General features: G+C 63.5%; 60 protein-coding genes, 1 tRNA gene and 1 pseudogene (2 of these 62 running past the window's edge). 27 read left to right on the top strand and 35 right to left on the bottom strand.

Features of this window, described 5'->3' with window-relative positions; genetic code table 11:
- From ABFY71_RS15595 to pyc, 3 genes and pseudogenes are all read left to right on the top strand, one after another.
- Nucleotides 1-1,221: pseudogene (locus ABFY71_RS15595) on the top strand (putative bifunctional diguanylate cyclase/phosphodiesterase) (it extends 273 nt beyond the left edge of the window).
- 127 nt (nt 1,222-1,348) lie between these two features.
- The gene (locus ABFY71_RS15590) at nt 1,349-1,765 is read left to right on the top strand and encodes a protein tyrosine phosphatase family protein (protein ID WP_347946889.1); all 417 of its coding nucleotides are present in this window, start codon (nt 1,349-1,351) and stop codon (nt 1,763-1,765) included.
- Between the two features lie 101 nt (nt 1,766-1,866).
- Nucleotides 1,867-5,307 (top strand): pyruvate carboxylase, encoded by a 3,441-nt coding sequence (gene pyc / locus ABFY71_RS15585; protein WP_347946888.1) that lies wholly within the window; start codon nt 1,867-1,869, stop codon nt 5,305-5,307.
- A gap of 39 nt (nt 5,308-5,346) precedes the next feature.
- On the opposite strand, the gene ABFY71_RS15580 is transcribed toward pyc, so the two are convergent.
- Complete coding sequence (locus tag ABFY71_RS15580; RefSeq protein WP_347946887.1) at nt 5,347-5,832, bottom strand: DUF421 domain-containing protein; 486 nt, start codon at nt 5,830-5,832, stop codon at nt 5,347-5,349.
- A 103-nt stretch (nt 5,833-5,935) separates the two neighbouring features.
- A complete protein-coding gene (locus ABFY71_RS15575) occupies nt 5,936-6,259 on the bottom strand; it encodes a YkvA family protein (RefSeq protein WP_347946886.1) in 324 nt (107 codons plus the stop codon).
- Between the two features lie 125 nt (nt 6,260-6,384).
- Here ABFY71_RS15575 and ispG point away from each other — a divergent pair, with 125 nt between their 5' ends.
- Nucleotides 6,385-7,626, top strand: coding sequence for a flavodoxin-dependent (E)-4-hydroxy-3-methylbut-2-enyl-diphosphate synthase (gene ispG, locus ABFY71_RS15570; RefSeq protein WP_347946885.1), 1,242 nt, complete (start codon nt 6,385-6,387; stop codon nt 7,624-7,626).
- A gap of 71 nt (nt 7,627-7,697) precedes the next feature.
- On the opposite strand, the gene ABFY71_RS15565 is transcribed toward ispG, so the two are convergent.
- The 4 genes from ABFY71_RS15565 to ABFY71_RS15550 form a co-directional block, all read right to left on the bottom strand.
- Entirely contained in the window at nt 7,698-8,057 is a 360-nt protein-coding gene (locus ABFY71_RS15565) for a type 1 glutamine amidotransferase family protein (RefSeq protein ID WP_305576511.1), read from the bottom strand.
- Between the two features lie 70 nt (nt 8,058-8,127).
- Entirely contained in the window at nt 8,128-8,595 is a 468-nt protein-coding gene (locus tag ABFY71_RS15560) for a YbaK/EbsC family protein (protein WP_347946884.1), read from the bottom strand.
- Nucleotides 8,596-8,605: 10 nt separating this feature from the next.
- Nucleotides 8,606-9,244, bottom strand: a complete 639-nt coding sequence (locus ABFY71_RS15555) for an MOSC domain-containing protein (protein WP_347946883.1) — start codon at nt 9,242-9,244, stop codon at nt 8,606-8,608.
- Between the two features lie 4 nt (nt 9,245-9,248).
- Entirely contained in the window at nt 9,249-10,151 is a 903-nt protein-coding gene (locus ABFY71_RS15550) for a polyprenyl synthetase family protein (protein WP_347946882.1), read from the bottom strand.
- A 134-nt stretch (nt 10,152-10,285) separates the two neighbouring features.
- Between ABFY71_RS15550 and ABFY71_RS15545 the strand changes: the two genes are divergently transcribed.
- The 4 genes from ABFY71_RS15545 to ABFY71_RS15530 all read left to right on the top strand — a co-directional run bounded on the left by ABFY71_RS15545 (nt 10,286) and on the right by ABFY71_RS15530 (nt 13,465).
- A complete protein-coding gene (locus ABFY71_RS15545; protein WP_347946881.1) occupies nt 10,286-10,999 on the top strand; it encodes a transglycosylase domain-containing protein in 714 nt (237 codons plus the stop codon).
- A gap of 158 nt (nt 11,000-11,157) precedes the next feature.
- The gene (gene rpmF, locus ABFY71_RS15540; RefSeq protein WP_305576500.1) at nt 11,158-11,337 is read left to right on the top strand and encodes a 50S ribosomal protein L32; all 180 of its coding nucleotides are present in this window, start codon (nt 11,158-11,160) and stop codon (nt 11,335-11,337) included.
- Between the two features lie 126 nt (nt 11,338-11,463).
- Nucleotides 11,464-12,864 (top strand): class II fumarate hydratase, encoded by a 1,401-nt coding sequence (gene fumC, locus ABFY71_RS15535; RefSeq protein WP_347946880.1) that lies wholly within the window; start codon nt 11,464-11,466, stop codon nt 12,862-12,864.
- A 151-nt stretch (nt 12,865-13,015) separates the two neighbouring features.
- Nucleotides 13,016-13,465 carry a hypothetical protein gene (locus ABFY71_RS15530; protein ID WP_347946879.1) on the top strand — a complete coding sequence of 150 codons (450 nt, stop codon included), beginning with the start codon at nt 13,016-13,018 and terminating at the stop codon, nt 13,463-13,465.
- A 312-nt stretch (nt 13,466-13,777) separates the two neighbouring features.
- Here ABFY71_RS15530 and ABFY71_RS15525 read toward each other — a convergent pair whose 3' ends face one another.
- From ABFY71_RS15525 to gloB, 3 genes are all read right to left on the bottom strand, one after another.
- The gene (locus ABFY71_RS15525; protein WP_347946878.1) at nt 13,778-14,425 is read right to left on the bottom strand and encodes a DUF4389 domain-containing protein; all 648 of its coding nucleotides are present in this window, start codon (nt 14,423-14,425) and stop codon (nt 13,778-13,780) included.
- A gap of 132 nt (nt 14,426-14,557) precedes the next feature.
- Nucleotides 14,558-14,809 (bottom strand): hypothetical protein, encoded by a 252-nt coding sequence (locus ABFY71_RS15520; RefSeq protein ID WP_347946877.1) that lies wholly within the window; start codon nt 14,807-14,809, stop codon nt 14,558-14,560.
- 245 nt (nt 14,810-15,054) lie between these two features.
- Nucleotides 15,055-15,828 carry a hydroxyacylglutathione hydrolase gene (gloB, locus tag ABFY71_RS15515; RefSeq protein WP_347946876.1) on the bottom strand — a complete coding sequence of 258 codons (774 nt, stop codon included), beginning with the start codon at nt 15,826-15,828 and terminating at the stop codon, nt 15,055-15,057.
- Nucleotides 15,829-15,927: 99 nt separating this feature from the next.
- Here gloB and ABFY71_RS15510 point away from each other — a divergent pair, with 99 nt between their 5' ends.
- A complete protein-coding gene (locus tag ABFY71_RS15510) occupies nt 15,928-16,659 on the top strand; it encodes a class I SAM-dependent methyltransferase (protein ID WP_347946875.1) in 732 nt (243 codons plus the stop codon).
- Nucleotides 16,660-17,037: 378 nt separating this feature from the next.
- Here ABFY71_RS15510 and ABFY71_RS15505 read toward each other — a convergent pair whose 3' ends face one another.
- Nucleotides 17,038-17,820: a DUF3108 domain-containing protein gene (locus ABFY71_RS15505; RefSeq protein ID WP_347946874.1), complete on the bottom strand. Its 783-nt coding sequence runs from the start codon at nt 17,818-17,820 to the stop codon at nt 17,038-17,040.
- A gap of 217 nt (nt 17,821-18,037) precedes the next feature.
- On the opposite strand from ABFY71_RS15505, the gene rpmB reads away from it, so the two are divergent.
- Together rpmB and ABFY71_RS15495 are read left to right on the top strand one after the other, a co-directional pair.
- Complete coding sequence (gene rpmB, locus ABFY71_RS15500; RefSeq protein ID WP_305576484.1) at nt 18,038-18,322, top strand: 50S ribosomal protein L28; 285 nt, start codon at nt 18,038-18,040, stop codon at nt 18,320-18,322.
- 124 nt (nt 18,323-18,446) lie between these two features.
- Nucleotides 18,447-19,082, top strand: coding sequence for a VUT family protein (locus tag ABFY71_RS15495; RefSeq protein WP_305576482.1), 636 nt, complete (start codon nt 18,447-18,449; stop codon nt 19,080-19,082).
- Between the two features lie 26 nt (nt 19,083-19,108).
- On the opposite strand, the gene fdxA is transcribed toward ABFY71_RS15495, so the two are convergent.
- The 3 genes from fdxA to ABFY71_RS15480 all read right to left on the bottom strand — a co-directional run bounded on the left by fdxA (nt 19,109) and on the right by ABFY71_RS15480 (nt 23,020).
- Entirely contained in the window at nt 19,109-19,447 is a 339-nt protein-coding gene (fdxA, locus tag ABFY71_RS15490) for a ferredoxin FdxA (RefSeq protein ID WP_305576480.1), read from the bottom strand.
- A gap of 156 nt (nt 19,448-19,603) precedes the next feature.
- Nucleotides 19,604-20,011 (bottom strand): RNA-binding S4 domain-containing protein, encoded by a 408-nt coding sequence (locus tag ABFY71_RS15485; protein ID WP_347946873.1) that lies wholly within the window; start codon nt 20,009-20,011, stop codon nt 19,604-19,606.
- 3 nt (nt 20,012-20,014) lie between these two features.
- Nucleotides 20,015-23,020, bottom strand: a complete 3,006-nt coding sequence (locus ABFY71_RS15480; protein ID WP_347946872.1) for a helicase-related protein — start codon at nt 23,018-23,020, stop codon at nt 20,015-20,017.
- 540 nt (nt 23,021-23,560) lie between these two features.
- On the opposite strand from ABFY71_RS15480, the gene ABFY71_RS15475 reads away from it, so the two are divergent.
- Together ABFY71_RS15475 and ABFY71_RS15470 are read left to right on the top strand one after the other, a co-directional pair.
- Complete coding sequence (locus tag ABFY71_RS15475) at nt 23,561-24,655, top strand: pyridoxal phosphate-dependent aminotransferase (RefSeq protein ID WP_347946871.1); 1,095 nt, start codon at nt 23,561-23,563, stop codon at nt 24,653-24,655.
- Complete coding sequence (locus tag ABFY71_RS15470; RefSeq protein WP_347946870.1) at nt 24,652-25,623, top strand: prephenate/arogenate dehydrogenase family protein; 972 nt, start codon at nt 24,652-24,654, stop codon at nt 25,621-25,623. The genes ABFY71_RS15475 and ABFY71_RS15470 overlap by 4 nt, the downstream gene beginning before the upstream one ends.
- On the opposite strand, the gene ABFY71_RS15465 is transcribed toward ABFY71_RS15470, so the two are convergent.
- Nucleotides 25,620-26,591 carry a DUF2125 domain-containing protein gene (locus tag ABFY71_RS15465; protein ID WP_347946869.1) on the bottom strand — a complete coding sequence of 324 codons (972 nt, stop codon included), beginning with the start codon at nt 26,589-26,591 and terminating at the stop codon, nt 25,620-25,622. The genes ABFY71_RS15470 and ABFY71_RS15465 overlap by 4 nt on opposite strands.
- Before the next feature lie 159 nt (nt 26,592-26,750).
- Between ABFY71_RS15465 and ABFY71_RS15460 the strand changes: the two genes are divergently transcribed.
- On the top strand, nt 26,751-27,305 hold the full coding sequence (locus tag ABFY71_RS15460; RefSeq protein ID WP_305576468.1) for a gamma-glutamylcyclotransferase: 555 nt from the start codon (nt 26,751-26,753) through the stop codon (nt 27,303-27,305).
- On the opposite strand, the gene ABFY71_RS15455 is transcribed toward ABFY71_RS15460, so the two are convergent.
- The 4 genes from ABFY71_RS15455 to ftsE all read right to left on the bottom strand — a co-directional run bounded on the left by ABFY71_RS15455 (nt 27,302) and on the right by ftsE (nt 30,262).
- Nucleotides 27,302-27,643: a hypothetical protein gene (locus ABFY71_RS15455; RefSeq protein WP_305576466.1), complete on the bottom strand. Its 342-nt coding sequence runs from the start codon at nt 27,641-27,643 to the stop codon at nt 27,302-27,304. The genes ABFY71_RS15460 and ABFY71_RS15455 overlap by 4 nt on opposite strands.
- A gap of 131 nt (nt 27,644-27,774) precedes the next feature.
- The gene (locus ABFY71_RS15450) at nt 27,775-28,581 is read right to left on the bottom strand and encodes a lysophospholipid acyltransferase family protein (RefSeq protein ID WP_347946868.1); all 807 of its coding nucleotides are present in this window, start codon (nt 28,579-28,581) and stop codon (nt 27,775-27,777) included.
- A gap of 96 nt (nt 28,582-28,677) precedes the next feature.
- The gene (locus ABFY71_RS15445) at nt 28,678-29,607 is read right to left on the bottom strand and encodes a cell division protein FtsX (protein ID WP_347946867.1); all 930 of its coding nucleotides are present in this window, start codon (nt 29,605-29,607) and stop codon (nt 28,678-28,680) included.
- The gene (gene ftsE, locus ABFY71_RS15440; RefSeq protein ID WP_305576459.1) at nt 29,600-30,262 is read right to left on the bottom strand and encodes a cell division ATP-binding protein FtsE; all 663 of its coding nucleotides are present in this window, start codon (nt 30,260-30,262) and stop codon (nt 29,600-29,602) included. Before ftsE ends, ABFY71_RS15445 begins: the two co-directional genes overlap by 8 nt.
- A gap of 221 nt (nt 30,263-30,483) precedes the next feature.
- Here ftsE and ABFY71_RS15435 point away from each other — a divergent pair, with 221 nt between their 5' ends.
- Nucleotides 30,484-31,428 (top strand): zinc-ribbon domain-containing protein, encoded by a 945-nt coding sequence (locus tag ABFY71_RS15435; RefSeq protein WP_347946866.1) that lies wholly within the window; start codon nt 30,484-30,486, stop codon nt 31,426-31,428.
- Nucleotides 31,428-31,838: a response regulator gene (locus ABFY71_RS15430; RefSeq protein WP_305576455.1), complete on the top strand. Its 411-nt coding sequence runs from the start codon at nt 31,428-31,430 to the stop codon at nt 31,836-31,838. The genes ABFY71_RS15435 and ABFY71_RS15430 overlap by 1 nt, the downstream gene beginning before the upstream one ends.
- Here ABFY71_RS15430 and lysA read toward each other — a convergent pair.
- The 3 genes from lysA to argH form a co-directional block, all read right to left on the bottom strand.
- Nucleotides 31,835-33,094 (bottom strand): diaminopimelate decarboxylase, encoded by a 1,260-nt coding sequence (gene lysA / locus ABFY71_RS15425; RefSeq protein WP_347946865.1) that lies wholly within the window; start codon nt 33,092-33,094, stop codon nt 31,835-31,837. The two genes, ABFY71_RS15430 and lysA, sit on opposite strands and share 4 nt — an antisense overlap.
- 178 nt (nt 33,095-33,272) lie before the next feature.
- Entirely contained in the window at nt 33,273-33,992 is a 720-nt protein-coding gene (locus tag ABFY71_RS15420; RefSeq protein ID WP_347946864.1) for a gamma-glutamylcyclotransferase, read from the bottom strand.
- 49 nt (nt 33,993-34,041) lie between these two features.
- Nucleotides 34,042-35,490, bottom strand: coding sequence for an argininosuccinate lyase (argH, locus tag ABFY71_RS15415; RefSeq protein WP_347946863.1), 1,449 nt, complete (start codon nt 35,488-35,490; stop codon nt 34,042-34,044).
- Nucleotides 35,491-35,511: 21 nt separating this feature from the next.
- Between argH and ABFY71_RS15410 the strand changes: the two genes are divergently transcribed.
- Nucleotides 35,512-36,180, top strand: a complete 669-nt coding sequence (locus tag ABFY71_RS15410; protein ID WP_305576447.1) for a TlpA disulfide reductase family protein — start codon at nt 35,512-35,514, stop codon at nt 36,178-36,180.
- Here ABFY71_RS15410 and ABFY71_RS15405 read toward each other — a convergent pair.
- The 5 genes from ABFY71_RS15405 to ABFY71_RS15385 all read right to left on the bottom strand — a co-directional run bounded on the left by ABFY71_RS15405 (nt 36,177) and on the right by ABFY71_RS15385 (nt 38,467).
- Nucleotides 36,177-36,392: a hypothetical protein gene (locus ABFY71_RS15405; RefSeq protein ID WP_347946862.1), complete on the bottom strand. Its 216-nt coding sequence runs from the start codon at nt 36,390-36,392 to the stop codon at nt 36,177-36,179. The genes ABFY71_RS15410 and ABFY71_RS15405 overlap by 4 nt on opposite strands.
- A gap of 31 nt (nt 36,393-36,423) precedes the next feature.
- A complete protein-coding gene (locus ABFY71_RS15400) occupies nt 36,424-36,606 on the bottom strand; it encodes a putative motility protein (protein WP_347946861.1) in 183 nt (60 codons plus the stop codon).
- A 151-nt stretch (nt 36,607-36,757) separates the two neighbouring features.
- On the bottom strand, nt 36,758-37,351 hold the full coding sequence (locus ABFY71_RS15395; RefSeq protein WP_305576441.1) for a cob(I)yrinic acid a,c-diamide adenosyltransferase: 594 nt from the start codon (nt 37,349-37,351) through the stop codon (nt 36,758-36,760).
- A 5-nt stretch (nt 37,352-37,356) separates the two neighbouring features.
- Nucleotides 37,357-37,557 (bottom strand): twin transmembrane helix small protein, encoded by a 201-nt coding sequence (locus ABFY71_RS15390; RefSeq protein WP_305576439.1) that lies wholly within the window; start codon nt 37,555-37,557, stop codon nt 37,357-37,359.
- Between the two features lie 19 nt (nt 37,558-37,576).
- On the bottom strand, nt 37,577-38,467 hold the full coding sequence (locus tag ABFY71_RS15385; RefSeq protein WP_347946860.1) for a LysR family transcriptional regulator: 891 nt from the start codon (nt 38,465-38,467) through the stop codon (nt 37,577-37,579).
- Nucleotides 38,468-38,553: 86 nt separating this feature from the next.
- Here ABFY71_RS15385 and ABFY71_RS15380 point away from each other — a divergent pair, with 86 nt between their 5' ends.
- Both ABFY71_RS15380 and ABFY71_RS15375 read left to right on the top strand, forming a co-directional pair.
- Nucleotides 38,554-39,501, top strand: coding sequence for an NAD-dependent epimerase/dehydratase family protein (locus ABFY71_RS15380; protein WP_347946859.1), 948 nt, complete (start codon nt 38,554-38,556; stop codon nt 39,499-39,501).
- A 10-nt stretch (nt 39,502-39,511) separates the two neighbouring features.
- Nucleotides 39,512-39,901, top strand: a complete 390-nt coding sequence (locus ABFY71_RS15375) for a DUF4260 domain-containing protein (protein ID WP_347946858.1) — start codon at nt 39,512-39,514, stop codon at nt 39,899-39,901.
- On the opposite strand, the gene gluQRS is transcribed toward ABFY71_RS15375, so the two are convergent.
- Nucleotides 39,898-40,758, bottom strand: a complete 861-nt coding sequence (gluQRS, locus tag ABFY71_RS15370) for a tRNA glutamyl-Q(34) synthetase GluQRS (RefSeq protein ID WP_347946857.1) — start codon at nt 40,756-40,758, stop codon at nt 39,898-39,900. The two genes, ABFY71_RS15375 and gluQRS, sit on opposite strands and share 4 nt — an antisense overlap.
- 14 nt (nt 40,759-40,772) lie before the next feature.
- On the opposite strand from gluQRS, the gene ABFY71_RS15365 reads away from it, so the two are divergent.
- The 5 genes from ABFY71_RS15365 to ABFY71_RS15345 all read left to right on the top strand — a co-directional run bounded on the left by ABFY71_RS15365 (nt 40,773) and on the right by ABFY71_RS15345 (nt 43,352).
- Complete coding sequence (locus tag ABFY71_RS15365) at nt 40,773-41,432, top strand: DNA-3-methyladenine glycosylase family protein (RefSeq protein ID WP_347946856.1); 660 nt, start codon at nt 40,773-40,775, stop codon at nt 41,430-41,432.
- Nucleotides 41,429-42,088 carry an alpha/beta hydrolase gene (locus ABFY71_RS15360; RefSeq protein WP_305576427.1) on the top strand — a complete coding sequence of 220 codons (660 nt, stop codon included), beginning with the start codon at nt 41,429-41,431 and terminating at the stop codon, nt 42,086-42,088. Before ABFY71_RS15365 ends, ABFY71_RS15360 begins: the two co-directional genes overlap by 4 nt.
- A gap of 87 nt (nt 42,089-42,175) precedes the next feature.
- Nucleotides 42,176-42,733: an HNH endonuclease gene (locus ABFY71_RS15355; RefSeq protein ID WP_305576424.1), complete on the top strand. Its 558-nt coding sequence runs from the start codon at nt 42,176-42,178 to the stop codon at nt 42,731-42,733.
- Between the two features lie 62 nt (nt 42,734-42,795).
- Nucleotides 42,796-43,059, top strand: a complete 264-nt coding sequence (locus ABFY71_RS15350) for a type II toxin-antitoxin system ParD family antitoxin (protein WP_347946855.1) — start codon at nt 42,796-42,798, stop codon at nt 43,057-43,059.
- Nucleotides 43,059-43,352, top strand: coding sequence for a type II toxin-antitoxin system RelE/ParE family toxin (locus ABFY71_RS15345; RefSeq protein WP_347946854.1), 294 nt, complete (start codon nt 43,059-43,061; stop codon nt 43,350-43,352). The genes ABFY71_RS15350 and ABFY71_RS15345 overlap by 1 nt, the downstream gene beginning before the upstream one ends.
- Here ABFY71_RS15345 and ABFY71_RS15340 read toward each other — a convergent pair.
- The 3 genes from ABFY71_RS15340 to ABFY71_RS15330 all read right to left on the bottom strand — a co-directional run bounded on the left by ABFY71_RS15340 (nt 43,349) and on the right by ABFY71_RS15330 (nt 45,503).
- Nucleotides 43,349-43,858 (bottom strand): disulfide bond formation protein B, encoded by a 510-nt coding sequence (locus tag ABFY71_RS15340; protein ID WP_347946853.1) that lies wholly within the window; start codon nt 43,856-43,858, stop codon nt 43,349-43,351. The two genes, ABFY71_RS15345 and ABFY71_RS15340, sit on opposite strands and share 4 nt — an antisense overlap.
- Before the next feature lie 83 nt (nt 43,859-43,941).
- Nucleotides 43,942-44,775 carry a DUF72 domain-containing protein gene (locus ABFY71_RS15335; protein ID WP_347946852.1) on the bottom strand — a complete coding sequence of 278 codons (834 nt, stop codon included), beginning with the start codon at nt 44,773-44,775 and terminating at the stop codon, nt 43,942-43,944.
- A gap of 53 nt (nt 44,776-44,828) precedes the next feature.
- Nucleotides 44,829-45,503 carry an outer membrane protein gene (locus ABFY71_RS15330; RefSeq protein WP_347946851.1) on the bottom strand — a complete coding sequence of 225 codons (675 nt, stop codon included), beginning with the start codon at nt 45,501-45,503 and terminating at the stop codon, nt 44,829-44,831.
- 250 nt (nt 45,504-45,753) lie between these two features.
- Here ABFY71_RS15330 and ABFY71_RS15325 point away from each other — a divergent pair, with 250 nt between their 5' ends.
- A complete protein-coding gene (locus ABFY71_RS15325) occupies nt 45,754-46,230 on the top strand; it encodes an Hsp20/alpha crystallin family protein (protein ID WP_347946850.1) in 477 nt (158 codons plus the stop codon).
- 90 nt (nt 46,231-46,320) lie between these two features.
- Here ABFY71_RS15325 and ABFY71_RS15320 read toward each other — a convergent pair.
- From ABFY71_RS15320 to ABFY71_RS15310, 3 genes are all read right to left on the bottom strand, one after another.
- Nucleotides 46,321-46,404 (bottom strand) — tRNA-Leu (locus tag ABFY71_RS15320).
- 55 nt (nt 46,405-46,459) lie between these two features.
- The gene (locus tag ABFY71_RS15315) at nt 46,460-46,768 is read right to left on the bottom strand and encodes an AzlD domain-containing protein (RefSeq protein WP_347946849.1); all 309 of its coding nucleotides are present in this window, start codon (nt 46,766-46,768) and stop codon (nt 46,460-46,462) included.
- Nucleotides 46,758-47,480, bottom strand: coding sequence for an AzlC family ABC transporter permease (locus ABFY71_RS15310; RefSeq protein ID WP_347946848.1), 723 nt, complete (start codon nt 47,478-47,480; stop codon nt 46,758-46,760). Before ABFY71_RS15310 ends, ABFY71_RS15315 begins: the two co-directional genes overlap by 11 nt.
- Nucleotides 47,481-47,806: 326 nt before the next feature.
- Here ABFY71_RS15310 and ABFY71_RS15305 point away from each other — a divergent pair, with 326 nt between their 5' ends.
- A complete protein-coding gene (locus ABFY71_RS15305; RefSeq protein ID WP_347946847.1) occupies nt 47,807-49,165 on the top strand; it encodes an MATE family efflux transporter in 1,359 nt (452 codons plus the stop codon).
- A 69-nt stretch (nt 49,166-49,234) separates the two neighbouring features.
- Here ABFY71_RS15305 and secA read toward each other — a convergent pair whose 3' ends face one another.
- Nucleotides 49,235-51,991 (bottom strand): preprotein translocase subunit SecA, encoded by a 2,757-nt coding sequence (secA, locus tag ABFY71_RS15300; protein ID WP_347946846.1) that lies wholly within the window; start codon nt 51,989-51,991, stop codon nt 49,235-49,237.
- Between the two features lie 377 nt (nt 51,992-52,368).
- On the opposite strand from secA, the gene ABFY71_RS15295 reads away from it, so the two are divergent.
- The gene (locus ABFY71_RS15295) at nt 52,369-53,307 is read left to right on the top strand and encodes a peptidylprolyl isomerase (RefSeq protein ID WP_347946845.1); all 939 of its coding nucleotides are present in this window, start codon (nt 52,369-52,371) and stop codon (nt 53,305-53,307) included.
- A gap of 38 nt (nt 53,308-53,345) precedes the next feature.
- Here the strand turns inward: ABFY71_RS15295 and ABFY71_RS15290 are convergent, their stop codons facing one another.
- Nucleotides 53,346-53,394: the final stretch of a TetR/AcrR family transcriptional regulator gene (locus tag ABFY71_RS15290; protein WP_347946844.1), read on the bottom strand. The gene runs 599 nt beyond the window's last position; the window shows 49 of its 648 coding nt (coding positions 600-648); its start codon lies beyond the right edge, outside the window; the stop codon is at nt 53,346-53,348.

The following is a 53,394-nucleotide window of genomic DNA, read 5'->3' as shown; positions in this document are numbered from 1 at the left end:
CTGACCGGGGTGGCGACACGCTCGTATTTCCTCGAGACGCTGCGCAACCAGGTCTATCACGGCTCGGAACGGCCAGTGGGCTATCTGCAGCTCGATATGGACAATCTCAAGGTGCTCAATGACAGCGCCGGACACGGCGCGGGCGATGCGGCGCTGCAGCATCTGACCGCTACAATCGCCGACATGTTGCCCAGTGCACTGGTCGGCCGCCTGGGTGGTGACGAGTTCGGCATTGCCGTTTTTGGTCATGACAACCGTCCGGCGCTCAGGCGATTGGGCGAAGAATTGCTGCGGCGGCTCGAGCGCCCTGTGACCATTGCGGGACGGCCGGTGCGCCTGGCCGCCACGATCGGGCTTGCCATGGCGCCGCTGGACGCAACCGATGTGGATGAGCTGATCTCCAAGGCGGATCTGGCGTTGTACAAGGGTAAGAAGAGTGGCCGCCACATCGTGTTGCCGTTCGACCCCGACATGCTCGGTGATGAGCGTCACCGCCGTTTTGTGCAGCGTGAACTGCGGGCGGCCCTGATGCTGAACGAGCTCGAACTGCACTATCAGCCGGTGTTTGACGGCGATCTCATCGTGAGGTCGCATGAGGCGCTGATCCGCTGGCGCCACAAGGTGCGGGGCATCATGTCGCCGGCCCAGTTCATCGCTATCGCCGAGGAGAGCGACCTGATCGACAAGGTGGGCGAGTGGGTATTGCGCCGTGCCTGCTAGGATCTGCCGCGGCTGGGCACACCGGTGGCCGTCAACGTCTCGCCGGCCCAGTTACGGCACGCCGATTTTGCACCGCGCTTCGCGGCGCTGCTGGCGGAAACCGGCACGGATCCAGCCAGCGTCATCGTGGAGATCACCGAGACGGTGCCGCTGCAGGCCCAGGGGATCGAACTGGCCAATGTCGATGCGCTGCGGGCTTTGGGCGTGCGCATCGCCATCGATGATTTCGGCGCCGGCCATGCCAGCCTGCAATATCTGCGTGGCTTTGCCTTCGACATCATCAAGATCGACCGCACCTATGTTTCCAGCCTGGGCACCAGCCGGATTGACGCCATCATCGTTGCGGCGATCTGCGATATCGCCCGCTCGCTGCCGGTCGAGGGAGTGGAGACGGAAGAACAGTTCCGCCTGCTGCGACAAGCCGGCTGCACGCGCTACCAGGGCTTCCTGCTCGGCCGGCCTCTCCCGCTGGCCGAAAAACGGGTAGCCACGGCGGCCTGAGCAGCGCCTCCGGCGGGAGGGGTAGTGACGCCTTGATGACTGCGATTGTGATGCCGCGGTTGCGTCGCGTGCCAGCGCACGGATATAAGGACCCAGGCAAGCCTTTTGCGCGAATGGGAGTAGTGACTTGGACTTGAAGCGGATCAACGATCACGTCAGCGTTTCGGGACAAATCCGGCCCGAAGACGTCGCAGCGCTCAAAGCCGCAGGTTTCGTCGCCATCGTCAATAATCGCCCAGACGGGGAATCGCCCGATCAGCCCACCGGCGCAGAGATCGAGGCTGCCGCAGTCGCGGCGGGCCTGGTCTATCACGCCATTCCACTGGGCCGAGAAGGGGTTTCCCCGGAGATGGTTGCCCAGACCAAAGCTGTGCTCGAGGGGAGCACGGGGCCGGTCTTCTGCTACTGCCGGTCCGGGACGCGCTCCACCACGCTGTGGGCGCTGAGCCAGGCAGGGCAAGTCGATGCCAGTCAGATCATCGCGGAGGCGGCCGAGGCCGGCTACGATATGAGCCATCTTGCCGGCCATCTGGGCCGCAACTAGACAGTTTTCTGACGGTCCGACGGGCAACCGTCACGGCCGGTCACACCATCGCTGAGCCCGGCCGTTACGGCCCTTCACCCCTCCTGCTCGGACGGACACAGATGCCCATCAAGAAAATTCTCGTCGCCAATCGCAGCGAAATCGCCATTCGCGTGTTCCGGGCCGCCAATGAGCTCGGGCTCAAGACTGTGGCGGCCTATGCCGAAGAAGACAAGCTGGCCCTGCACCGGTTCAAGGCCGATGAGGCCTATGTGATCGGCAAGGGCCTGGGCCCTGTGGAAGCCTATCTGCAGATCGATGAGTATATCCGGCTGGCCCGCATTTCGGGCGCCGATGCGATCCATCCCGGCTATGGCCTGCTCTCGGAAAGCCCGGAATTTGTCGACGCGTGCGAGGACGCCGGCATCATCTTCATCGGCCCGCGCGCCCAGACCATGCGCGACTTGGGCAACAAGGTTGCCGCCCGCAATATGGCGATTGCCTCCAATGTGCCGGTTGTGCCGGCCACGGCGCCACTGCCGGATGATCCGGCAGCGATCAAGCAGATGGCAGGAGAGATCGGTTATCCGCTGATGCTCAAGGCCAGCTGGGGCGGCGGCGGGCGCGGCATGCGCCGCATCATGGACGAATCAACGCTGCTGGCCGAAGTGTCGGAGGGCAAGCGCGAGGCCAAGGCGGCGTTCGGCAAGGACGAGATGTATCTTGAAAAGCTGGTCGAGCGTGCCCGCCATGTCGAGGTGCAGCTGATTGGCGATACGCATGGCAATCTGGTGCATCTGTATGAGCGCGACTGCTCGGTGCAGCGGCGCAACCAGAAGGTGGTCGAGCGCGCACCGGCGCCCTATCTGAGCACGGCAGTGCGCCAGGAACTGACTGACGCCGCGGTGCGGCTGGGCAAGGCGGCGCACTATCGTGGCGCCGGCACCGTCGAATTCCTGATGGATGCCGATACCGACAAATTCTACTTCATCGAAGTGAACCCGCGCATCCAGGTCGAGCATACGGTGACCGAAGAAGTCACCGGCATCGATATCGTCAAGGCGCAGATCCACATGCTGGATGGCGCTGTGATCGGCACGCCGGAATCGGGGGTGCCAAGCCAGGACAATATCCGGCTCAACGGCAATGCCATTCAGTGCCGGGTGACCACTGAAGATCCCGAACAGAATTTCATTCCCGATTATGGCCGCATCACTGCCTATCGCGGCGCTACCGGCTTTGGTGTGCGGCTTGATGGCGGCACGGCCTACGCCGGGGCGGTGATCACACGGTTCTACGATCCACTGCTGGAAAAGGTCACCTGCTGGGCGCCCACGGCCGACGAGGCGATTGCCCGCATGCACCGGGCGCTGCGCGAGTTCCGCATTCGCGGCGTCTCGACCAATCTGGCGTTCCTCGAGAATATCATCACCCATCCCGATTTTGTCGAGAACCGCTATACGACGCGCTTTATCGACACGACGCCGGAATTGTTCAATTTCAAGCCGCGCCGGGATCGTGCCACCAAGCTGTTGAGCTACATCGCCGACGTCACCGTCAACGGCCACCCCGAAGTGCGCGACCGGCCCCGGCCACCCGCAGATGCGGCGGAGCCCGTGGTGCCCGAATTCGGCGTACTGACCGAGATCGATGGCAGCCGCCAGGTACTGGATCGGGACGGTCCCACCGCGCTGGCGGAATGGATGAAGCAGCAGAAGCGGGTGCTGTTCACCGACACCACCATGCGTGACGCGCATCAGAGCCTTTTGGCCACCCGTATGCGCAGCTTCGACATTACCCGTATCGCTCAGGCCTATAGCCGGGGGCTGCCCAATTTGTTCAGCCTTGAGTGCTGGGGCGGGGCGACGTTTGACGTCTCGATGCGCTTCCTCAATGAGGACCCGTGGGAGCGGCTGGCCAAGGTGCGCGAAGGCGCCCCCAATATTTTGACGCAGATGCTGCTGCGCGGCAGCAATGGCGTGGGCTACACCAATTATCCCGACAATGTGGTCAAGTTCTTCGTGGCGCAGGCCGCCAAGGGCGGGGTCGACATTTTCCGGGTGTTCGATTGCCTGAACTGGGTGGAGAACATGCGCGTCTCGCTCGACGCCGTGATCGAGGCCGGCAAGGTGGCCGAAGGGGTGATCTGCTATACCGGCGACATGCTGGACCCCGACCGGGCCAAATATGACCTGAAATATTATGTCGGTCTGGCCAAGGAACTCGAGGCGGCCGGCGCCCATGTCCTGGGCCTCAAGGACATGGCGGGCCTGCTCAAGCCAGCGGCGGCCAAAAGGCTTGTCGCGACGCTGAAGCAGGAGATCGGTCTGCCGATCCACCTGCATACCCACGACACCTCTGGGGCGGCCGCCGCCACGGTGCTGGCGGCGGTGGATGCCGGGGTGGATGCGGTTGACGCAGCGATGGATGCGCTGAGCGGCACGACCAGCCAGCCAACACTGGGCTCGATTGCCGCGGCGCTGCGCGATGGCGATCGCGACCCCGGGCTTGATGCCGGGGCCATCCGGCAGATCTCGTTTTACTGGGAAGCGGTGCGCACGCAGTACCGGGCCTTCGAGAGCGATCTCAAGGGCGGCGCCTCGGAAGTCTATCTGCATGAAATGCCGGGCGGCCAGTTCACCAATCTCAAGGAACAGGCACGCTCGCTGGGTCTGGAAACCCGCTGGCACGAGGTCGCCCAGACCTATGCCGACGTCAACCAGATGTTCGGCGATATCGTCAAGGTGACGCCAAGCTCCAAGGTGGTGGGCGACATGGCATTGGCCATGGTTTCGGCGGGTCTGACCCGCACTGATGTGGAAGATCCCAGGCGCGACATCGCCTTTCCTGACTCGGTCGTGGGCTTTTTTGCCGGCGATCTGGGCCAGCCGCCGGGCGGCTTCCCCCAGGCGCTGCAGAAAAAAGTGCTCAAGGGCAAGAAGGCGCTTACCGAGCGTCCGGGCTCCTATCTCAAGGATGTTGATCTTGAAGCCGAGCGCAGCAAGATCGCCGATGAAGTCGGCCATCCGATCGATGATTTCCGCCTCGCCTCGTATCTGATGTACCCAAAGGTCTTCTCTGATTTTGAAAAGACCCAGGATCGCTATGGCCCCACGGAGGTGCTGCCGACACCGGTGTATTTCTATGGCCTGAGTGAAGGCGAGGAATTGCTGGTTGACCTCGAAAAGGGCAAGACGCTGGTGCTGCAATATCTCAGCCGCGCCGAAACCAATGACAAGGGCGAAGTGCGGGTGTTTTTTGACCTCAATGGTCAACCGCGCACCATTACCGTGCCCGATCGCCTGAAAGCGGGCGAGGTCAAGGTGCGGGCCAAGGTCGCGCTGGGGGATGCCAAACAGATCGGCGCGCCGATGCCGGGCGTCATCTCGGGGCTCAATGCCAAGGAGGGCCAGCAGGTCACCGCAGGCGACGTGCTCTGCTCGATCGAGGCGATGAAGATGGAAACCGCCATCCATGCCGAAATCGACGGGGTGATTGCCGAAGTGCTGGTCAAGCCGGGCGATCAGATCGACGCCAAGGATCTGCTGATCCGCCTGGAATAGCGGACAATTGGGGCCCGGAGCGATCCGGGCCTTTGCTGCTCAATCGGGGTTGAGGCGGACGCTGATGCTGCCGTCGCTTTCGAGCACGAGCAGTTGCACATCGGCAATGTCGCGGCCGCCCTGGGCTCGCACCACACTGAGGGCTTCGTCACGGGTAATGCGTTCGCGGGTCAGGGCGGCGGCACAGAATTGCCCATCCTTGGCCAGCAGGCTTGGCTCGCTGCGGACGATTTCGGCGAAGCGGTTGGAGCGGACCGAGACATAGGTCACCAGATACTGCGCGCAGATCAGCAGCGCCAGTGCCGTGGCGCCTTCCGCCAGGGCGATGGATTCCTGCAGCAGGATGGCCGAGAGGGTTGAGCCCAAGGCGACGGTCACCACTAGATCGAAGGCGTTCAGCTTGGCCAGTGTGCGCTTGCCCGAAATGCGCAGAAACAGCACCAGCACGATATAGGCCAGGGTGCCGACGATCAGTGTCCGCACGATGCCCTGTGCGTCCTGAAAGAACATTGCTGACCAGTCCATGGCGCTCTCCCCTGCAAAACAAAAAGGACACCGCGCGGGTACGGTGTCCTTGTCTGCAACGTCAGAGCGTCAGAATGGTTCAGTCGGGCCTAGGGCTTGCTGGCTAGTGCCGGCGGGCGGTGCCCTCGATCACGGGACCGTCGCGGCGACCCTGGCGATCATTGCGGTCGCGATGGTCGGCGCGCGCATTGATCGGCAGGCGACTGACGATCCAGCTGACCAGCAAGGGGACCAGAATGAGGTCGTCGACCCAGCCCAGCACCGGGATGACATCGGGGATGATGTCAAACGGATTGAGCAGGTAGAAGGCGGTGAACAGCGTCGCCGCCTTGAGATAGAATGGCGTTGCCGGGGCAAAGAAGGCTTGCCAGAGCAGGACGACTTCCTTGCGGAACAGAACGATACGGGGGAGGAGCGTTTTGATCATGAGATATAAATGGGCATGCCCTGGCTTGGTTCAAGGGCACAGGCTCTTCTGACGATCAGATTCGACAGACATTGCGCCGTCATCATCATGGGCCTATTTCTGTGCGCGAACGAGTGAGGTGTTTGATGGCTGGTCCGGCGATGCGCAGGCAGGCGGTGGGTGTGAATGTGGGCGGCGTAATGGTGGGCGGCGGCGCCCCCATTGTCGTGCAATCGATGACCAATACCGATACCGCCGATATCGAGGCGACAGTACGCCAGGTGATGGCGCTGGCGCGGGCCGGCTCGGAAATCGTCCGCATCACGGTGGATCGCGACGAAGCGGCGGCCGCCGTGCCGATCATCCGCGATCGCCTTGCCGTGCTGGGCCATGACGTGCCGCTGGTGGGGGATTTCCACTATATCGGCCACAAGCTGCTCACCGATCATCCGGCCTGTGCCGACGCGCTGGCCAAATATCGCATCAATCCGGGCAATGTCGGCTTCAAGGCCAAGCGCGACACGCAGTTTTCGACGCTGATTGAGCTGGCGCTGAAATATGACAAGCCGGTGCGCATCGGGGTGAACTGGGGGTCGCTCGACGAGGAGCTGCTGACACGGCTGATGGATGAAAACGCTGCTGCCGGCAGTCCGCTGGGCGCCGCTGCAGTGCAGCGCGAGGCGATCATCCAGTCGGCGCTGCTGAGCGCGCAACGGGCCGAAGAGATCGGCTTGGGGCGCGACAAGATCATCCTCTCCACCAAGGTATCGGACGTGCAGCATCTGATCGCGGTCTATCAGGATCTGGCGGCGCGTTGCGATTATGCGCTGCATCTCGGCCTCACCGAGGCGGGCATGGGCACCAAGGGCGTGGTGGCCTCCTCGGCGGCGCTGGGCATCTTGCTGCAGCAGGGCATTGGCGACACCATCCGCATTTCGCTGACCCCCGAGCCGGGTGGTGATCGCACCACCGAGGTCAAGGTGGCGCGCGAATTGCTGCAGACCATGGGCTTCCGCCAATTCGTGCCGACAGTGGCGGCGTGCCCCGGCTGTGGCCGCACCACCTCGACGACGTTCCAGACGCTGGCCCAGGACATCGAGGAGCATCTGTCGCGCTCGATGCCGGAATGGAAAGAACGCTATCCGGGCGTCGAAACGCTGTCGGTGGCGGTGATGGGCTGCATCGTCAACGGGCCGGGCGAGAGCAAGCACGCCAATATCGGCATTTCCCTGCCCGGCACCGGCGAAACCCCGGCCGCACCGGTGTTTGTCGATGGCCAGAAGGTCGCCACATTGCGCGGCGCCGATGTGGCCGAGCAGTTCAAGCTGATGGTGGCGGACTATATCGAAAAAAAGTTCGGCGCCGGCAAGCGGGACGCGGCGGAGTAGGTTTGCGTGGTGGGCTGGTTCTCCCGGCCCCGCCGTTCCAATGACCTGCCCGCGACAAAAGTTCGCGCGACTTACGCGACGAACCACATCGCCAGCACGACCACCAGCAATTGGGCCAGGCCCAGGCCGAGCGGGGCCCAGATTTTCAGCTTGTCGCCGGTCTGGGTGCCCACGGCAGCGTCGGCGAGCAGGATGATGCCGGCCAGCGTGCCCAGCCAGATCAATGCGGTGGCGTCGGCGCGGAAGGCGGCCCACAGCACCACCAGCAGCAAGGCCACCGAGCGGGCCAGGCCATAGAGCGCGAATACCCTTGCGGTGGGCGTGGCCTCGCCATCGCGCACGATCAGGCCGGGAAAGAACAGGGCGGCCAGCGAAAAGCCGGTGGTCACGAGGGCGCTGATGACGGTGATGAAAATGAGAATGATCAGCATGGCAGGCTCCTAGGCGTTTTCTGCAGAAGTGGCTTCACTGTGCGGTTCGAAAACGCGACCAATCAAACACCTAGAGCGGCGGTTGGCACGCGTCGACCCAGCAATTGCCGCACAGTTCGGCGAGCCGGTTGACCGAGACGCGGACCGAGGCATGGGTATCGCCGCCGGCCGGGATCACCAGATCATAAATCTGCAGCGATGTATCGAGCCAGATCGGCAGGGCGGCGGGCAGGCCAAAGGGACAGACGCCGCCAACCTCATGGCTGGTCAGCTGCGCGACCTCTTCGGCGCCCAGCATGCGCGGGCGGCCACCAAAGGCGGCCTTGGATTTCTGGTTGTCGAGCCGGGCATCGCCGCGCGTCACCAGGAGCAGCACTTCGCCACCAACGCGGATGCACAGGGTCTTGGCGATCTGGCCGGGTTCGACGCCATGCACCAGCGCCGCGGTCTGCACGGTGGCGGTGGAATCGGCGGTGACTTCCACCACGAGCTCAGGGGCGCGGGCGGCGAGATCGGCTTGAACGGACTGCAGGCTCATCGGAATACTCTCAGAACAGGCGGGCGAGGCGGTGTTGATAGTCCTCGCGGGTTTTGTGGTGCAGCGGCGCCTTGAGGGCGCGCCGCATGAAATCGGGGTCGAGTTCGCGCACCCCGTCGAGCGCCATCAGGTCGGCCACGGTGATGCGCTCGCCCGCAAAGGGTTCGTGCCGCACCGGTTCACCGCTATGCACGGTCCCGGGCTTGAGGACCCGGCAATAGGCGCCGGGCCGACCGGCCTGGTGAAAGCGCTTGGCAAATTTCGAGTCGCCCATGCGGGCAGCCAGGGTCAGGCAGGGGGTGCGGTGCGAGGTGACTTCGAGCACCACCTCATCGATGATGAAGCGGTCGCCAATGGCGACGTTGCGGCCCTCGACGCCGCCAATGGTCAGGTTCTCGCCAAACACCCCGGGGTCGATTTCGGCCCCGAGTGTGGTGGACCACCAGGCATAGTCATCGGCGAAATAGAGATAGACCGCCTGATCCTTGCCGCCGTGATGACGCCGGTCGAGAATGGCGTCGCCAGCGAGACCTTCGCGGGTCAGCTCGACTTCGCCCGCAACGGGGCGCTTGAAGATGCCGGTCTGGGCGGTTTTCTTGCCCGGAATGGGCTCGGCCTGACCGATATTGACGCTGGCAAGGATGGCCAAGGCTCTAGTGCTCCCGACTGGCGAAATAGCGCGCGGTGGCGCGCAATCCGTCGGCCTTGGGGCCGAAGGTGCGCAGGGCTGACAACGCCGTGCTGACGGTTTCGTTCAAGTGCTGGCGGGCCCCCTCAACACCCAGCGTGGTGACCAGGGTCTGCTTGCCCATCTCGGCATCCTTGCCCGTGGCCTTGCCCATGGCGGCCGCCGAGGCGGTGACGTCCAGAATATCGTCGGCCAGCTGGAAGGCCCGCCCGGCGGCCTCGGCATAGGCGGTCAACACGGCCAGCCCCCTTGCATCGGCGCCACCCAACAGGGCCCCCATGCGCACGCTGGCGCGGATCAGCGCGCCGGTCTTCATGGCCTGCATGGTGGAAATGTCGTCGCCGGAAAAGCCGCCCTGTTCGCCCTCGATGTCGCGCATCTGGCCGCCCACCATGCCACCACCACCGGCGCCGCGGGCCAGTTCGGCGACCAGGGCAATGCGGATGGCCGGATCGGGGTGACAGTCGGGCGCGGCCAGCAGGGCAAAGGCTTCGGTAAGCAAGGCATCGCCGGCCAGGATGGCGGTGGCCTCGTCAAACGCCTTGTGCACGGTGGGCCGACCGCGGCGCAGATCGTCATCGTCCATGGCCGGCAGATCGTCATGGATCAGCGAATAGCAGTGGACCAGTTCAATGGCGAGGCCGGCGGTCAGCGCCCTGGCGGTGGGTACGGCGAAGATGGCGGCGGCCTGGCGCACCAGCAGGGGGCGCAGGCGCTTGCCACCGGCAAGGCTGCCATGGCGCATGGCAGCGACCAGCCGCTCGGCGGCAGGGCCGGGGCCAGACAGTTTGGCGGTACTGAGCAAATTGCCCAGCGCCACCTCAATCTCGGTAGCGCAATCGCGCATATCGGCAGAAAAATCATACATGATCTGTTGCTAGCCGGTTTGGTGGCGGGGCGGCAAGCCATCGTAGCGAGGCAAGGCGCCACAAGCGCATGCCGATGGGCAAAACCGCACCTTTGTGCCTTCCGTGCACCGGTCGGGATGGCTATGGAAAGGCCATGGCACGACGCAAACTCACCGGCATCTGGGCGCTGTTGCGCAATCTGGGCATGGCGCTGGCCCTCGTCATGGCCGTGCCCGCAGTGCTTACCCCGCTCTATCTGGTGGTGAATCCTGTCTCGGTACCCATGCTGTCGCGCCTGCTCACCGGATGGCCGATGGAGCGGCAATGGCGGTCTATCGACGACATTTCCGACCGGCTCAAGGCGGCGGTGGTGCTGTCGGAAGACGGGCAGTTCTGCCGCCATTGGGGGGTTGATGTGGCAGCGCTGCGCGATGAGGTGGCGCGCTTCATGGCGGGCGAGGATGCGCGCGGCGCCTCCACCATCACCATGCAGGTGGCGCGCAATCTGTTCCTGTGGAATGGGCAAAGTGTGTTGCGCAAGGCGCTCGAAGTACCGCTGGCGGTCTATATCGATCTGGTGCTGCCGAAAAAACGCATCATGGAGATCTACCTCAACATTGCCGAATGGGGGCCCGAGGGTCAGTTCGGCATTGCGGCGGGGGCTGAGCGGGCCTTTGGCATTGAACCACAAGATCTGGACTGGCGCACCGCAACGCTGCTGGTCACCGCGCTGCCCAATCCCATGCTGCGTCAGCCGGGGCGACCCTCGGCGGGCATGGTGCGGATTGCCGGGATCATCGCGCGCCGGGTACAGGACTACGGAGAGCGGGCCAATTGCGTCGGCAGGAATGGCCAGCTGGCGCTCTAGCCTGGCGGCTTTGGGCGGCGCTGGATTTGTTGGCCAGAGTCAGCATCAAGCCTCTAGCCAAGGGCTCGGAGTTCCTCTATAGAGCCCAGCAACCCCATCAGAGATAAGTCTCTGGGCCGCTCTGGCGGCGCAACGATATTGAATTCGGAGTACCGATCATGGCAGTGCCAAAACGCAAGACCTCGCCGATGAAGCGCGGCTTCCGCCGTTCGCATGACGCTCTGTCCGCCCCCACCTATGTCGAAGACAAGGATTCGGGCGAGCTGCGTCGCCCGCATCACGTCGACCTCAAGTCCGGCATGTATCGCGGTCGTCAAGTTTTTGAAGTCAAGAAGTAGTAGTTCTTGAGTCTGGCAGCGCGATGCGCTCCCTTCTGATATGCCAACGGTCGACCCTCTGACGGGGTCGGCCGTTTTTCTTTGCCTTGCCGCGGTTCGGCGCGGCCCCAATTCCCGGAGATTGCCATGACGATGCGCGTTGAATCGGACACCATGGGCACCATCAATGTGCCCGCCGACAAATATTATGGCGCCCAGACCGCGCGCAGCCTGGCCAATTTCGACATTGGCGGCGAAAAGATGCCGCGCGAGATCATCACCGCCTTCGGCGTTCTGAAAAAGGCCGCGGCGCTGGCCAATCACAAACTGGGTCTGCTTGATGAGACCACGCGCGACCTGATCGTGACGGCGGCCGATGAAGTGATTGCCGGCAAGCTGGCAGCGCATTTCCCGCTGGTGGTGTGGCAGACCGGCTCGGGCACCCAGTCCAACATGAACGTCAACGAGGTGATCTCCAATCGCGGCATCGAATTGGCCGGCGGCACCATGGGCTCGAAAACGCCCGTGCACCCCAATGACCACGTCAATATGAGCCAGTCGTCCAACGATACCTATCCCACCGCCATGCATATTGCGGCGGTCGAGGCCATTGAAGGCTATCTGTTCAAGCGCGTCATGCTGCTGCGCGACACGCTGGCGGCCAAGGCGGAAGCCTATATGGACGTGGTCAAGATCGGCCGCACCCATCTGCAGGATGCGACGCCGTTGACGCTGGGCCAGGAGATTTCCGGCTGGGTGGCGCAGATCGACTATGCACTGGCCAATATCAAGGCGACGCTGCCCCAGCTCAAGGAACTGGCGCTGGGTGGAACGGCGGTCGGCACCGGGCTCAATGCCCATCCCGATTACGCCGTTGCGGTGGCCGAGGAGATCGCCACGCTGACCGGGCGTGATTTCGTTACCGGTCCCAACAAGTTCGCGCTGCTGGCCGGCCACGATGCCTTTGTGGGCTCTTCGGGGGCGCTCAAGCAGCTTGCCGTCGCCTTCATGAAGATTGCCAATGACGTGCGCTGGCTGGCCTCCGGCCCGCGTTCGGGGCTGGGCGAGCTGACCATTCCGGAAAACGAGCCGGGCAGCTCGATCATGCCGGGCAAGGTCAATCCGACCCAGTCGGAAGCCATGACCATGGTGGTGGCGCAGGTGATGGGCAATGATGCGGCGATCGGCTTTGCCGCCAGTCAGGGCAATTTCGAGCTCAACGTGTTCAAGCCGGTGATTGCCTATAATTTCCTGCAGTCGGTGCGGCTGCTGGCCGATGCGGCCCAGTCATTCAACGACCATTGCGCGGTCGGCATCGAGCCCGATCGCGCGCGCATTCAGGAGCTGGTCGACAAGTCGCTGATGCTGGTGACCGCGCTCAACCGGCGCATCGGCTATGACAATGCCGCCAAGATCGCCAAGACGGCGCACCGGAACGGTACGACGCTGCGCGAAGAAGCCATCGCACTGGGCCTGCTCAGCGGCGAAGAATTCGACGCTGAAGTGAAGCCCGAGCTGATGGTCGGCCCGCTCAAGCTGAAGTCGTAACCGCTTGTCGTTCGTCCTCTCTCCCCTGGGGGGCGAGGGGACGAAGCGGCCCGGGCCACTCAGGGGAACAGGCAGGGCGGGCCCGCGTTGGTTTTGCTTCACGGCGTCACCTGGCTCTGCCATGCTGACGTCCGCAACCCGAGGCCGTGCCATGACCGAAACCGTGATCATGCCCACCCATCGTTCGCCACGCCGCAATGGGCGGTTCGTGCCGCCGCTGCTGGTGGTGCCCTTTGTGATCTACAATGTGGTGGCCTTCCTGTTCTATGCCGGCGCGCCGCTCGGCTGGGGCCAGGGCCTGTTCACCATCCCCATGGTGTCGGGCACGCCCTGGGCGATCACTGCCGGCGACTTCCTGCTGGTCATCGGCATCATCATGCTGTTTTTCGAAGTGTTGAAAGCCACCAATAGCGGGCGCAATTCCATCACCGAGCACATGCTCTCCATGGTGCTGTTCGTGGCATTTCTGATCGAATTCCTGCTGGTAGGGGCCGCCGCGAGTTCGGTGTTCTTCCTGCTCATGGTGATGGCGCTGATCGATGTGGTCGCCGGGTTTACGGTGTCAATCACCAGCGCCCACCGCGATGTCACGATGAACTAGGGCGCGGTGGGAAGCTCTGTAGCGACGTCACGCCTGTAGCAGCATCACGGCCAAACTGGACGCTTCAGTACGGCCGCACCGGCAAAAAAATGCCCCAGGCGATAGGCACTGGGCATCTGGATTGATCAGCTGGGGCCGCGTTACTGGTTGGCGATATAGGCTCCACCTGCGCCACCACGCCCTTGCGAACCCCCGCCGGCATGCGCTTGACGGCGAGTTTGGCGCCGTCGGCATAGGCGCCGATGGCGGTGGCGCAAACTAGGTGCGGCGGGCCCGGGCGTTGACCGTGGGCCTTCGCCCGGCGCGCTGGCCTCACTGCAGGCTGAAAGCGGGATAGACGTCGGTGGCGAGCAGGAAAGCATAGGCCCAGACCCGCGTCGCCCAGCGACCGACGCCGACCACGAAGTCGAACATGCCGCGCGGATAGCTGCCGGTCAGCAGGATGGCGAACCAGGCAATGATGGTCACCAGCACGACTGCCACACCGAGCACGAGCAGGACAATGTAGTGGGGCAGGGCGAGCAGCCATTTGACCAGCGGCAGCCAGCGGTTGAGATCATGTTCGGCGTCGGGATAGGCGACGTCGAGGTGGACCGACTGTGCTTCGGTGGTGGACGGGTAGCGGTCCGTCAGCAGCAGCAGGTAGCTGGCCACGCGCGCGCCGAAGCGGCCCAGTTCCAGGGCGAAATCGAACCACCAGCGTGGATAGCGTTGCCGGAACAGGAGCATCAGCAGCGTGGCCGCGAACAGGCCAGCGGTGATGCCGCCGGCGCTGGATTCGACCACCCGGCCCGCTTCTGTGACGTAACGGCTGTTGCCGGCACCCGATAGCAGCCCGAGAATGATCAGGATGGGAATGGCCCAGATCGGCCGAAAGAAGGTGGATAGCCGATCCATCTTGCCAGGATAGTCGATGTCCAGGCGGACCGCGCGGGGAGCGGGAGAAGCCACGTCAACCATTTCAGCCCTCATATGTCAGGTGAACTAGCTTACCCTAGCAGGGTCGCGACGCCGACACTTGACGCAGATCAAGCCCTCATGCGGGCTTGCTGTTGGCGCGCAGACCGGGAATTGACACCGTCAAGTCATCAGTTACGCCATCACGCTCTTGCGAAACCCCGCCGGCATGCGCTTGACCGCGACTTTGGCGCCGTCGGCATAGGCGCCGATGGCGCCTTCGCTGCTGCCGCGGCGGCGCAGGCGCTGGGCGGGCAGATTGGCGCGGGCGGCCAGCAGCTGGCTGACAAAGGCGGCCCCGGTCTGGCTGCGCGCCAGCGAGGGACGGGGGGTGGCCGGCTGCGTGGTCGCCGGAAGGCCGGACTGGGGTGTTTCACTACTGGCCATATTCGCCTCGTTTGTCTCGAAACGGGCCAGGCTGTCTCAAACTGAGACACATTATCTGGCCCACTACCCCTTTAAGAGCAATCGGTGTGCCAGATGGTAACGCTTTGTTAAGCAATTACGACGGTAAAACACGGCATAGTTAACATCAAAGTCGGGTGATCGGCGTCTGGCTGGGGTCGCGCACCAGAAAACCGGCGCCCGCAAGGCGCCGATTGAACCTGACCAATGCTGCTTTGGGGATGGGGCTAGAAGTTGTCCTTGCCCTTGCGGATGGCGGCGAACACCTCGGCAGGATCGGCGCCAGCAAGGCCATAGTGGCGGGCCAGAGCCGGGTCATCGGCGCGCAGGAACGGATTGGCCGCCTTGTCCTGGCCCAGCGCGAAGGGAATGGTGGGTCGGCCGGCGGCCCGCAATTGGGCCACTTCGGCGGCGCGCTGCTGCAGGGCGGCATTGTCGGGATCGATCGACAGCGCGAATTTGGCGTTGCTGGCGGTATATTCGTGGCCGCAATAGACCAGCGTGTCGTCGGGTAGGGCGCGCAACACCTTGAGCGCTTCCCACATGGGCCCTGGCGTGCCCTCGAACATGCGGCCGACGCCGAGCGAGAACAACGCATCGGCGCTGAACAGATGCTTGCCGACCGGCTCGTGGAACACGATGTGGCCCAGCGTGTGGCCGGGCGTGTCGTAAACATCGAAGCTGGTTTCGCCCAGCGTTACCGTGTCGCCGCCGGCCACCAGGACATCGAGATCGGCGATCTTGTCGGCTTCGGCGCGTGGCCCCACCACGCGGGCCCCAAACTCGGCCTTGAGCTCGGGAATGGCCTCGACATGGTCGATATGGTGGTGAGTAATGAAGATGTCGCTCAGATCCCAGCCGCGCTGCAGCAAGGCATTGCGGATGGCGGCGGCATCGGGGGCGTCAATCGTTGCCGTGCGCCCGGTGGCGCTATCATGCACCAGATAGCCGAAGTTATCGTCGCGCGCGCCAAACACATCCACAATCACCGTCACAACCATCACTCCGCATCATCACCATTGCCTGCAAGCTAGGGAGAGCGCGACGAGATAACAACCAGCGATTAGACAAGTTGGGCCGAAACCGGCAGAGTTGTGATCATGACCGCTGACGTTCAACGCCTGATTGGCTTTTATCGCTCGCCGCTGGGCCGGATCGCGCGGGCGCTGGTGCGCGAGCAGGTGGCTGCGCTGGCCCACGATGTGCAGGGCAAGCGCGTGCTGGGGCTGGGCTTTGCCACCCCCTATCTGCGCTTCACGCTCGATCAGGCTGAACGGGTACTGGCCTTCATGCCTTCGCGACAGGGGGCCTCGGCCTGGCCGCGCGAGGGGCCGTCGCACACGGTGCTGTGCGATCCGCTGGAAATGCCGCTGACCGACGCGGCGATCGATCTGACCATCGCCATTCACGCCATCGAGCATGTGGCCGATGCCGAGGAGCTGATGCGCGAATTGTGGCGGATCACCGCGCCCAATGGCGATCTGATTCTGGTGGTGCCGCGGCGGCGGGGCATCTGGGCCCAGCGCGACAATACCCCGTTCGGGCAGGGCAGCCCCTATTCGGGTGGCCAGCTCGACAAGCTGCTGCGCGAGCATGGCTTTGTGCCGGTGTCCTGGCGCGCCGGCCTGTTCGTGCCGCCGTTCCAGAGTTCGTTCGTGCTCAAATCCACCCGGCTGTTCGAGCGGCTGGGGCGGGTGTTTGGTCCGGCCATGAGCGGGGTGATCTGTGTACGCGCCCGCAAGCAGGCGTTTCCCGCCATTCCGCGTCGCCAGCGCGAGGAGCGATTCGTCCGGGTGCCGGGCATGAGTGCGGCGACCGCGCGGCAGGGGTGACCCTGTGCCATTTCGGCACGTTCGGCGGTTGCGGCGCGCATGCCTGTTCACGCCTGCACCAAAGCGGGAACGAACCAAGGTCGAATCAGGTCTGGGGTCAAAATCCGGCTTTGTTCACCACTGTATCTGGGGGTGTGGGGCAGGGCGCGGCACTAGCGGCGCGCTGCGGCCACGGGGGCAGGCAAAATCACGCAGATGACGTTCATCTTGATGAGCAAAGCATGAAGATTGGCCCGATCGGCGCAAAGCTTGCGCTGATCCTGCTGGCGCCCCGCCCTGATTGTGACAGCGCGTTAACAGTTCGGGCCCCGCAATCGGGGGCCCGCAAGCTGCATCTTAGCAATAAAGCGATTGACCGTCCCGAAGCGGGACGCGGCGCTAGAAGCGCATGCCGGTCAGGACCATGGACAGATCGCCCATATTGGTGCCCAGCAGTACCCGATAGGGGATGAAATAGCCGGTGGGGCCGAGCGGGGCATACCAGATGATGATGCGGTCGCTATCGGCGAGATAATTGGTGATCTCGGATGTGGTGAAATGGCCCGATACGGGGATGTAGTCGAGCGAGCACAGGACCACCGGGCCCTGATAGCCGGTGCGGGGGGAGGTCGCCTCGTCGGTGCCGGCAAAGGCCATCGCCAGGTTGAAGCGTTCAACGCCGGTGAAGATGCCGACCTTGCGGGCGCACAGGCTGGCGTCGAACGTGCCGCCCTTGAACACAAAGGCCGACAGAAAATCGCTGACACCGCTCAGATGGCTGCGTTCGAGCGGCACGCGGTCATAATTGTCGATGATGGGCGGCTCGACCTTGAAGGTGCCGACATCGCCACCGGCAAAGGTGACGGCGACATCGAAACTGTCACCACGGGCGCGGGTTTGCAGACTGAAGGCACGGGCGGCGAGCTTGCCGCCGCGCGAGACGCCCGAGGCGCTGGCCTTGGCGGTGCCGCTGGCGACAATGGCGCCCATGCCCGCAACATTGGCGGACAGGTCCAGACTATAGCTGGTGTCGTCATCCCTGAGATCGACATCCATGCTGGCAATATTGATGCCGCCCAGGGTCAGGATATAGCTGGCACGGGCCTCGACCGGGGCCGCGCTGGCGGGCAGGCTGGCGAACAGGGCGAGTGCGGCAAAGGCGGCGAAACGGAGCTGGGTCAAGGTCGGGCGTCTCTGCAATGGGCGGCGCGAATCGGACTAAGGTCTGAAAGTGCCGTCTGCAATGGCCTGGCGCAAGCCGCTCGCGCTGGATTGAGCTGGCGTTTGTCTTGACGGGGCCGCCCATATTCTCTAAAGAGCCCTCAGATTTCAGGACAGCTAGGCCCGTTGCGGGGCTCGATCCCCGCATGAGAGGCCTTTTGCAACAGGATACATGACCATGGCACGGCGCTGTGAACTTACTGGCAAGGGCGTTATGGTTGGCAACAACGTTTCGCACGCTCTCAATCGCACTCGTCGCCGGTTCCTTCCGAACCTGGTGAAAGTGACGCTGATGTCGGAAGCGTTGAACCGCTCCGTCAAGCTGCGCATCAGTGCGTACGCCCTGCGTTCGGTTGAACACCGCGGCGGGCTGGATGCCTTCCTGCTCAAGCAGAACGACGACACGCTGTCGACGCTGGCTCAGGGCATCAAGAAGGAAGTTCGCGCAGCTCTGGCTGCCTGAGCGACCTGTCCCGGTGACGAATTGACCGCGTGGGGTTAAGCTCCGCGCGGTTTTGTTTTGTGCCAATCTCGGCACATCCCGCCCTGGTCTACTGCCAGTGAGCGGCTCATAGAGGTGCATTCTGATGCTTGCTCGTTTTTGGGTGGCCATTGCCGCCATGGTCGTGGTTGTCGCGGCCTCCAATTTCCTGGTCCAGTTCCCCGTCGATTTCCAGCTTGGCTCCATCCATCTGGGAGACATTCTCACCTGGGGGGCCTTTACCTATCCAATCGCCTTCCTGGTCACCGACCTGACCAATCGCAGCTTTGGCCCGGCGCGGGCCCGGCAGGCCGTGCTGGCCGGTTTTGCGGTTGCGGTGCTGATCTCGATCTATCTGGCGACGCCGCGCATCGCCATTGCCTCGGGCACGGCGTTCCTGACGGCGCAATTGCTCGACATCACCATATTCAACCGCCTGCGCACCAGTGCGTGGTGGAAGGCCCCGGTGGTGTCATCGCTGTTCGGCTCGGCAATGGATACGGTGATCTTCTTTTCGCTGGCCTTTGCCGCGCCGTTCGGCGTGCTCGACACCCTGTTTGGCCGCGAGGATGGTTCACTGGCTTTTCCAGCCCCGCTACTGGGCGTGGGTCCTGAGGTCGAGTTGTGGGTGTCACTGGGCCTGGGCGACTTCACCGTGAAGCTGGTGCTCGCCGTGCTGCTGCTGGTGCCCTACAAGACGCTGCGCGACCGGCTGGCCGGCCGCGACGCTTTGGCAGTCTGAACTTGCCGGGGGGCGGCTGAGTTCGATCAGTCGCCTTCGCCGGGCTTTTCCGAGAAGTATTTTTCAAACTTGCCCGTCTCGCCATCCCGCTCCTTGGCTTCGGGCATGGGATCGCGCCGTTCGGTGAGATTGGGCCAGATCGAGGCGTATTTGGTGTTGATCTCCAGCCAGTGGTCCAGCCCGCTCTCGGTGTCAGGGCTGATGGCCTCGGCCGGGCACTCGGGTTCGCACACGCCGCAGTCGATACACTCGTCCGGATGGATCACCAGCATGTTCTCGCCTTCGTAGAAGCAGTCCACGGGACAGACTTCAACGCAGTCGGTGTATTTGCAGACGATGCAATTGTCGGTGACGATGTAGGTCATCCAGGGGCAATCCCGCATAGAAGCCGGCGCGCCAGGCGGCGCAACCAGAGTGATCTCAACAGTCCGGTGCTAAACTCTTTTCAGGTGGGCTGCAAGGTCAGCCGGAGGCAGGGTTTGGCGCGAATCCGTCCATCTAAGGAACCATTTGCCACAGGCTCAGTCGGCCCCGTCCTGCAGGCGGTCCGTGTCGCGCCGTTGCTTTTTGGTAGGACGGCCGGTGCCTGCATCGCGCGGGGCGATGGCAGCCTCATAGGGCGACTGTTCGGCCCTGGGCAGGGCGGGCGGCGACAGATCCTCATATAGCCCCTGCGCTTCGGTGGCGGGGCCGCGACGGGTGCCCGGGGCGATGATGCGCCAGACCACAATCCGATTGTGCAGCGCCATGGTCAGCACATCGCCAGCACCGATCTTGAGATCGCTGCGATCGGTGCGCTCGGAATTGACCCGAACGGCACCGGATTCGATGAATTTTTGCGCCAGGGTGCGCGACTTTATGGCACGCGCAAAAAACAGGAACCTGTCGAGCCGCTCCTTGCGGGCGGCGGGCTCGACAGGCCCCGGCAAGTGCTAGTTCACCTTGCTGTCGCGCAGGGCAGCAAGCTTGGCGAAGGGGCTATCGGGATCAAAGACCTTGTCGCGCTTTTCTTCACGCGGCTGCTGGAACTTGGCGCGTTCGCCCTTCTGGCTGTCCGGCCGGCGATTCTCATTGCGCGGCCGGCCTTCCGGCCTGGCCTTGGGATTGAGGTGCTGCGCCTTGGTCAGATCCTGCACTTCCCCTTCAGGGCGGCGCGGGGCCTGCGAACGGTTGGGGCGCTGCCGCGGCTCGCCCTCGGGCCGGCGGCGGCTTTCATGCCGCTTGGCTTCGGGGCGCTTGCCGCTGGGCGACCAGATTTCGTCGAACTCGGGTTCGGCCGGTGGGGTCGGGGCGGTTTCGCCAGCCAGTGCCTCGGTCTCTGGCGCTGCCTCGACAATGGTGGTGGCCGGAATGGCTGCGTCCTGGGCCGGCGTCGCCTCGTCCGCCAGCGCTGTGACTGGCGCTTCCTCAGCAGCGTCGGTGGTGACGGGGTTTTCGGCCAGGGTTTCCTCGAGCGCGGGCGCTTCGGCACTGGCTTCGGCCGGGGTGACGGGGGCGGCGATTTTTGGCGTGCGTTTGACGCGATAGCCAAGTGAATTGAGGATCGAGGCAAAGTCTTCGCCCGAGCAGCCCAGCAGCGAGGTCATCTCCACGGTGACGCGGAAGCCATTGCCCTCGGCCGCCCCGGCGGGCACTTCGCCCTGGTGGCGGGTTGGATCGAGAGCGATCAAGGGGCGAATGATGTCGGCCAGGCGTTCGAGAATGTCGACCCGCACGGCGCGCTTGCCAGCGACCTTGAAGCCGGCGATCTCGTAAAGCCGGGTGTCGACTTCGGGATCAACGAGAAAGCTGGTGCGACCCGACAGCACGATATGGGGAATATCGGTGACGCCGGGCTGGCGAATGCCGCCATTTTTCAGTGCGAACAGAATCAGCGCCAGCTCGCGCGGGGCGGGCTTGAGCGAAAGCGGCAGGTAGATGTGATAGGCGCCAAACTTGATGCCCAGCTTGCGCATCTTGCCGCGGACGTCCTGATCGAGGTTTTTTACCTCATCGGCGACCTGGCTGCGCGGGATCAGCCCGAGATGCTCGAACAGCTGAAAGGCAATGCCGCGCGCGGTACCGTCGAGATCAGCCGGCGCTTCGAGCGCCATGACGGATTCAAGAATAGTGTTGACGTGGTGGCGCAGCCACAGGTTCAGGCGATCCTGTACCCGTTCCAGATCGGTTCCGGTCAGCGTCTCATCGGCCAGAATCAGCAGGCGCGGCCGATACAGCGTATCGCCCTCGACCAGTTCGGCGACGATATCGCCTTTCCAGCGCATGCGACCATCGGTGGCCAGCACAAGTTCTTCATTGGGCGCGCCAGCCAGGCGATCGGCCCGGTGGTGGATTTCGGGCGCCACAACCTGATCGGCGGCGGACCGCAGATTCTTGATGTCGGCGTCGCCATCGTTGCGGGCCAGGGTGAAGCGGAAGCCTTCGAGCGTGCCGATGAGATGGCCTTCCAGCCGTACTTCGCCGCGCTCATTGATCTCGGGAGATGCCATACGTTTGTCTTTCAGGTGACGAAGCAACACGCTGGTGCGCCGGTCGACGAAGCGTTGAGTTAGTCGCTCGTGCAGCGCGTCACTCAGTCGGTCCTCAATGTCTCGGGTCTTTTCGCGCCAATGTGAAGGGTCTGCAAGCCAGTTTTTGCGGTTGGCGACGAAGGTCCATGTGCGAATCTGCTTGATCCGGTTGCTCAAGGTGTCGATGTCGCCGCTCGCATTGTCGCAAAAGCGGACCTGCTCGGCAATCCAATCCGCGTCAACCTTCGCATGCTTGACTAAGTCGGAGTAAATACGGGTGACGATTTCGCCGTGATTGGCCGGTGAAATGCCCTGATAGTCAGGGATTTGGCAACATTCCCAGAGCAAACGGGCGCCATCGAGGCCACGCGCCAGTTTGCCGGCCTCATTGCGGGCGACAAATTCGAGGGCGCGCTGGTCGGTGGCAATGGGAACGCGGGTCAGATTGCGGTCCTGGGCACTGGCTTCAAGACTGTTGAGCAGGGCCGGGATGGATGAATAATCCAGCCGATTGTTGCGCCATTGCAGCACTTTGATGGGCGCAAAGTCGTGCGATTCGAGCGCCACGACCATTTCTTCGTCGAATCCTTCGGTGCCGGCGGTAACGCCAAAGGTGCCATTGCGGGCGTGGCGACCGGCCCGGCCGGCGATCTGACCAAGTTCGGCGGGGGTCAGTGGACGGCTGGTGCGGCCATCAAACTTGCTGTCATCGGCGAAGGCGACATGGTGGATATCGAGATTGAGCCCCATGCCGATGGCATCGGTGGCGACGAGAAAATCGACATCGCCATTCTGATAGAGCTCGACCTGGGCATTGCGCGTGCGCGGGCTGAGCGCCCCCATCACCACGGCCGCACCACCGCGTTCGCGGCGGATCAGTTCGGCAATGGCGTAAACCTGACGGCTCGAAAAGGCGACAATGGCCGAACGGGCCGGCTGGCGCGAAATCTTGCGGGAGCCCGAATAGGTGAGCTGGCTGAAACGCGGCCGGTCGATGATCTCGGCATCGGGCAACAGCCTGCGGATCAGCGGCGCCATGGTGGCGGCACCCAGCAGCAGGGTTTCGTGCCTGCCGCGCGCATGCAGGATGCGGTCGGTAAACACATGGCCACGATCAAAGTCGGTCGCGGTCTGGATTTCGTCGATGGCCAGGCAATCGACGCGAATATCGGTGGGCATGGCCTCCACGGTACAGACCCAGTAGCGCGGCTTGGCGGGGACGATGCGTTCCTCGCCGGTGATCAGCGCGACAGCCTGTTCACCCACCCGCTCGACGCAGCGCTGATAGACTTCGCGGGCCAGCAAACGCAAAGGCAGGCCGATCATCCCGGTGGGATGGGCCAGCATGCGCTCAATGGCAAAATAGGTCTTGCCGGTATTGGTGGGGCCAAGGATTGCCTTGACCGACTGGGCGGGCGGGAAACTCATTTCGACCCAATGTAGGAGGTCCGTGCGACAGTTGCGAGTGGCACGATGGGCTGTGCCAACAAAGGACAGCCAGTGCGACGTTTTTGTCATTGGGCTTAAGGGATGGAACAAGGCGCGAACGAAACGGCACCGAATCGGTGCGAATCACAAAATCCTGTTTTGTTCACCGCTAGGGGTGGTGGGTAGCTGGCGGCGACAGACACAAGAGCTGTCGGGTGCGGTGTCCCCGTTGGCCAGAACGGCTCGGGCCGCTTCAACTTGCCTAACAGGGGATGAATTGTGCGGCTTTGGCGTCGTTTTGTTAGCAAAGCGTTAATTGCTGCGGCAGCGATTTTTCTGGCCCGTTCTTGCCTGGCGGCCCGGCCCGGCTGGCTTGGCGCCGGACAAATTCACAATAAAGCCGATTGACCGTCCTGTTCCGGGACAGAACGCAAGGCGATGGCAAATGGAGACGCGCGCGGCCCAAACGTGAGAAGCGCTTTGCCAAGACCGAGCAGTTTGACTATGGTCCGCGCGGTTTTTCCACCCAGAATTGGCATCATGGCAGACGATATTCGCCCCCTTCCGCAGCCTGGTATTCTCGATATTGCGGCCTATGTGCCCGGCAAGGCCGGCGCGGCGGGCAGCCATGCCGTCAAGCTTTCGGCCAATGAAAGCCCGCTGGGGGCCAGCCCCAAGGCAGTGGCCGCCTTTCGCGCGGCGTCTGAGCATCTGGAAATCTATCCCGAGGGCTCATCGAACCTGCTGCGGACGGCGCTTTCCGACGTACATGGCGTGGCCGCCGAGCGGATCGTGTGCGGCAATGGTTCTGGTGACCTGCTGCACCTGCTCGCGCAGTGCTATCTGGGCGAAGGCGATGAGGCGGTGATGAACCGCTATGGTTTTTCGGTGTATCCGATCATCACCAAGGCGGCCGGTGCGTCGATCGTCATGGTCGAGGAGACCGACTACACGGCCGATGTCGATCTGCTGCTGGCGGCGGTGACGCCCAAAACCAAAATTGTCTGGCTGGCCAATCCGAACAATCCCACCGGCACCTATCTCAGCGATGCCGAAGTGCGGCGGCTGCATGCCGGCCTGCGTCCGGACATTCTGCTGGTGATCGATAGCGCCTATGCGGAATATGTTACGGCTGCCGACTATTCGGTGGGCCTCGATCTTGCGACCCAGGCCAGCAATGTCGTGATGGTGCGGACGTTGTCGAAAATGGGTCTGGCGGCGGCCCGGGTTGGCTGGATGGTGGGACCCGCCGCAGTGATCGATGCCATCAACCGCATTCGCGGACCGTTCAATGTCAATCTGCCCGGGCAGTTGGCAGGGGCGGCAGCGGTGCGCGACACGGAATTCACCGCCCGCCTCAAGGCGCACAATGCGCAGTGGCGGGACTGGATCACCCAGGAGCTGGATTCCAACCACATGCATGTCGTGCCCAGCCAGGGCAATTTCGTCATGGTGCTGTTCCCCGATGCCGAACATGCCCAACTGGCCTTCGACACGCTGATGGAGCGGGGGCTGGTGGTCCGTGAAATCGGCAATTCCTATGGCATCCCGCACGGCCTGCGCATTTCCATCGGCTCCGAACAGGCGATGCGCGGCGTCGTTGGCATTCTCAAGGCATTGGTTCAAATCGCATGAGTGGACAGTTTCGCAAGCTCGCTCTGATCGGCATTGGCCTGATCGGCTCCTCAATTGCCCTGGCCGCGCGGCGACAGGGCCTGGTCGAGGTGATTGCCATTGCCACGCGCCAGCAGGGCACGCTGGACGAGGCGCGCGAACTGGGGTTGGGCGATATCTATACCCTTGATGCCGCCGAAGCGGTGCGGGGCGCCGATCTGGTGATCTTGTGTACGCCGGTGGGGGCATATGAGAGCGTCATCAAGGCAATTGCGCCAGCGCTGCGGCCGGGCGCCATCGTCTCCGATGTCGGCTCGGTCAAGGGCCATGTGGTCAAGGCGCTGGCGCCGCATATTCCGGCCGGGGTAAGTCTGATCCCAGGCCACCCGATTGCCGGCACCGAGCATTCGGGGCCGTCGGCGGGCTTTGCCGAATTGTTTGCCGGCCGCTGGTGCGTGTTGACGCCGGGTCCCGAGGTCGATCCCGCCCTGACCGCGAAGTTGAGCGCCTTCTGGCGGGCGATGGGCAGCCAGGTCGAAATCATGGAGGCCGACCGCCATGACATGGTGCTGGCCATCACCAGTCACATTCCCCATCTGGTGGCCTACAATATCGTGGGCACTGTGGCGGATCTGGAAGCGGCAACCCAGTCGGAGGTGATCAAGTTCTCCGCCTCGGGTTTCCGCGATTTTACCCGTATCGCGGCGTCAGATCCGGTGATGTGGCGCGACGTGTTCCTGACCAATCGCGAGGCGGTGCTGGAAATGCTGGGCCGGTTCTCCGAGGATCTGTCGGTGTTGCAGCGCGCCGTGCGTACCGGTGACGGCCCGGCGCTGGAGGCGATGTTTACCCGGACCCGGGAAATTCGCCGCTCGATCATTTCGGCCGGGCAGGAAACCGCCGCGCCCGATTTCGGCCGGCCGCACGAATCGCCGCCGATCCCGGACGTGCCATTTATCCGCGAACATGGTGGCGGCGACGACGCCTAATAGAGCGGACCGATGGCGGCGATTGGCACCAGTCCTGAAAACACCCCACCGGCGCGGAAGTTGAGCTGGTTGGCATAACTGCCGTCGGCGGCGGGCGTGCCGAGCACCAGCGTGCGCCAGGGCTCTTCCAGCAGCGGCCCGATGCGTTCGGCCACGCCGGTCGAGCTGATGCTAATCTGGCCATCGAGCTGCCCCTGCGGGTCGAGCATCAGGGCGCCGCTGGCGTCCAGTGTCGCGCTGGCATCGGTGCCGCGGATCGCCACCAGCCTGAGCTGGCCATCGGCGGCCTGCAGCTTGGGCAAGAGATCGGGCTCACCCCAATTGCGCACATCGTCGGGCAGCCCGGAGAGTTCCACCTGGAGTTCGGCATTGGTGTCGCTCAGGGTCAGGCCGGGATAGGCCAGATCGCTGGCCAGCAGATAGCCGGCCAGTGCTGCGGTGCGTCGTGCGGCGTCGTGCTGTTCGGGGATATCGAACAAATGCAGTTCGGCCAGGGGCGCCTGGGCGATCAGGCTTTCACCCACCAGCGTGTCGGACCAGATGATATCCCTAGCCGATACCGAGGCGCGGGCGATCCGCCAATCGGCAAGACGCAGGCTGGCTTCCAGCCCTGACCAGCTCAGCTGATTGCGCGAGCCGGTGAACGTGTCGGTGAGCTGGAGTGGGCCCAGCGCCGAGGCCAGCACATGGGTGGGCGCATAGATGCGCACACTGGCGCGCAGGCCGCGCAGGGCGATGATCGAATCACCGCTGACCAGACGCGCCTGGTCGCAATCGACGTCAAAGCGGAACGGGAAGCCGCCGACGGTCAGCGTGCCGCAGCTGATCTGGGGCGCAGTAATGCCGTCGGCTTGCGCCTGCGCGGTGATCTGCTGCTTGACCAGCCCGGCCAGCACGAACCAGGCCAGGCTCCACAGGGCGAGGACGGCCAGCACAAAACTGCCCAGAATAATGATTCGTTTCTTCATGGCTGGCATTCTTAGCGTTGGCCGCGACAAAGCGCTATTGGCGCGGGCCGTCGCGGTGTTGGTTCAAACCGGGTCGCGCCGGTAGTGCAGGGCCGCTATGGCAGGATGGCAATTGTTTCGGCGGGCAGGATTGCCTAGATTTCTGGTCAGGGTATGGCAATGGCAGAACAGAGTAACGACAGCACATATTGGGTGTTCGGCTACGGGTCGCTGATCTGGAATCCCGGGTTTGCGCATATCGGCGCCCAGCAAGGCCTGCTGCGCGGTGCCCATCGCAGCCTGTCGATTGTCTCGCACCATCATCGCGGCACACTGGAGCGGCCGGGTCTGGTGTTCGGGCTGGCGCGCGGCGGCTCGTGCCGCGGCATGGCCTTCGAGGTGGCAAGCAGTGACTGGGGCGCGGTGCGGGCTTATCTCGAACAGCGCGAACAGGTGACCAAAGTCTATCGGGATGTGACCCGACCGGTGCGTCTGGCCGATGGCCGGGCGATCCGGGCGCTGACCTTCGTGGTTGATGAGCGACACGAACAATTTGCCGGCAAGCTGACACTGGAGCAGCAATTGGCCATGGTCCGCGCCGGGGTCGGCCTGTCGGGGCGCAATATTGACTATGTGCTCAATACCGCCAGCCACCTGCAGTTGCTGGGTATCACCGATCGGCAGCTGCAGACACTGGCCGACCTGCTGCGCGAAGAGGCGTCAACGGCCGCTTAGGCCGCCTGTGCGCCCGCCAGGGGGTGCGCGCCTTCCAGATCCCAGATGGTCGATAGCCGCTCGCCAGCAGCGCCCGGTGTCAGCAGGCGATAGACGCGGTCGGCGCAATCGAGCGCCAGACGGAAGCGTGAGCGGCTGAGGTGATCACCGACCAGTTCGCTGGTTGATCCGACCCAGAGCACGTGGCTGCCCTTGGCGATCAGGTAGAGCGCGGTATCGTCCATGGAGAAATGTTCGAAATTTTCGATGGCAAGGTCATAGTCGCGACCGGAGCGGCCCTGCCAGTGGCTGTGCCGGATGAAATTATGGGTCACGACTGTGCGGCAATTTCCGATCATATGACGCCATCCCGATAGCGATGCTTTGCATTAGAACAAATATAGAACAAAATGCAGTGGATGTCAAGCCGTCCGTGGCTTGGTAACTATATGTATGGTGCCGTTCGGAAGTTTCGTCAATATGTAGTGGATCAGGGCGTTCCAGACGACTGCTGCTTGAGCGCATCGAACCGGGCTCGCAATTCGGGGCCAATCGGGCGCGACAAGCCTTGGGCCTCGGCTTTGAGGGCCAGGGCATTGGATTCGGTTTCGATGGCTTTTTTGAGTCGCTCGACGAAAACGTCAGCGGACAGTCCGGCCTCAATGGGCGGCAGAAATTTGGCTTCGGCGGTGCCGGGCCAGATAATCGGGCTGTTGCGCCCCCAGAACAGGCCGGAATTGAGCGCCACCGGCACCACCGGTACGTTCAGTTCCATATATAGACGCACAATTCCCTGCCGGTAATCGGGCGGTGCCAAGGGCGCGCGGCGCGTGCCTTCGGGGAAGATGACGATGCGGCAGCCGCGCGCGATGGCGGCATGGGCCTGGGCCATCATGGCGGGGATTGCCTTGGCGCCCTTCTTGCGGTCCACCTCGATGCAGTCGAGCGAACGCGCCGCCCAGCCGAAGAAGGGAATGCGCATCAACTCGGCCTTGATGATGTAGGCCGGCCGGCCGGTATGGGGGAAAATCGAAAACACGTCCCAGTCGCTCTGGTGTTTGGCGGCAATGATGCAGCCGCCCTCGGGGATGTTTTCCTGGCCGCTGACCTTGGTCCTGACGCCGGTCAGCCAGCGCAGAATGCGCAGCGTGGAGGTGCCCCAGTACACGGCAATGGCCCAACTGGCCCGGGTCCGGCCGGAAATCAGGGCGATGGTGCCGAGCACGATGGCGATCACGATGGTCTGGCCGATAAACAGCGCATAAAATACCGCGGTGCGAATTGCCTGAATGACCATGCTCAATTTCTCCCTGGGGCTGCTGCCAGCGTCATAGCGGGCGGCAACGGTTTTGGCGAGGCCGGACGGTCCGGCGGCGGGCGCTAAACGCGCCGTTCAGGAGGTCTGCACCAGATAGCGCCGCACGGTGTGGCGCGAGGTGATGGCGGTCAGGGCCGCGATCACCGGGATCACCGCGGCAATGCTGAGCAAGCCGTCAAAGCCCAAGGCAAAACGTCCGAACAGCACGCCAACCTGAGCCCCGGCCTCACTGGACAGCATATTGCCAGCCGCCATGCCGATCATGACGAAAAACAGCAAGGCGGCGACAGCGCCCAGCAGTCCACCTTGCAGGCCGATTGACAGAAACCGGCCCTGAAACTCGCCGGCAATGAATCTGTTGGAGGCCCCGATATAGTGCAGCACATCGACGATTTCTCGGTTGGTGGCCATAGCGCCCCGGGTGGCGAAGATAATGGCCAGCACGGTTGCGGCGCCGATCAGCAGCAGCACCAGCAGGCCCGAGAGCACGATGGTGCCGGCCATGGTGTTGAGTTGCTGGCGCCAGGCGGCATGGGTGTCGAGACTGGCGCCCTTGACGGCTGCCAGATTGCGCTCCAGCCCGGCAAGGTCGGCATCCTGAGGGTCTGAGAGTTGCACCACCACCAGGCGGGGAATTTCAATGGCCGTCAGGTCAAGCCCGGCCCCGAGCCATGGTTCCAGCAGTTTCTCGCTTTCCTGCAGGGTCAAGGCGCGGGCCGAGGCAACCCCGGCGGTGGTTTCGGCCAGGGAAACCGCCGTACGCAGATTGGATTCCATCACCTCGCCAGCCACGGGGCGGATCTGAATGGTCACCTCGCGCCCGACATCGGATGACCAGGCAATGGCCGATTTCTGCACCAGCACCACGCCGCCCAGCGTCACCGCCGACAGAAAGCCCATAATGGTAATCAGCAGCAACAGGGTCCGCCCCGCGACGCTCTTTTCGGGAACGATGGGGGCAGCGCCGCCATGGCGCGGCAACAGGGCGAGAACGCGCTCAATCATGGATCGTCAGTTCCCCTTTGCTCAGCAGCATGCGCGGATAGTTGAACTTGTCGAGCAGCGGCAGTTCGTGGGTCGCCAGAATGATGGTCATGCCCAGCGTGCGGTTGAGTTCGGCAAACAGGTGCACCAGCCGGCTGGACAGATCGGGGTCAACATTGCCGGTCGGTTCGTCGGCCAGCAGCACTTTGGGGCGGGCGATGACGGCGCGGGCAATGGCAGCGCGCTGTTTCTCGCCGCCAGATAGCAGGGATGGCGGCGCATTCATGCGTTCGCCCAGCCCCACCCATTCGAGCAATTCGGTGACATTGGGGCGGTACTCGCTCTCGGGTTGACCCAGTACACGCAGCGGCAGCGCCACATTCTCGAAGGTGGTCAGATGGTCGAGCAGGCGAAATTCCTGGAACACAATGCCGATATGGCGGCGCATTTGCAGCAGCCGGTCCTGGTTGAGATTGCTGACGTCCTCATCAAACATGGTGACTTGGCCGCGCGATGGCTTGAGAGCCAGCAGCAGCAGGCGCAGCAGGCTGGTCTTGCCGGCGCCCGACGGGCCGGTCAGGAAATGGAAGGAGCCCGGTTCGACGGAAAACGTCAAATCGCGCAGCACCTCGGGGCCATTGCCGTAGCGCAATCCCACATCGGAAAATTCGATCAAGATTGGGGGCTCCCCATTGCTCGGCGTGGTTGGGACGAATCAGGCATGGGCCGCATCATAACAGCGGCGCAGTATCGAAACCGCACACACCGTGCTTGGCCGTAATAAAGCGGCACAAATGTGGTGGATGGCGCCCGGCTGGTCGCAAGTTTGAGGAGTCTTAACACCCTGTGGGTAATTTGAACGACGTCATTTCGCATCTGCACCAATAGTCTGGCTCCATGATCATCTCCTGTCCACATTGCCAGACCAAGTATCAGGTGACCTACGAGGCCATCGGCTCGGCTGGTCGCAAGGTGCAGTGCGCGCATTGTCAGCAGGCCTGGGATCAGGGGCCGACCGAGCCGGACGAGCCGCCGCCCGCGATCCGCCAGGCCGAGCAGGCGCTTGCCGAAGATGCTCTGGACGATGCCCTGAGCGCCGAGGAGAAAGTGGCAATGGCTGCGGCCGGCAAACCCGGCAAAGAAAAGGCCACCAAGCCCAAAAAGACCAAGAAGGATGACCTCGAGGACGACCAGTCGCGCGGCCAGTCGGCGGCCGGCAGGCTTGATCCGGCCGTGGTGCGCAAGCGGCGCAAGGCCTTTTCGCGCGAAGAAAGCGTGAGCGAGGAGCAACCGGTGGAGCGCTTGCGCCTGGCGCTGCGGATCATCTGGGGTGTGGCGCTGGTGGCGGTGCTGGCCTACGCCTATTGGGGCCGGGTGCAGGTGGTGCAGCGCTTTCCGGCGATGGCCGGCATTTATGAGGCGGTCGGGCTGCAGATCAATGTCGTTGGTCTGGATTTTTCCAATGTGAGCTCGATGCAGACGTTGCGCAATGGCAAGGAAGTGCTGATCGTCTCCGCCCAGATCGTCGGCCTGTCACCCATCCCGGTGCCAGTGCCCTCCGTGGTCGTTACCCTGATCGGTCCGAACGGGCAGGGCATCTATCAATGGAGTGTGCGGCCAGCGGTCCGCGATCTGATGATTGGCGAGCGTTCGACCTTTGAAACCCAGTTGACCCTGCCGCCCGGCGAGGCGTCGCGGGTACGGCTGAGTTTTGCCGGTGGTGCGCGGCTCACGGGCAACACCGCCCGGTCGGCCGGCGCATCCACCCGTCCCGGTGCTGCCGGGCAATCTGATCCCGGCGCTGCCGCCGCCCTCCCAACTGCCAATTCGGAGCATCGTTGATGGCCCGCATTCTTGTTGCCGAAGACGATCCTTCGGTTCGTGCCTTTGTGGTCAGCGCCCTGACCATGAAGGGCCATGACGTCGTCGCCGAAGAAGATGGCGGCCTCGCCGCGGAAACGGTGGATGCCGAAGGGGGCCGGTTCGACCTGCTGCTCAGCGATATCAAGATGCCCATCATGGATGGCATTGCGCTGGCGCTCGATGTGGCGGCCAAATATCCCGATATCATCATTGTGCTGATGACCGGCTTTGCCGATCAGCGCGAACGGGCCCATGGGCTCGATGCGCTGATCTATGATGTGATTGTCAAGCCGTTCACCCTGGCCGAGCTGCTTGCCAAGATCGACGATGCGCTGGCCGGCAAGCCAGTCGAGGTGGTTTCGCTGGCCCGGCAGGCGCGCGAGCCCTAGACCCAGTCGGGCACGCTGTCGAGCGCGATCAGTTCCGCCAGCGACTTGCGCGGGCGGATGACATGAAATTTGTCACCGTCAACCAGCACTTCAGGGATCAACGGCCGGGAATTATAGGTCGAGGCCATTACCGCGCCATAGGCGCCCGCGCTCATGATGGAGAGCAGATCACCCTCCTGCACACCGGCCATGGTGCGGCCCTTGGCGAGATAATCGCCGGTTTCGCAGACGGGACCGACGATATCGGCGGTGATCGGGGGCAGGTTGGAATAGTTCACCGGCACCACGTCGTGATGGGCTTCGTACAGCGTGGGGCGCAGCAGATCATTCATCGCCGCGTCAACGATGATGAAGCTGGTGCTACCCTGTTTGACGTATTCCACCTTGGTTACCATGATGCCGGCATTGCCCACCAGCAGCCGGCCCGGCTCGATCACCAGGGTGCAGCCGAGCTGGCCGATCTTGTCGCGCACCACGGCGGCATAGGCCTCCGGATGCGGCGGGGCTTCCTGGTTGTGGTGATAGGGAATGCCGAGACCGCCACCGATATCGACATGGCGAATATCATGGCCATCGGCCCGTAACGCCTTTACCAGCTCAGCCAGCAAGCCAAAGGCATTGCCGAAGGGTTCGAGATCGGTCAGCTGGCTGCCGATATGCATGTCAACGCCTACGGCCTCCACGCCCGGCAGTGCGGCAATGCGGCGATAGACCTCGCGGGCGCGCGACAGGGGAATGCCGAACTTGCTGTCGGCCATGCCGGTAGAAATCTTGGCATGGGTGCGGGCATCGACATCGGGGTTGATGCGCACCGAGACAGAAGCGGTCATGCCCATTTCCGAAGCCACCATGGAGAGGCGCTCCAGTTCGGGTTCGCTCTCGACGTTGAAACACTTGATGCCGACGCTCAGGCCGCGGCGCATCTCGGTAATCGTCTTGGCGACGCCGGAGAAGACAATCATCTGGGGCGGAATGCCGGCGGCCAGGGCGCGTTCGAGTTCGCCCAGCGACACCACGTCGGCACCAGCACCTTCAGATGCCATCAGCTTGAGCACAGCCTGATTGGAATTGGCCTTCATGGCATAGGCCAGCAGGGTCGGGATGCCCTCGAAGGCGGCCTTCACCACCCGCACGTGTCGGCGCAAGGTGGCGCTGGAATAGACGTAGAACGGGGTGCCGACCTTGTCTGCCAGATCGTTCAGATTGACGTCCTCGGCATAAAGCGTGCCGTCACGGTGTTCGAAATGGTGGACCATATGCGTCGATTCCTGCCTTCCATCTTCCCTTGCGGGAGAGGGTGCCCGAAGGGCGGGTAAAGGGTTCTGTCCACCCTCTCGGACCCCTCATCCGGCGCTGCGCGCCACCTTGTCCCGCAAGGGGACAAGGGAGGATGGTCATGCTCTAGTCCAGCGCGGCGCAAAACGAAAGCACGACTTATCGGTTCGGCTCATAAGCAGCTTCAATCTGGGCGGCCACCAGTGCCTGCAAATGCCAGAGATGGGGGTCGTGAATGCCGGCTTCTTCGAGGTGGCGAACGGTGGCATAGAGATATTCGGCCATCGAGCCGCGATTGCCCACCGCAGTGGCCAGAACTGCGGCGATCCGCTCGGGGGGCAGTCCGGTCACATAGCGGCCGGAGTGACGATCAATGCAGAAGGTCAGGGCGCGGATGGTGCGCTCGCCGGTTCGGGCATTCACCCAGCGGGGGGGAAAGGCCGATGGCAGCCAGCCCATTTCGCGCTCGAGCAGGCGGGTCATGCTGTCGTCAATGCGGTCGGGCGGCAATCGATAGAGCACGCCGTTGCAGGCGCCGCCGCGATCAAGTGCCAGCATCAGGCCCGGATTTTCGTCCGAGCCGCGAAAGCGGGTATTCCAGCCCAGGCAGAAGGCGCGGTGCCAGCCATGCACCAGTGCAGTGCGCATTTCGACAAAGTCGCAGGCCGGCTTCCAGATCAGCGAGCCATAGGCGAACACCCAGAGTTCGTCGCCATGGCGCTGGGGACCGAGCAGGTCGGCAATCGTGGCCTGATGGTCCTCCGGCGTTGCCGCGCGCATGCCTGCGGGCGGTGGCGGCATCTGGTCGGAGACACACTCTGGCTGCAGATAGTCGACATGACGCTGGGTGAGGCGCATCTGTCGCTGTCTGCCGATCATCACTTCACTTCCAGATTCGTGCAGAGATCAATCTAGGTGGCGGCGCGGCCTAAGCAACCCCGCCATCACCATGGCCGCCATGCTTCTTGCGCGCCAGTGGCCTGGGCTCGTGCGGCTGGCCGGTGAGTTCGCTCTTCCAGCGCGCCGCCTGGGTCAGCACATTGGCGGGCGCGGTGCCGCCATAGCTCTGGCGGGCGGCGACCGAGGCCTCGACGGTCAGTACCTTGTGGATGCGGCTGTCGATGCGCTGATCGATGGATTTGAAATCTTCGATTGTCAGCCCTTCCAGCCCGCAATTCTTCTGCTCGGCCAGAGCGACGATCTGCCCGGTAATGTGGTGGGCATCGCGGAACGGAATATCGAGTTCGCGCACCAGCCAGTCGGCAATGTCGGTGGCGGTGGAAAAGCCGGCGGTGGCCGAGGCGCGCATGGCCTCGCGATTGGCCGTCAGGTCGCCGACCATGCCGGTCATCGCCGCCAGCGACAGCGACAGGGCATCAAGGGCATCAAAGGCGACTTCCTTGTCTTCCTGCATGTCCTTGGAATAGGCAAGCGGCAGCCCCTTCATCACCATCAGCAGGCTGGTCAGCGCGCCGACAATGCGGCCGATCTTGGCGCGTACCAGTTCGGCGGCGTCCGGATTGCGCTTTTGCGGCATGATCGAGGAGCCGGTGGTGAATTTGTCGCTCAGCTTGATGAAGCCGAACTGGGCCGAACTCCAGATCACCATTTCCTCGGCGAAGCGCGACAGATGCATGGCGCAAATGGATGCTGCCGCGAGGGTTTCGAGTATGAAGTCGCGGTCCGAGACGGCATCGAGCGAATTGGCGGTGGGGCGGTCAAAGCCGAGCTTTTCGGCGGTCAAGTTGCGATCGATGGGGTAGGGCGTGCCGGCCAGCGCGGCCGAACCGAGCGGGCTTTCATTGAGCCGCTTGCGGGCGTCGAGCAGGCGGCCGGCATCGCGGCCGAGCATTTCCACATAGGCCAGCAAATGGTGGCCGAAGGTCACCGGCTGGGCATTCTGCAAATGGGTGAAGCCGGGCATGATGGTCTCGGCTTCATCTTCGGCCCTGGTCACCAGTGCCAGTTGCAGGGCGGCGATCTGGGCCACCAGCGTATCAATGGTGTCGCGAACATAGAGCTTGAAATCGGTCGCCACCTGATCGTTGCGCGAGCGGGCGGTGTGCAGCCTGCCGGCCGCATCGCCGATCTTTTCGCGCAGCCGGCTTTCCACATTCATGTGAATGTCTTCAAGCGCCCGCGAGAACGTGAAACTGCCGCTCTCGATTTCGGCGAGCACCTCGGTTAGACCGGCAATAATGGTCTGGCGATCGTCCTGCGTCAGAATGCCCGTCTCGGCGAGCATTGTGGCATGGGCGATCGATCCGGCAATATCCTGGCGGAACAGGCGCTGATCGAAACCGATCGAGGCGTTGATTTCCTCCATGATGGCGTCGGGACCGGTAGCGAACCGGCCGCCCCACATTTTGTTGCTCATCGAATACCTCGGAGACCTGTTATGACCGATACGCACGCGCCTCGCCCCGGAGCTTCCAGCCGGGTTCGGCTGCTGGTCACGCTGGGGGTGGCGGGATTGGCCGTAGCTATAGCGGCGTGGGTGTGGCTCGGCAATGCCGGGGTGGCCCGGGAATGTCCGGTGCAGGCAGACGCTGCCGCGGCCATTGATGCGGCGGCGGTGGGTGAACTGGCCGCGCTCAATGGCACTGGCGAAGGGCGCGGTTACGCCACCCTGGCGTTCAAGGATGCCGCGGGTACCGCGCTGACCATTGCGGATTTCAGGGGCAAGGCGCTGCTGGTCAATTTCTGGGCCAGCTGGTGCGTGCCGTGCCGCGAGGAGATGCCCGCGCTCGACGCACTGGCCACCAAGTATAATTCTGACAGCTTCATGGTGCTGCCGATCAATCTCGATATCGGGGAAAATGGCCTGGTGAAGGCCGAGAAATTCCTCGCCGACAACACATTCGCCAACCTGCCGCTCTATGCCGACAACACCTTTGCCGCTTTCGATCGCCTCAAGCAGCAGGCGGTCGCGGTCGGCCTGCCGGCGACGCTGGTGCTGGACGAAAATGGCTGTGAGCTGGGCGTGCTGCAGGGGCCAGCCGAGTGGAACACAGCCGATGGCGAAGCGGTGGTTGAAGCCCTGATCGGGCTGCAGGCGGCGCGCTAGACCAGTCGGTCGACGTCGGCGCCGGTGAGCGCGGGCGGTAGAGCAGGGCTGGGATCGAGCAAGGCGGCGCGGGCCTGCTGCGCGCTCTCGGCTGTGGCAAGGCGCATGCGCAGTTCGGCGACCTTGGCCAGATGCACGTCGCCGGACGCAGCTTCGCGCGCGGCGATGCGGTTGATCATGACGATGGGGCTGACGGACAGATCACTGCTCATGGTCTGGTGCTCCCGATCCGGTGCGCCGAGGTCAGGCCTGCTTGTCGATCTTGAGGCCCTGGCCGGGCGGCGGCGCGGACAGGGCGGTCTGCATCAGGGTATTGAGCAGATCTGTCTGCATGTCGTGCTGCTTCTTGAACACGGCGATCTGGACGCTGTTCTGCAGCGAGGCCGCGTTCATGGACAGCATCTGGGTCGAGAGGTCAGTATTCATGGCGGACCTCCTTTTCGATCATGGTCCAGGTGCTGATTCTACCGGGCAGGTGTAAACAAATCCTGCAATGAATGGTGGTATTGCTCCTGATCGCGAGTCTGCGGCGTTAACCGGCGATTAACGCCATGGGACCGCCGGCCACCTGACAGTCTCAGCCCTTTTTCAGATCGCTATTGCTGCCGGGCACCCACAGCACATCGGCCGTGCCATTGGCATTGGCAACCCGCGACAGCACAAACAGCAGATCCGAGAGCCGGTTGAGGTAACGCAGGGTTTCAGGATTGGTATCGGGTTCGTTCGCCGCCAGCTCCACGGTGATGCGCTCGGCACGCCGGGTCACGGTGCGGGCCACATGCAGGGCGGCGGCCAGCGGCGTCCCACCCGGCAGCACGAAGCTGTTCAGTGGCGCGATCGACTCATTGTACTGGTCGATCATTTTTTCCAGCGCCTCGGTCTGGATCGGGCGGACGCGCAGCGTGGGGTGGTCCGTGTCGGTATCGTCGGCGCCGGGGGTCGCCAGATCGGATCCGACATCGAACAGATCGTTCTGGATACGGCTCAGGAGTTTGTCGATCTTGGGCTGCGCACCCGAATGAATGCGGGCCACGCCGACGCAGGCATTGGCCTCTTCAACCGTGCCATAGGCTTCCACCCGCAAATCATATTTCGGGCGCCGGGGACCCCGCACCAGCCCGGTGCTGCCACTGTCGCCCTGCCTGGTATAGATGCGATTGATCTTGATCATGCTGGTTAACCCCTACCGCCGCCGGAAAGAAACAGGACGCCCAGCAGCAGTGCCAGGGCAACGGCCTGACCCAGCACGCGCAGGCGCATCAGGCGCTGGCTGGTATTGCCCGAACCGCCTTTGACCATGTTCCACAGGCCCAGGCCCAGGACAACCACGACGAACATCAGGGCAAGCGCGACGGCGATATTGAGGGCGATTTGCATGTTTTCCTACAGAAGCTGGCTAGCCAACTATATACGCAACGAGCCCGTCGGCCAGCGCATCATAGATGGCACGAATTCGGTGCGAGGTGAACAATTCCCTGTGGGTGGTCAGCCAGACCGGCAGCGGGGGAATGGACAGATCGATGGGCAAGGCGACCATGCCGGGCGTATCATGCACCAGCCGGGCCTGTGCAAACCCTATACCCAGCCCCGCCTTGATCAACTCCCACAGGTGCGGCTGATCGTCCGAGCGCAGGGCAAATTGGTCGCGCCGCAGCACCAGGCCGAGGGTCCGGGCGTGGGCAATGATGGCGTCGGAGCGATCAAACCCGATCAGATCATGGTCGTAGAGGTCGGCGGCCTGGCGCGGCGTGCCGCGCCGGTCGAGGTAGCTTTGCCGGGCGGTTGCGACCAGGGGCAGGTCGCCGAGATGGCGGGAGATCAGTTCCAGCTGCGTCGGGCGAAACATGCGGATGGCGATATCGGCCTCGCGCAGCAGCAGGTTTTCGGCGGAATCAGAGGGCACCGTTTCGATAGCGATGCCGGGGTAGCGCTCGCGAATCGGTCCGAGCAATTGCGGCAGTACATAGTTGGAAATCACCGCACTTGCGGTGAGGCGAACCGTGCCCCCCCATTCGGCCTGGGCGCCTTCGGCCATGATGGCCGCCCCGGCCAGCGCCGACTGGGCCTCTGACACCGGCTCGTACAGGCGCAGCGCGATGCTGTTGGGTTTGAGGCCGCTCAGCGTGCGCTCGAACAGGGCAAGACCAAGATCGGCCTCGAGGGTTTCAATGTGGCGGCCCACGGTGGGCTGGCTGATGCCCAATTCGCGGCCCGCAGCTGACAGCGAGCCATTGGCCACCACTGCCGCAAAGCTGCGCCACAATGCCCAGTCTGGCTCCCTATTCATTCTTGAATGCCTATTCTGCGACTTTGGCTGATTTCACGACGGAAATGAATAGGCCAAGTTGCTGGCACCAGCAATGGAGAGCGGTCATGAGCAAAGGCAATATTACGGTTCTGGGTATCAATGGCCATATCGGCCATCACGCGGCGGTGGCGTTCAACGCTGCCGGATTTACCGTGCGCGGCTTTGGCCGCACCAATCGACAACCGATCCCCGGGGTGGAATTCGTCAAGGGCGATGCCAGCCGGCTGGACGATGTCACCGCCGCCATCGCCCAGGCCGATATCGTCGTCAACGCGCTGAACCTGCCCTATGACAAATGGGACAAGGGCCGCGCCGAGGCGCAGCTGGCGACGGTGATTGCCGCCATGGGCAATAGCGGCAAAACACTGATGTTTCCGGGCAATGTGTATAATTACGCCGCCAGCGACCGGCGCATGACACCGCATACACCGCAGGTGCCGCAGACGCCGCGCGGCGCCATCAGGGTGCGGCAGGAGGAGATGCTGGCTGCCGCGTCACGGGCGGGCAAGTTCCAGACCATCATCGTGCGGGCCGGCGACTTCTATGGTCCCCACAGTACCGGCGACTGGTTCGATCAGGCCATGTTGATGGATATCGGCAAGGGCAGGGTTCTGCATCTGGCGGATCTCGACCTGGCGCATGCCTGGGCCTATCTGCCCGATCTGGGCCGTGCCTTCGCGGTGCTCGGCGCGCAACGCGACACGCTGGATGCCTTCGAGAATTTTCACTTCGCCGGGCATTTTGTTACCAACAGGCAAATGATGGACGCCGTCATCAAGGGGTGGGGGGCGCCGCTTCAAGTGGCGCCCATGCCGTGGCTGGCCCTGCGCGCCATGGGCTTGGTCAATGGTGTCATGCGCGAGATCGTCAAGATGCGCTATTTGTGGAACAATCCAATGGAGCTGGTCGACAGTCGGCTCGACGCCCTGCTGGGCGCCGATTTTGCGACCCCGTTCGACGCGGCCGTGGCGGCCACGCTGGGCGAACGGCTCCAGACTCGCAGAGCAGCGTAAGGAGATGGCGATGAGAGCGGAAGAAACGACGGGCGTGGTGCTCTGGCAGCGGGCGGAGGGGGCGCTGGTGTTCGGGGCGGCCCTTGCGCTGTTTGTCCGGAGCGATACGGGGTTGGTCTGGTGGAGCGCCCTGGTACTGTTCTTTGCCCCTGACCTCAGCTTTGCCGCCTATGGGCTGGGCCGCAAGGTGGGCGCGGTGGTCTATAACAGCGTCCATCTTTACGGCCTGGGCCTGGTGCTGATGGCGGTCGGCTTGGCCCTCGGCCTGCCGCTGCTTTCGGCGATGGGCGCGCTGTGGCTGGCCCATGCGGGGTTCGACCGGATGCTGGGCTATGGCCTCAAATCAACCGAGGGGTTCGGCTTCACCCATCTGGGGCCGATCGGCCGGCAGAAGCGCTAGAGCCCCAGGGCCCGGCGCACATCTTGGGGCGTCCAGCCGGCCTCGCGCAGGCTCGCCAGGGATGGCGAGCCCTTGGATTTGGACAGCTTCTTGCCGTCATCGGCCAGGATCAGCCGGTGGAAATGATAGATCGGGGTGGGCAGGCCCAGCAGCATTTGCAGCAGCACATGCAGGTCCGTGGCGGCCTCCAGGTCGCGGCCCCGGGTGACGTGGGTGATGGCCTGCGCGGCGTCGTCGACAACGACGCTGAGGTGGTAGCTGGTCGGGATGCCCTTGCGCTGCAACACCACGTCGCCCCAGCGTTCGGGCCGGGCATAGCGGATCTGCGGCCGGTCGGTAATCAGCGGCCCCACGACCGAATAGGTCAGCATGCCGACGCGGTCCAGTGCCGTCTGCGTATCGAGCCGGAACTGCACCGGATCGCCGCGTTGCAGCCGTTCAATCTGCTGGCCACGATCGAGCTGCCGGCAGGTGCCGGCATAGAGCGGGGCGCCATCGGGATCGGTTGCGCTGGACAGCGCGGCAATGTCGCTGCGGCTGCAGAAGCAGGGGTAGAGCAGATCGGCATGGCGCAAGTGATTGCCGGCATCGGCATAGACATCGAGCCGTTCGGACTGCAGCATGACCGGGGTCGGCCAGTCGAGGCCCAGCCAGGCCAGGTCAGAAAAGATTGCGTCGACGAATTCGGGTTTACAGCGTTCGGTGTCGATGTCTTCGATCCGCAGCAAGCTGGTGCCACCTAGGGCCCGGGCAGCCTGCCAGGTTACCAGCGCGGAAAAGGCATGGCCGAGATGGAGCAGGCCATTGGGGCTGGGGGCAAAGCGCAGGACAGGATGGTGGGATGGTTTTTTCGACACGGGCGCCTTCTAGCATGACAACAATTGTCCCGTCACCGCGTCTGGACAGCGTCGAGGTCATTGCGTCCCATCTTGATGGGCTGGTCATGACTGATCCGCGTCTGGTGCCAGTACGGGCGCGCGCCGGGGTGGTGCTGCCACGCATCACCACGCCGGGCTTTGCCGGCATCGCCAAGGTCATTACCGGCCAGCAGGTTTCGGTGGCCAGTGCGCGCGCCATCTGGAGCCGCTTCGAACAGCTGCCGGGGGCGCTTGATCCGGCCAGCTATCTGCAGCTCAGCGAGGAGACCGTGCGGGGAGTGGGCTTTTCGGGCAGCAAATTTCGCACGGTGCGGGTGATAGCCGAGGCGATGGTGGCGGGCGAGCTGGATTTCGACCATCTCGAAACCCTGCCGGCCCGTGAGGCGGTGGCCTATCTGACGGCGCATAAGGGGATCGGGCCGTGGACTGCGGAAGTCTATCTGATGTTCTGCGCCGGGCATCCCGATGTGTTCCCGGCCGGCGATCTGGCGCTGCTCAAATCGGTGCAGCATGGGCTGGCCCTTGACGCTCGGCCGACGATCAAGGACATGATCGGCCTTGCCGCAGCGTGGACGCCGCATCGTTCAGCAGCGGCGCTGTTATTCTGGCGCTATTTTGCGGCGCTGCGCGACCAGGAAGGAATTGCCCTGTGACCAAGCTCTCCGGCCCCATGCTGCCCCCCAGATCGGGCGGTGCGCCGCAACAGGCGGTGGTGCTGCTGCATGGCTATGGCTCCAATGGCGCCGATCTGATCGGGCTGGCGCCCCACTGGCAGGATGTGCTGCCCGATGCGGTGTTCATTTCGCCCAATGCGCCGCAGCGCTGTGAGGGTCTGGCCGATGGCTTTCAGTGGTTCGCGGTGGATTTTGTCGGCAACAAGCTGGCCAGCCGGCAGACTGGCTGCACCAGGGCACGGCCGGTGCTGCTCGAGTTTCTGACCGATCTGTGGGCGCAGACCGGAATCGCGCCGGAACAGACCCTGCTGGTCGGCTTCAGCCAGGGCGCCATGATGGCGCTGCATGTCGGCCTGTCGCTGCCGGAGCGGCTGATGGGGATTGTTGCGTTCTCCGGGGCTTTTCTGCCGCCCGAGGGCTTTGGTCAGCCGGGGTTGGCGCAACCGCCCGTGTGCCTGGTGCATGGCGATGCCGATACGGTGGTTGACCCCGAGCGCAGTGCTGATGCCGACATTGCGCTGCGGCTGGCCGGTGTGCCGGTGCACTATCATGTCAGCCCCGGCACCGGACATGGCATCGCCCCGGACGGGCTGGAATTTGCCAGCCAGTTCATCGCCCGGGTCGCCGCAAAATAAGCACGATCCCCGCTTCACAGCCCTGACACAAAGGGCATAGTATAAAGGAGATATGGACTTACGCGATTCTCTTTCCGGGAGACTCAAGTGACCATCCACGTGTCGCCTGAGGCCTGTCCCGCGCTGGTGCTGAATGCCGATTTCCGGCCTCTCAGCTACTACCCGCTATCGCTCTGGTCCTGGCAGGACGCGATCAAGGCGGTGTGTCTGGATCGGGTCAATATCGTCAGCCAGTACGATACCATCATCCACTCACCCAGCTTTGAGATGCGGTTGCCCAGCGTGGTGTCGCTGCGCGATTACGTCAAGCCGGCGCGCAATCCGGCGTTCACCCGCTTCAACGTCTTCCTGCGCGATCGCTTCACCTGCCAGTATTGCGGCTCGCGCGAAGACCTGACCTTTGACCATGTCATTCCCCGCTCCAAGGGTGGACAGACGACCTGGGAGAACGTGGTGGCCGCCTGCGCACCGTGCAATCTGCGCAAGGCCAACCGGATGCCGAGCGAAATCCGCATGTTTCCCCATCAGGCGCCCTACCATCCCAGCGTGCATGATCTGCACAATAATGGCCGGGCCTTCCCGCCCAACCATCTGCACCAGAGCTGGCTGGATTATCTGTACTGGGACATCGAGCTCGAGCCCTAGGGTCCCTTGCCGGCAAGTCTGCCAATAACTATTATTGGTTGGCGCATTCCGGAGGTCACGTCATGGCGATCAGTGCAGAACTGGGCGAAGCCCTTGAACAGGCGGTCAGCGAGCTCGTCGCGACCGGCCGCTACAATTCCAAAAGCGAAGTGCTGCGCGAAGGCGTGCGCCTGGTGCAGGAGCGCGAGGCGCGATTTCGCGAGCTCACCGCTAAAATTCAGGTGGGGCAGGACGACATCGACGCCGGTCGGGTCCATCCCGCCGATGAGGTGTTTGAGCGGGTTCGAAAACGCATAGAGGAAGCGGCGGCCAAGAAGGCGTCGTGATGCGAGTGGAACTGTCCGAGCAAGCCGAAAGCGACTTGCTCGATATCGCGCTCTATATCGCCGCCGACAATCCCGATCGAGCCTTCAGCTTTGTCGACGAGTTGCAAGAGGCGTGCGAGGGTCTGGCCGATCGGGCTCGGCGCTATCCGGTCCTGCCTGGCTTTGAAAGGCAGGCCATCCGTCGCCGGCCGCATGGCCGATATGCCATCCTTTATGCCGTGGCAGAGGACCGGGTTCAGGTCCTGCGCATTTTGTCGACGGCGATGGATATTGAGCGGGCCCTCGGCGACTAGTCCCGCTTTGGCTGCCGCGCCTGGGCCCAGATCGACAGGCCGAGCAGCCCCACGATGGCCAGCGAGATCAGCGCATTATAGCCGGCCAGCGACAGGCCCAGGAAGCGGAACTGCACCACATCGCAGCCAATCACCGGGGTCATGCTGCTCAGGGCCCCAAAATCCATGGCCTCACCAACGCCGGTGCAGGCGGTCGGGCCGGGCCAGAAGCCCCATTCGACGCCGGCGTGATAGCTGCCCATGTAAACGCTCCAGGCAAAAATCGCGGTGACGATGGCCATGGCAATGTACCAGACGGTCAGCGGCAGGCGGTTCCAGGTCATCAGCACGACCAGCAGCAGGGGCAGGCCATAATAATAGGCCATGCGCTGTTCCAGGCAGAGTTCGCAGGGAAACAGGCCGAATACGAGCTGGCTGATCCAGGCGCCCCAAATCGTTGCCAGTCCCAGAATGAAGGCGAGGCCGGCAGATTTCTTGTCGAGCGGGTGCAGGAGTGATGCCGGCATGGGAGGTCTTTCGGTGACGCTTGAGACGGGAAAATGATTAGCCTGCCCGGGGCGCAAGGACCAGCCGGGAAACGTGGTTTTGATCAATCGCCGGGCAGGGTGATGCCGAGGGCCTGACGCAGGGCGATGGCGTTGGCGGGGGCGTGCAGTTTGTCCTCATGCACGAAATAGGCAAACACGTCCTTGCCCGCTGCCGTCCAGCCGTCCATCGTCTCCGCCCAGCTGGCAATATCGGCGGGCTGGTAGCCCTGGGTGGCGTCATGGGCCGGGCCTTGCAGGCGGCAATAGGCAAAGTCGGCGGTCAGCGTGCGGTGCGGGTTGTCGGCGGTATCGGCGATCACCCGCGCCACATTGTGCGTGGCCAGCAGGGCGTTGACGGCGGGGTCATCGAAACTGGGGTGGCGCAATTCGATGGCGTGGCGGATCGGGCCGACGCCTTCGGCCTGCAGATAGGGATCGCTCTTGAGCCGCCCATCCGACTTGCCGGCCAGCGCCACATAGTCGGGAATGGTCTTGGGCAGCAGGTCAAGAAAATCGCCCAGCACTGCTGCGTCAAAACTCAGGCTGGGCGGCAATTGCCAGATAAAGGGGCCGAGTTTGCTGCCCAGGGCCAGGGGGCCCGAAGCGAAGAAATTGGCGAGCTCGATCTCGCAGTGCTGCAGCCGCCTGATATGGGTGACCAGTTGCGGTCCCTTGATGGAAAACACAAAGCCCGCGCGGGTCTGCTCACCCCATTTGGCGAAGCTGGCCGGCTTCTGGTTGGCGCGGAACGTGGCGTTGATCTCGATACTGCCCAGGCGCGAGCTGGCATAGGCCAGCTCGTCTTTCTGCACCAGACCGTCAGGATAAAACGTGCCGCGCCAGGGGGTAAAAACCCAGCCGGCCGTTCCAGTGCGCACCATGCCTGTCGTGCCCATGTTCAGCCCTCCACCGTGCCGAGCATGGCCCGGCGCGGTGGGTGCGGGCAAGACTAGAACTTGTAGTTGAGGCCGGCCCGGACCACGCCGAAGCGCTGGGTGATGTCCTGATTGCCGCCGGGCAGGCCATTATAGGCCTGGGTGCCCAGATCGACATAGAGATACTCGGCCTTGACAGTGATCTTGTCGGTGGCCTGTGCTTCCAGGCCGACGCCAAGGGTCCAGCCGACATGAGCTGCAGACTGCGAGGTCACGACATTGCTTGTGCTTGTGACGCTGGCGCTGCCGCGGCCGGCGGCGAAACCGCCGGTGACATAGGGCATCACGGTGCCAAACGTCATGCCGGCGCGACCACGAATGGTACCGTAGAGATCCATGCCGGATTTGAATTTGCCGGCGATACCCTGATCTTCTTCATAGCTGATCGAGGCGAATTGCAGATCGCCCTCGGCGCCCAGCACGAAGCCACCCATATCCATATTGTAGCCGGCCTGGCCGCCAAGCTGCCAGCCGCCGGAATTGTGTTCGGTCCTGGCGCCGCCAGCCGGCTGCCGGGCCACATTGCCCCAGCCATAGCCGGCGTTGATGCCGGCATAAAAACCTTCCCAGCCGGCGGCCGGGGTCGGCGAATACATGGTGCTGGTGCCACTGTTCCAACCCAGATCGGCGGCGTGGACGGCGGGAACGAAGAGCAGCAGGGCTGCAACGGAAAGGGCCTGGCGCTTCATGGAAGACCTCCTGGGCAAGGGCGTGGTGAACTTTCCGGTAAAATGCGACGGAAACCGTTAAGTCTCCGGTAAGGAATAAGGTTAACGCCATGCGCGATGAGCATGGTGGTCCGCCCCGTCATGCGCGGGCCGCAGAGCTCGCCGGGAGCGGCCCACAAGCCGGACTTTGACCCATATCAATGACATCGCCGCCGGCCGGTCCGACACTGCTTTCCAGTCGCGTCGTGAGCGCGCATGGATGGAGGATGACATGAACGATAAATCGTCCGGTTTTCTGCCGAGCCTCTGGTCAGAGGGGCCTTTCGTAGAGTTTCGCAAGGAAATGGATTCTGCGCTGGAATCGTTTTTTGGCCGCCACATCAGCAAGACCGATGGCAAGGGGTTCGACAAATTCCTGTCGCCGTCCATTGACGTGGTCGAAAACGACACCGCCATCGTACTGACAGCCGAGTTGCCCGGCATGACCGAGCAGGATTTCGACCTCTCCACCCAGAGCGGCATGCTCTTGCTCAGAGGCGAAAAGAAGATGGAAAAGAAGGACGACAAAGACGATTTCCATCTCGTGGAACGCCGCTATGGCCGCTTCGAACGGACCATGCCGGTGCCGCCAAATGTGGATGAGGCGGCCATCAGTGCCAAATTCGACAAGGGTGTGTTGACCGTCACCATGCCGAAAAAGCCCGGCACGAAACCGGCGGAACGCAAGATCGCCATCGCCCAGAAATAGCAAGGCTGCGCCGCCGCGCCCACCGGGGCGGGCGGCTACGACGCTGGCCGGGCCCATCTTTGCCTGACGACGACGCTCTTGAGGTGAAAGTGGTGCCCTCCGCCGGACTCGAACCGGCACGCCTCGCAGCGGAGGATTTTGAATCCTCTGCGTCTACCATTCCGCCAGGAGGGCACGAGGCAAGTCTCTAGCGCAGGTCGGGTTGCGCTGCAACTGGCTGTTTGCGGGTTTAGGCGCCGAGCGCCAGCCGGGCGAGATAGACGCAGAACACGCCGCAGGCCATGGCGGCAAAGAGGTTCCGGCTGGCCAGATAGACCAGGACGGTGGCGGCAGCGGCGAAGATTTCGGCCAGGCTGCCGGTGACCAGGGCCGGCGCCACCAGCGCGGCCAGCACGGCGCCGGGAATGTGGCTGAGCCAGGCGGCGGCAAAGCCATGCCGGGGCAGGCGATTGGCCAGCAGCAGGCCAGCCGCCTTGACGGCAAAGCTGACCAGCGCCATGCCGGCAATGGCATAAAGGGCTTCGGGGCTAGTCCACATGGCGTACCTTGTCGGCAAGGGCCCCGGCCAGACTGCCCACCAGGCCGCCGATCAGGATATGCCAGCTGCCATCGACCAGCCTCGAGGCGATGATGGCGCTGAGAGCGGCGACCGCCCAGGGCAGCAGATCGGCCCTGGATTTCCACATCCCCAGCAGCAGCACCAGGAAGGTGGCGGTAAAGGCGAAGTCGAGGCCATAGCGGGCCGGGTCATCAATCACCGAGCCCAGAACATGGCCGGTCATGGTGGTGGCCATCCAGCAGACATAGGCCAGAGCGCCCCCGCCCATGAGAAAGCCGACGCTGCCGCGGCCCCGTTTCATTTCGAGCACGGTCATGGCCCAGTTTTCGTCCGTCACCAGCGCCATCTTCAGCGCATCCTTCACGCCCGAATCGGGTTTGAACAGCGGGCGCAGCGTGGCGGTGAGCAGCAGATAGCGCAGATTGATGATCAGTGCGGCGATGATCAGCGGGCCGATGGGCAGGGTGGCCGGGGTCACGGTCCACAGGTCGAGTGCCACGAACTGGGCGGCGCCGGCAAATACCAGCCCGCTCATCAGCATCACCTCAAGCGGGCTCAGGCCGGCGCCCCGCGCCAGCACGCCCCAGACCAGACCATAGGCGGCCACCGAAATGACCACGGGCAGGCAGGCGCGGGCGCCAGCATAGAACTGGTCGGCAAAACGGGGGCTGGGCGGGGCGATACGGCTCATGGCCCTTCCATAGCGTTCGGGGGCGGCGAGCGCACCGGCAAATCGGTGTGCGGCGATGACATCTGGTGATCACTGCCATTGCCGGCGCTGATGGGGCGCCGCAACGGGACCGGCAATGGGCATTGACGGGTAGGCGGCCCGGGCCTAAGGACAGCGCCCGTATCGTTTCAAGCCTCCCGCGCCCGTCCCCCAGCCTGCCGCTGTGGCCCCTGGATCGCTCTCTGCAGCGGTACCGAACCCTGTTTGGCGGCGGCTTGCAACCGGGCCCGTGATGTGGTGCGCATCATGACGCGATTTCTGGTCAAGCGATTTCCTGGAGTGTTCAGATGATCCCCCAATCCCGGCCGCTGTGGCAACGCTTTGCCAGCTTCCTGGTGCCGCTGATGGCGGCCAATATCCTGCAGGCGCTCTCCGGCACGGTCAGCTCGATCTATATCGGGCAACTGATCGGTGTCGAAGCGCTGGCGGCGGTTGCCACCTTCTTTCCGATCCTGTTTTTCCTGCTCAGTTTCCTCATCGGCCTGTCGGCGGGGTCGACCATTCTGATCGGCCAGGCCTGGGGGGCGCGCAAACTCGACAAGGTCAAGCAGGTGGCCGGCACGACGCTGGTCACCGCCATTGCGCTCGGGCTGGTGGTGGCGGTGATCGGCGGGGTGTGGACCGAGCAGATCATGGGCCTGCTGGGGGTGCCGGCCAATATCCTGCCCCTGACGGTGGGCTACGCCCGCATCATGCTGATCGGCATGCCGGGCTTTTTCGTTTTCATCGTGGTGACCTCGGTGCTGCGCGGCGTTGGCGATACCATGACGCCGCTGTTTGCGCTGATCCTGTCGCTGGCCGTTACCCTGGTGGTGACGCCGGCACTGATCCTGGGCTGGTTCGGCCTGCCGCAGTTGGGGGTCAATGCGGCGGCAGTGGCCTTCATTGCCGGCTTTGCCAGCGTGCTGATCTTCCTGTTCTTCTTCATGCGGGCGCGGAAGATGCCCCTGGCGCCCGATGCCCAACTGCTGGGCGCCATGCTGCGACCCGACTTCAAGCTGCTTGGACTGATCCTGCGGCTGGGCGTGCCGGCAGGGCTGCAGATGGTGGTGTCATCGGTGGCGGGTATCGTCATTGTTGGGCTGGTCAACCGCTTCGGTTCGGACGCGACTGCCGCCTATGGCGCCCTGGGTCAGGTAATGAGCTATGTGCAGTTCCCGGCCATGTCGATCGGCATTGCCGCCTCGATATTCGGGGCGCAGGCGATCGGCGCCGGGCAGATCCACCAGCTCGGGGCCATCACCCGCACGGCGCTGCTGCTCAATGGTATCATCACCGGCACGCTGGTGCTGCTGGCCTATTTGTTCAGCGGGCATCTGGTGGCGCTGTTCATCACCGATCCGGCGGTGATCGAGATGACCGCGACGCTGCTGCATGTGGTGCTGTGGAGCGTCATCGCCTTTGGCTGGAGCGTTGTATTCTCAGGGGTGATGCGTTCCAGCGGCACGGTGCTGGCGCCCATGGTGCTGTCGCTGGCTTGCATTTTGGGCATTGAGCTGCCGGGCGCCATCTGGCTGAGCCAGACCAGCCTGGGACTGACCGGGATCTGGGTGGCCTATGCCGCCAGCTTCACCATGATGATGGTGCTGCAGGGCGCCTGGTACATGCTGGTGTGGAAGAAGAAAACCATCACCGCGCTGGTCTAGGCGCTTGCCGAGCGAGACATAAAAAAGGCCCGGGATCGCTCCCGGGCCTTTGACTATCGCAGCCTGCGGCTAGAACTGGCCGTGGCAGTGCTTGAACTTCTTGCCCGAGCCACAGGGGCAGGGGGCGTTGCGGGCCACGCCAACCAGCAGCTTGGGATCAACCGGCCGCAGCGCGGCATCGCCGTCGGCGCCAGCCACGGCGTCATAGACGGTGTCGTCGCCACTTGCGTCGTTCTCGCCGGTCAGCGGGTCGATATGGGTCTCGCGCAGGCCAGTCAGGTCAGGCGCGGGCGGCGCTACCGGGCGCGGCTGCAGCTCGACATGACTGAGCTGGGTGGTCACCAGCTCGCGCAGGTTCTCCAGCAGGCTCTGGAACAGCTCATAGGCTTCCTGCTTGTATTCGGTGAGCGGATCGCGCTGGGCAATGCCGCGCCAACCCACCACCTTGGAGAGATGGTCGAGCGTCACCAGATGTTCGCGCCACAGCCCGTCGATCGATTGCAGCACGATGGATTTTTCCACCTGGCGCATGACGGCCGGATTGGCCGAGCCGGCTGCCTGCATGGCGGCAATGGTGCGCGCCTCCTTGGCGGCGGTCTGGGCATCGGCAGCTTCGATCAGGCGCCGGGTGACCGTCTCGGCATCAATGCCTTCCTCGGCGACCCATTCGCTCACCGGCACGTCGATATTGAGATAGGTCTTGGCGGCGGCCTGCAATTGCTCGGCCTTCCACTGCTCGGGATAGGAGCGGGGCGGAATGGCCTTGGCAACGATGTTGTCGATCACGTCGTGCCGCATATCGATGACGATCTCGCTGATGTCCTCGGCGTCCATCATTTCGAGACGCTGCTCGAAGATCACCTTGCGCTGATCGTTCATCACGTCGTCGTATTTCAGGATGTTCTTGCGGATGTCGAAATTGCGGGCTTCCACCTTGCCCTGCGCGCGTTCGATGGCCTTGGACACCCAGGGATGGGTGATCGATTCGCCCTGTTCGAGCCCCAGCTTGCCGAGCATGGAATCCATGCTTTCGACCGGGAAGATGCGCATCAGATCGTCCTGCAGACTCAGGAAGAAGGCCGAATGGCCGGGGTCGCCCTGACGACCGGAACGGCCGCGCAACTGGTTGTCGATGCGGCGGCTTTCATGGCGCTCGGTACCGATCACCATCAGCCCGCCAGCGGCCAGCGCCTTGGCCTTGTCGGCGGCGATGGTGGTTTTGATGTCGGCGATCTTGGCCTCGCGGGCTTCCCCTTCGAGGCCCGCGGTTTCGCGCTCGATGCGCATTTCGAGATTGCCGCCAAGCTGGATGTCGGTGCCGCGACCGGCCATATTGGTGGCGATGGTGATGGCGCCGGGCAGGCCGGCATCGGCGACGATGAAGGCTTCCTGCTCATGGTGACGGGCATTGAGCACGTTCATGCTGCCGACATTCTTCTTGCGCAGCAGATCGGCCAGCATTTCCGACTTCTCGATCGAGGTGGTGCCGACCAGCACGGGCTGGTTGCGATCCTGGCATTCCTTGATCAGCGTGGCGATGGCGTCGAATTTCTCCTCGGCGGTGCGGAAGATGGCGTCTTCATCATCGACGCGCATCACCGGCAGGTTGGTGGGGATGGTCACCACGTCGAGCTTGTAGATGTCGGCGAATTCCTCGGCCTCGGTGGCCGCCGTACCGGTCATGCCGGCAAGCTTTTCATAGAGGCGGAAATAGTTCTGGAAGGTGATCGAGGCCAGGGTCTGGTTTTCCGGCTGGATCTTGACGTGTTCCTTGGCTTCGAGCGCCTGGTGCAGGCCTTCCGAATAGCGGCGGCCCGGCATCATGCGGCCCGAGAACTCATCAATGATAACCACTTCACCGCCCTCGGGCGTGTCGCGGACGATGTAGTCCTTGTCCTTGCGGAACAGCTTGTGGGCGCGCAGGGCCGAATTGGCGTGGTGCACCAGGGCAACGTTCTCCACGTCATACATGGAATCGCCCTTGAGCAGGCCGTCGGCGGCCAGCCGGGCCTCGAGCTTTTCGATGCCGGCATCGGTAAAGGTGGCGGCGCGCTGTTTTTCGTCGAGCTCGAAATCACCCTCCTCGATGATCGGCATCAGGGCATCGAGCGTGGTGTAGAGCGTGGAGCGGTCTTCCGAGGGGCCCGAGATGATCAGAGGCGTGCGCGCCTCGTCGATCAGGATGGAGTCCACCTCATCGACGATGGCGAAGACATGGCCACGCTGCACCATCTGCTCGCGGGTATATTTCATATTGTCGCGCAGATAGTCGAAGCCCAGCTCGTTATTGGTGCCGTAGGTGATGTCGGCGGCGTAGGCGGCCTTGCGCTCCATATCGGTCATGCCATGCACGATGGTGCCGGTGGTCAGGCCGAGGAAATTGTAGACCTGGCCCATCCAGGCGGCGTCGCGCTTGACCAGATAGTCGTTGACGGTGACCAGATGGGCGCCCTTGCCGGTCAGGGCGTTGAGATACATTGGCAGCGTTGCCACCAGGGTCTTGCCTTCACCGGTACGCATCTCGGCGATACCGCGCTCATTCATCACCATGCCGCCGATCAGCTGCACGTCGAAATGGCGCATGCCGAGCACGCGCTTGGACGCTTCGCGCACGGTGGCGAAAGCGGGGACAATCAGATCGTCAAGATCGGCGCCCTGTTCAAGTTGCTGCTTGAACTGGGCAGTGCGGGCCTGCAGCGCTTCGTCGCTGAGTTGCTCGAGTTCTGTCTCCAGCGCGTTGATGGCGGCAACCTTGCCGTGGTACCGCTTGACGTGCCGATCGGAGGTAGACCCGAAAATCCGCCGGGCGAGCGCAGCAAGTGCCATATGTCAGGTCCTTCGATGACTCATCGGGGCGCGGTTGGGGAAGCGGACAGGCTCCGCCAGGCCATCGTCAGCGCGATGAGAAAGCCTTTCCGGCTTTGAATTCATGTATCCCCGCCGAGCGACGGAAAAGCGCGTGAGATGTAAGAGCGGGCCCCTGTCTTGTCAACGTCGCCGAAATCAGCCACACCTGTTTTGGCCTGCCGAAAACCGGACCGAAATGGTGCTTTGCCCGCTTTGGTTGCTGACAAAATGGCCTGTGGCGCAATTTGGCCCCCTTGTCGTGTCAGCCAGTCACCCGACTATATAGTGGCACCTGTTTGCCAGCCATCAATACGCCGGGACGCTGCCCGTTGGCACCGGCCAAGGAGATCGACCTGATGAAGTTTTCCCCCCTGCGCCTTGCCCGCACCGCGAGCGTTATTGCCACCATGGTGGCGGCGACGGCGCTGACCCCGGTTCTGGCGCAGGATGCCGCACCAGCTGCACCGGCTCAGGATGCCGCACCGGCCGCAGTGTCGCCCGAAGCCGTGGTAGCCACCGTTGATGGTGCCCCGATCACCGAGGCTGATCTGGGCTTTGCGGCTGAAGATCTGAGCCAGGAACTGCAGCAGATGCCGCCCGCGCAGCGCAAGCCGTTCCTGCTGCGGGTGCTGATCGACATGAAGGTGATGGCCAAGGCCGGTGCCGACGCCGGCATGGCCGATACGCCGCTGTTCCAGCAGCGCCTCGACTATCTCAAGGATCGTTCGCTGCGCCGCGCCTATTTTGCCGATACCATTGCCAAGGGCATCACTGAAGAGGCGGTGCGGGCGGCCTATGACAAGAGCGTCGCCGATTTCCAGCCGACCGAGGAAATCCGGGCCAGCCACATTCTGGTGCCAAGCGAAGACGAAGCCAAGGCAATCAAGGAGCAGCTTGACGGCGGCGCCGATTTCGCCGAGCTGGCCAAGGAAAAGTCGATCGATCCGGGCGCTGCCAATGGCGGCGATCTGGGCTTTTTCAGCAAGGGCATGATGGTGGCGCCGTTCGAGACGGCGGCCTATGGGCTGAGCGATATCGGCCAGGTGTCCGAGCCGGTGGAGAGCCAGTTCGGCTGGCATGTCATTCGTCTGGAAGAAAAGCGCCAGTCAGCGCCGCCGACATTTGAGCAGTTGGCCCCGCAGCTGCAGCAGCAATTGCTGATGACCAGCTTTGACGACACCGTCGCCAGGCTGATGGAAGGGGTGGCGATCGACATTCCAGATGCCGATCTGGCCGCCGCTGTTGCGGCACAGACCGAAACCGAGGCGACCGCCGGCGATGCGCCGGCGCAGTAAGCGCTGACGCCGCCGCACGTCGTCGCTACCCCGGATGGTCACCCTCGCGTCAAGCCCGAGGGTGACGTCCGGTGGCCATTGGCGCCG

It is taken from the genome of Devosia alba (assembly GCF_039938915.1).
Taxonomy (GTDB): Bacteria; Pseudomonadota; Alphaproteobacteria; order Rhizobiales; family Devosiaceae; genus Devosia; species Devosia alba.
The sequence above is the reverse complement of the archived record's forward strand: the minus strand, read 5'-3'. Positions and strand labels throughout refer to the sequence as shown.

Excerpts from the sequence above, each read along its gene's own strand:
- pyc (WP_347946888.1), top strand. The coding sequence starts at position 1,867 with ATGCCCATCAAGAAAATTCTCGTCGCCAATCGCAGCGAAATCGCCATT.
- ABFY71_RS15580 (WP_347946887.1), bottom strand. The coding sequence starts at position 5,832 with ATGGACTGGTCAGCAATGTTCTTTCAGGACGCACAGGGCATCGTGCGG.
- ABFY71_RS15575 (WP_347946886.1), bottom strand. The coding sequence starts at position 6,259 with ATGATCAAAACGCTCCTCCCCCGTATCGTTCTGTTCCGCAAGGAAGTC.
- ispG (WP_347946885.1), top strand. The coding sequence starts at position 6,385 with ATGGCTGGTCCGGCGATGCGCAGGCAGGCGGTGGGTGTGAATGTGGGC.
- ABFY71_RS15565 (WP_305576511.1), bottom strand. The coding sequence starts at position 8,057 with ATGCTGATCATTCTCATTTTCATCACCGTCATCAGCGCCCTCGTGACC.
- ABFY71_RS15560 (WP_347946884.1), bottom strand. The coding sequence starts at position 8,595 with ATGAGCCTGCAGTCCGTTCAAGCCGATCTCGCCGCCCGCGCCCCTGAG.
- ABFY71_RS15550 (WP_347946882.1), bottom strand. The coding sequence starts at position 10,151 with ATGTATGATTTTTCTGCCGATATGCGCGATTGCGCTACCGAGATTGAG.
- ABFY71_RS15545 (WP_347946881.1), top strand. The coding sequence starts at position 10,286 with ATGGCACGACGCAAACTCACCGGCATCTGGGCGCTGTTGCGCAATCTG.
- rpmF (WP_305576500.1), top strand. The coding sequence starts at position 11,158 with ATGGCAGTGCCAAAACGCAAGACCTCGCCGATGAAGCGCGGCTTCCGC.
- fumC (WP_347946880.1), top strand. The coding sequence starts at position 11,464 with ATGACGATGCGCGTTGAATCGGACACCATGGGCACCATCAATGTGCCC.
- ABFY71_RS15530 (WP_347946879.1), top strand. The coding sequence starts at position 13,016 with ATGACCGAAACCGTGATCATGCCCACCCATCGTTCGCCACGCCGCAAT.
- ABFY71_RS15525 (WP_347946878.1), bottom strand. The coding sequence starts at position 14,425 with ATGGTTGACGTGGCTTCTCCCGCTCCCCGCGCGGTCCGCCTGGACATC.
- ABFY71_RS15520 (WP_347946877.1), bottom strand. The coding sequence starts at position 14,809 with ATGGCCAGTAGTGAAACACCCCAGTCCGGCCTTCCGGCGACCACGCAG.
- gloB (WP_347946876.1), bottom strand. The coding sequence starts at position 15,828 with ATGGTTGTGACGGTGATTGTGGATGTGTTTGGCGCGCGCGACGATAAC.
- ABFY71_RS15510 (WP_347946875.1), top strand. The coding sequence starts at position 15,928 with ATGACCGCTGACGTTCAACGCCTGATTGGCTTTTATCGCTCGCCGCTG.
- rpmB (WP_305576484.1), top strand. The coding sequence starts at position 18,038 with ATGGCACGGCGCTGTGAACTTACTGGCAAGGGCGTTATGGTTGGCAAC.
- ABFY71_RS15495 (WP_305576482.1), top strand. The coding sequence starts at position 18,447 with ATGCTTGCTCGTTTTTGGGTGGCCATTGCCGCCATGGTCGTGGTTGTC.
- fdxA (WP_305576480.1), bottom strand. The coding sequence starts at position 19,447 with ATGACCTACATCGTCACCGACAATTGCATCGTCTGCAAATACACCGAC.
- ABFY71_RS15480 (WP_347946872.1), bottom strand. The coding sequence starts at position 23,020 with ATGAGTTTCCCGCCCGCCCAGTCGGTCAAGGCAATCCTTGGCCCCACC.
- ABFY71_RS15475 (WP_347946871.1), top strand. The coding sequence starts at position 23,561 with ATGGCAGACGATATTCGCCCCCTTCCGCAGCCTGGTATTCTCGATATT.
- ABFY71_RS15470 (WP_347946870.1), top strand. The coding sequence starts at position 24,652 with ATGAGTGGACAGTTTCGCAAGCTCGCTCTGATCGGCATTGGCCTGATC.
- ABFY71_RS15465 (WP_347946869.1), bottom strand. The coding sequence starts at position 26,591 with ATGAAGAAACGAATCATTATTCTGGGCAGTTTTGTGCTGGCCGTCCTC.
- ABFY71_RS15460 (WP_305576468.1), top strand. The coding sequence starts at position 26,751 with ATGGCAGAACAGAGTAACGACAGCACATATTGGGTGTTCGGCTACGGG.
- ABFY71_RS15455 (WP_305576466.1), bottom strand. The coding sequence starts at position 27,643 with ATGATCGGAAATTGCCGCACAGTCGTGACCCATAATTTCATCCGGCAC.
- ABFY71_RS15450 (WP_347946868.1), bottom strand. The coding sequence starts at position 28,581 with ATGGTCATTCAGGCAATTCGCACCGCGGTATTTTATGCGCTGTTTATC.
- ABFY71_RS15445 (WP_347946867.1), bottom strand. The coding sequence starts at position 29,607 with ATGATTGAGCGCGTTCTCGCCCTGTTGCCGCGCCATGGCGGCGCTGCC.
- ABFY71_RS15435 (WP_347946866.1), top strand. The coding sequence starts at position 30,484 with ATGATCATCTCCTGTCCACATTGCCAGACCAAGTATCAGGTGACCTAC.
- ABFY71_RS15430 (WP_305576455.1), top strand. The coding sequence starts at position 31,428 with ATGGCCCGCATTCTTGTTGCCGAAGACGATCCTTCGGTTCGTGCCTTT.
- lysA (WP_347946865.1), bottom strand. The coding sequence starts at position 33,094 with ATGGTCCACCATTTCGAACACCGTGACGGCACGCTTTATGCCGAGGAC.
- ABFY71_RS15420 (WP_347946864.1), bottom strand. The coding sequence starts at position 33,992 with ATGATCGGCAGACAGCGACAGATGCGCCTCACCCAGCGTCATGTCGAC.
- argH (WP_347946863.1), bottom strand. The coding sequence starts at position 35,490 with ATGAGCAACAAAATGTGGGGCGGCCGGTTCGCTACCGGTCCCGACGCC.
- ABFY71_RS15410 (WP_305576447.1), top strand. The coding sequence starts at position 35,512 with ATGACCGATACGCACGCGCCTCGCCCCGGAGCTTCCAGCCGGGTTCGG.
- ABFY71_RS15405 (WP_347946862.1), bottom strand. The coding sequence starts at position 36,392 with ATGAGCAGTGATCTGTCCGTCAGCCCCATCGTCATGATCAACCGCATC.
- ABFY71_RS15400 (WP_347946861.1), bottom strand. The coding sequence starts at position 36,606 with ATGAATACTGACCTCTCGACCCAGATGCTGTCCATGAACGCGGCCTCG.
- ABFY71_RS15395 (WP_305576441.1), bottom strand. The coding sequence starts at position 37,351 with ATGATCAAGATCAATCGCATCTATACCAGGCAGGGCGACAGTGGCAGC.
- ABFY71_RS15390 (WP_305576439.1), bottom strand. The coding sequence starts at position 37,557 with ATGCAAATCGCCCTCAATATCGCCGTCGCGCTTGCCCTGATGTTCGTC.
- ABFY71_RS15385 (WP_347946860.1), bottom strand. The coding sequence starts at position 38,467 with ATGAATAGGGAGCCAGACTGGGCATTGTGGCGCAGCTTTGCGGCAGTG.
- ABFY71_RS15380 (WP_347946859.1), top strand. The coding sequence starts at position 38,554 with ATGAGCAAAGGCAATATTACGGTTCTGGGTATCAATGGCCATATCGGC.
- ABFY71_RS15375 (WP_347946858.1), top strand. The coding sequence starts at position 39,512 with ATGAGAGCGGAAGAAACGACGGGCGTGGTGCTCTGGCAGCGGGCGGAG.
- ABFY71_RS15365 (WP_347946856.1), top strand. The coding sequence starts at position 40,773 with ATGACAACAATTGTCCCGTCACCGCGTCTGGACAGCGTCGAGGTCATT.
- ABFY71_RS15350 (WP_347946855.1), top strand. The coding sequence starts at position 42,796 with ATGGCGATCAGTGCAGAACTGGGCGAAGCCCTTGAACAGGCGGTCAGC.
- ABFY71_RS15345 (WP_347946854.1), top strand. The coding sequence starts at position 43,059 with ATGCGAGTGGAACTGTCCGAGCAAGCCGAAAGCGACTTGCTCGATATC.
- ABFY71_RS15340 (WP_347946853.1), bottom strand. The coding sequence starts at position 43,858 with ATGCCGGCATCACTCCTGCACCCGCTCGACAAGAAATCTGCCGGCCTC.
- ABFY71_RS15335 (WP_347946852.1), bottom strand. The coding sequence starts at position 44,775 with ATGGGCACGACAGGCATGGTGCGCACTGGAACGGCCGGCTGGGTTTTT.
- ABFY71_RS15330 (WP_347946851.1), bottom strand. The coding sequence starts at position 45,503 with ATGAAGCGCCAGGCCCTTTCCGTTGCAGCCCTGCTGCTCTTCGTTCCC.
- ABFY71_RS15325 (WP_347946850.1), top strand. The coding sequence starts at position 45,754 with ATGAACGATAAATCGTCCGGTTTTCTGCCGAGCCTCTGGTCAGAGGGG.
- ABFY71_RS15315 (WP_347946849.1), bottom strand. The coding sequence starts at position 46,768 with ATGTGGACTAGCCCCGAAGCCCTTTATGCCATTGCCGGCATGGCGCTG.
- ABFY71_RS15310 (WP_347946848.1), bottom strand. The coding sequence starts at position 47,480 with ATGAGCCGTATCGCCCCGCCCAGCCCCCGTTTTGCCGACCAGTTCTAT.
- ABFY71_RS15305 (WP_347946847.1), top strand. The coding sequence starts at position 47,807 with ATGATCCCCCAATCCCGGCCGCTGTGGCAACGCTTTGCCAGCTTCCTG.
- secA (WP_347946846.1), bottom strand. The coding sequence starts at position 51,991 with ATGGCACTTGCTGCGCTCGCCCGGCGGATTTTCGGGTCTACCTCCGAT.
- ABFY71_RS15295 (WP_347946845.1), top strand. The coding sequence starts at position 52,369 with ATGAAGTTTTCCCCCCTGCGCCTTGCCCGCACCGCGAGCGTTATTGCC.